General features: G+C 67.0%; 59 protein-coding genes, 1 tRNA gene and 2 pseudogenes (1 of these 62 cut by a window edge). 31 read left to right on the forward strand and 31 right to left on the reverse strand.

Going from position 1 to position 55,387, the window contains the following annotated elements; all coding sequences use genetic code 11:
• Nucleotides 1-63: 63 nt before the first annotated feature.
• A pseudogene (locus NO876_RS09805) lies at nt 64-1,014 on the forward strand (ABC transporter ATP-binding protein); the annotation flags it as partial.
• A 32-nt stretch (nt 1,015-1,046) separates the two neighbouring features.
• The gene (locus NO876_RS09810; protein ID WP_256421507.1) at nt 1,047-2,339 is read left to right on the forward strand and encodes an ABC transporter ATP-binding protein; all 1,293 of its coding nucleotides are present in this window, start codon (nt 1,047-1,049) and stop codon (nt 2,337-2,339) included.
• A gap of 12 nt (nt 2,340-2,351) precedes the next feature.
• On the opposite strand, the gene NO876_RS09815 is transcribed toward NO876_RS09810, so the two are convergent.
• Nucleotides 2,352-2,654: a transcriptional regulator gene (locus NO876_RS09815; protein WP_256421508.1), complete on the reverse strand. Its 303-nt coding sequence runs from the start codon at nt 2,652-2,654 to the stop codon at nt 2,352-2,354.
• 189 nt (nt 2,655-2,843) lie between these two features.
• On the opposite strand from NO876_RS09815, the gene NO876_RS09820 reads away from it, so the two are divergent.
• A complete protein-coding gene (locus tag NO876_RS09820) occupies nt 2,844-3,803 on the forward strand; it encodes a nucleotidyltransferase family protein (protein ID WP_256421509.1) in 960 nt (319 codons plus the stop codon).
• Between the two features lie 144 nt (nt 3,804-3,947).
• On the opposite strand, the gene NO876_RS09825 is transcribed toward NO876_RS09820, so the two are convergent.
• From NO876_RS09825 to NO876_RS09850, 6 genes are all read right to left on the reverse strand, one after another.
• The gene (locus tag NO876_RS09825) at nt 3,948-4,340 is read right to left on the reverse strand and encodes a cupin domain-containing protein (protein ID WP_256421510.1); all 393 of its coding nucleotides are present in this window, start codon (nt 4,338-4,340) and stop codon (nt 3,948-3,950) included.
• 100 nt (nt 4,341-4,440) lie between these two features.
• Nucleotides 4,441-5,166, reverse strand: a complete 726-nt coding sequence (locus tag NO876_RS09830; RefSeq protein ID WP_256421511.1) for a diphthine--ammonia ligase — start codon at nt 5,164-5,166, stop codon at nt 4,441-4,443.
• Nucleotides 5,167-5,205: 39 nt separating this feature from the next.
• Complete coding sequence (locus NO876_RS09835; protein WP_256421512.1) at nt 5,206-5,565, reverse strand: DUF8066 domain-containing protein; 360 nt, start codon at nt 5,563-5,565, stop codon at nt 5,206-5,208.
• Between the two features lie 151 nt (nt 5,566-5,716).
• Complete coding sequence (locus NO876_RS09840; RefSeq protein WP_256421513.1) at nt 5,717-6,418, reverse strand: HD domain-containing protein; 702 nt, start codon at nt 6,416-6,418, stop codon at nt 5,717-5,719.
• A 226-nt stretch (nt 6,419-6,644) separates the two neighbouring features.
• Nucleotides 6,645-9,110 carry a BGTF surface domain-containing protein gene (locus NO876_RS09845; protein ID WP_256421514.1) on the reverse strand — a complete coding sequence of 822 codons (2,466 nt, stop codon included), beginning with the start codon at nt 9,108-9,110 and terminating at the stop codon, nt 6,645-6,647.
• Nucleotides 9,111-10,294: 1,184 nt separating this feature from the next.
• Nucleotides 10,295-11,035, reverse strand: a complete 741-nt coding sequence (locus NO876_RS09850; protein ID WP_256421515.1) for an SDR family oxidoreductase — start codon at nt 11,033-11,035, stop codon at nt 10,295-10,297.
• Nucleotides 11,036-11,549: 514 nt separating this feature from the next.
• Here NO876_RS09850 and NO876_RS09855 point away from each other — a divergent pair.
• Nucleotides 11,550-13,451 (forward strand): hypothetical protein, encoded by a 1,902-nt coding sequence (locus NO876_RS09855; protein WP_256421516.1) that lies wholly within the window; start codon nt 11,550-11,552, stop codon nt 13,449-13,451.
• A 178-nt stretch (nt 13,452-13,629) separates the two neighbouring features.
• Here NO876_RS09855 and NO876_RS09860 read toward each other — a convergent pair.
• The 3 genes from NO876_RS09860 to NO876_RS09870 all read right to left on the reverse strand — a co-directional run bounded on the left by NO876_RS09860 (nt 13,630) and on the right by NO876_RS09870 (nt 15,122).
• Nucleotides 13,630-13,702: transfer RNA gene (locus tag NO876_RS09860), tRNA-Gln, on the reverse strand.
• A 441-nt stretch (nt 13,703-14,143) separates the two neighbouring features.
• The gene (locus tag NO876_RS09865; RefSeq protein ID WP_256421517.1) at nt 14,144-14,596 is read right to left on the reverse strand and encodes a metal-dependent transcriptional regulator; all 453 of its coding nucleotides are present in this window, start codon (nt 14,594-14,596) and stop codon (nt 14,144-14,146) included.
• A 31-nt stretch (nt 14,597-14,627) separates the two neighbouring features.
• Nucleotides 14,628-15,122 (reverse strand): ferritin-like domain-containing protein, encoded by a 495-nt coding sequence (locus NO876_RS09870; RefSeq protein WP_256421518.1) that lies wholly within the window; start codon nt 15,120-15,122, stop codon nt 14,628-14,630.
• 184 nt (nt 15,123-15,306) lie between these two features.
• Here NO876_RS09870 and NO876_RS09875 point away from each other — a divergent pair, with 184 nt between their 5' ends.
• The 4 genes from NO876_RS09875 to NO876_RS09890 all read left to right on the forward strand — a co-directional run bounded on the left by NO876_RS09875 (nt 15,307) and on the right by NO876_RS09890 (nt 19,074).
• Nucleotides 15,307-15,738, forward strand: coding sequence for a DUF5791 family protein (locus NO876_RS09875; protein WP_256421519.1), 432 nt, complete (start codon nt 15,307-15,309; stop codon nt 15,736-15,738).
• Complete coding sequence (locus tag NO876_RS09880; protein WP_256421520.1) at nt 15,738-16,649, forward strand: NAD-dependent epimerase/dehydratase family protein; 912 nt, start codon at nt 15,738-15,740, stop codon at nt 16,647-16,649. Before NO876_RS09875 ends, NO876_RS09880 begins: the two co-directional genes overlap by 1 nt.
• A gap of 72 nt (nt 16,650-16,721) precedes the next feature.
• Entirely contained in the window at nt 16,722-17,915 is a 1,194-nt protein-coding gene (locus tag NO876_RS09885) for a DHH family phosphoesterase (RefSeq protein WP_390276556.1), read from the forward strand.
• Nucleotides 17,916-17,979: 64 nt separating this feature from the next.
• Nucleotides 17,980-19,074: an aldo/keto reductase gene (locus tag NO876_RS09890; RefSeq protein ID WP_256421521.1), complete on the forward strand. Its 1,095-nt coding sequence runs from the start codon at nt 17,980-17,982 to the stop codon at nt 19,072-19,074.
• A 30-nt stretch (nt 19,075-19,104) separates the two neighbouring features.
• On the opposite strand, the gene NO876_RS09895 is transcribed toward NO876_RS09890, so the two are convergent.
• Nucleotides 19,105-19,275 (reverse strand): HVO_0758 family zinc finger protein, encoded by a 171-nt coding sequence (locus tag NO876_RS09895; RefSeq protein WP_256421522.1) that lies wholly within the window; start codon nt 19,273-19,275, stop codon nt 19,105-19,107.
• A 129-nt stretch (nt 19,276-19,404) separates the two neighbouring features.
• On the opposite strand from NO876_RS09895, the gene NO876_RS09900 reads away from it, so the two are divergent.
• The 4 genes from NO876_RS09900 (at nt 19,405) to NO876_RS09915 (ending at nt 23,200) form a co-directional block, all read left to right on the forward strand.
• On the forward strand, nt 19,405-20,547 hold the full coding sequence (locus tag NO876_RS09900) for an MFS transporter (protein WP_256421729.1): 1,143 nt from the start codon (nt 19,405-19,407) through the stop codon (nt 20,545-20,547).
• Nucleotides 20,548-20,826: 279 nt separating this feature from the next.
• Complete coding sequence (locus NO876_RS09905; protein ID WP_256421523.1) at nt 20,827-21,972, forward strand: glycosyltransferase family protein; 1,146 nt, start codon at nt 20,827-20,829, stop codon at nt 21,970-21,972.
• The gene (locus NO876_RS09910) at nt 21,969-22,445 is read left to right on the forward strand and encodes a DUF7109 family protein (protein ID WP_256421524.1); all 477 of its coding nucleotides are present in this window, start codon (nt 21,969-21,971) and stop codon (nt 22,443-22,445) included. Before NO876_RS09905 ends, NO876_RS09910 begins: the two co-directional genes overlap by 4 nt.
• A gap of 155 nt (nt 22,446-22,600) precedes the next feature.
• Nucleotides 22,601-23,200, forward strand: a complete 600-nt coding sequence (locus NO876_RS09915; RefSeq protein WP_256421525.1) for an NUDIX hydrolase — start codon at nt 22,601-22,603, stop codon at nt 23,198-23,200.
• An 81-nt stretch (nt 23,201-23,281) separates the two neighbouring features.
• On the opposite strand, the pseudogene NO876_RS09920 reads toward NO876_RS09915, so the two are convergent.
• The 6 genes and pseudogenes from NO876_RS09920 to trpC form a co-directional block, all read right to left on the reverse strand.
• Nucleotides 23,282-23,704 (reverse strand): annotated as a pseudogene (locus NO876_RS09920) (Hsp20/alpha crystallin family protein); the annotation flags it as partial.
• Nucleotides 23,701-23,859, reverse strand: a complete 159-nt coding sequence (locus tag NO876_RS09925; protein WP_256421526.1) for a DUF7559 family protein — start codon at nt 23,857-23,859, stop codon at nt 23,701-23,703. The pseudogene NO876_RS09920 and the gene NO876_RS09925, both read right to left, overlap by 4 nt.
• 63 nt (nt 23,860-23,922) lie before the next feature.
• Complete coding sequence (locus NO876_RS09930; protein WP_256421527.1) at nt 23,923-24,717, reverse strand: 2-amino-3,7-dideoxy-D-threo-hept-6-ulosonate synthase; 795 nt, start codon at nt 24,715-24,717, stop codon at nt 23,923-23,925.
• Between the two features lie 27 nt (nt 24,718-24,744).
• Entirely contained in the window at nt 24,745-25,614 is an 870-nt protein-coding gene (gene trpA / locus NO876_RS09935; protein ID WP_256421730.1) for a tryptophan synthase subunit alpha, read from the reverse strand.
• 22 nt (nt 25,615-25,636) lie between these two features.
• On the reverse strand, nt 25,637-26,884 hold the full coding sequence (gene trpB, locus NO876_RS09940; protein WP_256421528.1) for a tryptophan synthase subunit beta: 1,248 nt from the start codon (nt 26,882-26,884) through the stop codon (nt 25,637-25,639).
• Nucleotides 26,881-27,831 (reverse strand): indole-3-glycerol phosphate synthase, encoded by a 951-nt coding sequence (gene trpC, locus NO876_RS09945; protein ID WP_345780745.1) that lies wholly within the window; start codon nt 27,829-27,831, stop codon nt 26,881-26,883. Before trpC ends, trpB begins: the two co-directional genes overlap by 4 nt.
• Before the next feature lie 144 nt (nt 27,832-27,975).
• Between trpC and NO876_RS09950 the strand changes: the two genes are divergently transcribed.
• The gene (locus tag NO876_RS09950; RefSeq protein ID WP_256421529.1) at nt 27,976-28,440 is read left to right on the forward strand and encodes an MGMT family protein; all 465 of its coding nucleotides are present in this window, start codon (nt 27,976-27,978) and stop codon (nt 28,438-28,440) included.
• Between the two features lie 51 nt (nt 28,441-28,491).
• On the opposite strand, the gene NO876_RS09955 is transcribed toward NO876_RS09950, so the two are convergent.
• From NO876_RS09955 to lonB, 3 genes are all read right to left on the reverse strand, one after another.
• Nucleotides 28,492-28,821 (reverse strand): hypothetical protein, encoded by a 330-nt coding sequence (locus tag NO876_RS09955; protein ID WP_256421530.1) that lies wholly within the window; start codon nt 28,819-28,821, stop codon nt 28,492-28,494.
• A 101-nt stretch (nt 28,822-28,922) separates the two neighbouring features.
• A complete protein-coding gene (locus tag NO876_RS09960) occupies nt 28,923-30,017 on the reverse strand; it encodes a CPBP family intramembrane glutamic endopeptidase (RefSeq protein ID WP_256421531.1) in 1,095 nt (364 codons plus the stop codon).
• 9 nt (nt 30,018-30,026) lie between these two features.
• The gene (gene lonB, locus NO876_RS09965; RefSeq protein WP_256421532.1) at nt 30,027-32,192 is read right to left on the reverse strand and encodes an ATP-dependent protease LonB; all 2,166 of its coding nucleotides are present in this window, start codon (nt 32,190-32,192) and stop codon (nt 30,027-30,029) included.
• Between the two features lie 166 nt (nt 32,193-32,358).
• Between lonB and NO876_RS09970 the strand changes: the two genes are divergently transcribed.
• Both NO876_RS09970 and NO876_RS09975 read left to right on the forward strand, forming a co-directional pair.
• Complete coding sequence (locus NO876_RS09970) at nt 32,359-32,892, forward strand: nicotinamide-nucleotide adenylyltransferase (RefSeq protein ID WP_256421533.1); 534 nt, start codon at nt 32,359-32,361, stop codon at nt 32,890-32,892.
• Between the two features lie 14 nt (nt 32,893-32,906).
• Nucleotides 32,907-33,716 (forward strand): SAM hydrolase/SAM-dependent halogenase family protein, encoded by an 810-nt coding sequence (locus NO876_RS09975; protein WP_256421534.1) that lies wholly within the window; start codon nt 32,907-32,909, stop codon nt 33,714-33,716.
• A gap of 42 nt (nt 33,717-33,758) precedes the next feature.
• Here NO876_RS09975 and thsA read toward each other — a convergent pair whose 3' ends face one another.
• On the reverse strand, nt 33,759-35,327 hold the full coding sequence (thsA, locus tag NO876_RS09980; RefSeq protein WP_256421535.1) for a thermosome subunit alpha: 1,569 nt from the start codon (nt 35,325-35,327) through the stop codon (nt 33,759-33,761).
• A gap of 263 nt (nt 35,328-35,590) precedes the next feature.
• Between thsA and NO876_RS09985 the strand changes: the two genes are divergently transcribed.
• Complete coding sequence (locus NO876_RS09985; protein ID WP_256421536.1) at nt 35,591-36,421, forward strand: amidohydrolase family protein; 831 nt, start codon at nt 35,591-35,593, stop codon at nt 36,419-36,421.
• Between the two features lie 102 nt (nt 36,422-36,523).
• Here the strand turns inward: NO876_RS09985 and NO876_RS09990 are convergent, their stop codons facing one another.
• Together NO876_RS09990 and NO876_RS09995 are read right to left on the reverse strand one after the other, a co-directional pair.
• A complete protein-coding gene (locus NO876_RS09990) occupies nt 36,524-37,426 on the reverse strand; it encodes a glycosyltransferase family 2 protein (protein ID WP_256421537.1) in 903 nt (300 codons plus the stop codon).
• 99 nt (nt 37,427-37,525) lie between these two features.
• Nucleotides 37,526-38,245: a class I SAM-dependent methyltransferase gene (locus NO876_RS09995; RefSeq protein ID WP_256421538.1), complete on the reverse strand. Its 720-nt coding sequence runs from the start codon at nt 38,243-38,245 to the stop codon at nt 37,526-37,528.
• Nucleotides 38,246-38,439: 194 nt separating this feature from the next.
• Here NO876_RS09995 and NO876_RS10000 point away from each other — a divergent pair, with 194 nt between their 5' ends.
• The 5 genes from NO876_RS10000 to NO876_RS10020 all read left to right on the forward strand — a co-directional run bounded on the left by NO876_RS10000 (nt 38,440) and on the right by NO876_RS10020 (nt 41,512).
• The gene (locus NO876_RS10000; protein WP_256421539.1) at nt 38,440-38,712 is read left to right on the forward strand and encodes a MarR family transcriptional regulator; all 273 of its coding nucleotides are present in this window, start codon (nt 38,440-38,442) and stop codon (nt 38,710-38,712) included.
• Between the two features lie 123 nt (nt 38,713-38,835).
• Nucleotides 38,836-39,639 carry an MBL fold metallo-hydrolase gene (locus NO876_RS10005; RefSeq protein WP_425601465.1) on the forward strand — a complete coding sequence of 268 codons (804 nt, stop codon included), beginning with the start codon at nt 38,836-38,838 and terminating at the stop codon, nt 39,637-39,639.
• 64 nt (nt 39,640-39,703) lie between these two features.
• Entirely contained in the window at nt 39,704-40,525 is an 822-nt protein-coding gene (locus NO876_RS10010; RefSeq protein ID WP_256421540.1) for a YkgJ family cysteine cluster protein, read from the forward strand.
• Nucleotides 40,526-40,599: 74 nt separating this feature from the next.
• The gene (locus NO876_RS10015) at nt 40,600-40,989 is read left to right on the forward strand and encodes a hypothetical protein (protein ID WP_256421541.1); all 390 of its coding nucleotides are present in this window, start codon (nt 40,600-40,602) and stop codon (nt 40,987-40,989) included.
• Nucleotides 40,990-41,059: 70 nt separating this feature from the next.
• On the forward strand, nt 41,060-41,512 hold the full coding sequence (locus NO876_RS10020) for a TIGR00725 family protein (RefSeq protein WP_256421542.1): 453 nt from the start codon (nt 41,060-41,062) through the stop codon (nt 41,510-41,512).
• A 22-nt stretch (nt 41,513-41,534) separates the two neighbouring features.
• Here NO876_RS10020 and dph2 read toward each other — a convergent pair whose 3' ends face one another.
• From dph2 to NO876_RS10040, 4 genes are all read right to left on the reverse strand, one after another.
• Nucleotides 41,535-42,569, reverse strand: coding sequence for a diphthamide biosynthesis enzyme Dph2 (gene dph2 / locus NO876_RS10025; protein ID WP_256421543.1), 1,035 nt, complete (start codon nt 42,567-42,569; stop codon nt 41,535-41,537).
• Nucleotides 42,570-42,998: 429 nt separating this feature from the next.
• Entirely contained in the window at nt 42,999-43,229 is a 231-nt protein-coding gene (locus tag NO876_RS10030; RefSeq protein ID WP_256421544.1) for a hypothetical protein, read from the reverse strand.
• Nucleotides 43,230-43,349: 120 nt separating this feature from the next.
• On the reverse strand, nt 43,350-44,594 hold the full coding sequence (locus tag NO876_RS10035) for a DCC1-like thiol-disulfide oxidoreductase family protein (protein WP_256421545.1): 1,245 nt from the start codon (nt 44,592-44,594) through the stop codon (nt 43,350-43,352).
• Nucleotides 44,594-45,385, reverse strand: a complete 792-nt coding sequence (locus NO876_RS10040) for a hypothetical protein (protein ID WP_256421546.1) — start codon at nt 45,383-45,385, stop codon at nt 44,594-44,596. Before NO876_RS10040 ends, NO876_RS10035 begins: the two co-directional genes overlap by 1 nt.
• Nucleotides 45,386-45,627: 242 nt before the next feature.
• Here NO876_RS10040 and NO876_RS10045 point away from each other — a divergent pair, with 242 nt between their 5' ends.
• The 3 genes from NO876_RS10045 to NO876_RS10055 all read left to right on the forward strand — a co-directional run bounded on the left by NO876_RS10045 (nt 45,628) and on the right by NO876_RS10055 (nt 47,506).
• Nucleotides 45,628-46,002: a YlbF/YmcA family competence regulator gene (locus NO876_RS10045; RefSeq protein WP_256421547.1), complete on the forward strand. Its 375-nt coding sequence runs from the start codon at nt 45,628-45,630 to the stop codon at nt 46,000-46,002.
• A gap of 102 nt (nt 46,003-46,104) precedes the next feature.
• On the forward strand, nt 46,105-46,854 hold the full coding sequence (locus NO876_RS10050) for a MinD/ParA family ATP-binding protein (RefSeq protein WP_256421548.1): 750 nt from the start codon (nt 46,105-46,107) through the stop codon (nt 46,852-46,854).
• Between the two features lie 25 nt (nt 46,855-46,879).
• Nucleotides 46,880-47,506: a DUF7125 family protein gene (locus tag NO876_RS10055; RefSeq protein ID WP_256421549.1), complete on the forward strand. Its 627-nt coding sequence runs from the start codon at nt 46,880-46,882 to the stop codon at nt 47,504-47,506.
• 33 nt (nt 47,507-47,539) lie between these two features.
• Here NO876_RS10055 and NO876_RS18190 read toward each other — a convergent pair whose 3' ends face one another.
• The 3 genes from NO876_RS18190 to NO876_RS10070 are packed head-to-tail and all read right to left on the reverse strand — an operon-like array spanning nt 47,540 to nt 48,976.
• Nucleotides 47,540-47,821, reverse strand: coding sequence for a DUF8049 family protein (locus NO876_RS18190; RefSeq protein WP_486606390.1), 282 nt, complete (start codon nt 47,819-47,821; stop codon nt 47,540-47,542).
• Nucleotides 47,727-47,972 (reverse strand): hypothetical protein, encoded by a 246-nt coding sequence (locus tag NO876_RS10065; protein ID WP_256421551.1) that lies wholly within the window; start codon nt 47,970-47,972, stop codon nt 47,727-47,729. Before NO876_RS10065 ends, NO876_RS18190 begins: the two co-directional genes overlap by 95 nt.
• A 32-nt stretch (nt 47,973-48,004) precedes the next feature.
• Nucleotides 48,005-48,976, reverse strand: a complete 972-nt coding sequence (locus NO876_RS10070) for an FKBP-type peptidyl-prolyl cis-trans isomerase (RefSeq protein WP_256421552.1) — start codon at nt 48,974-48,976, stop codon at nt 48,005-48,007.
• A gap of 146 nt (nt 48,977-49,122) precedes the next feature.
• On the opposite strand from NO876_RS10070, the gene cyaB reads away from it, so the two are divergent.
• From cyaB to NO876_RS10105, 7 genes are all read left to right on the forward strand, one after another.
• Nucleotides 49,123-49,725, forward strand: a complete 603-nt coding sequence (cyaB, locus tag NO876_RS10075; RefSeq protein ID WP_256421553.1) for a class IV adenylate cyclase — start codon at nt 49,123-49,125, stop codon at nt 49,723-49,725.
• A 92-nt stretch (nt 49,726-49,817) separates the two neighbouring features.
• The gene (locus NO876_RS10080; protein WP_256421554.1) at nt 49,818-51,023 is read left to right on the forward strand and encodes a methionine adenosyltransferase; all 1,206 of its coding nucleotides are present in this window, start codon (nt 49,818-49,820) and stop codon (nt 51,021-51,023) included.
• Nucleotides 51,024-51,144: 121 nt separating this feature from the next.
• Nucleotides 51,145-52,314 (forward strand): tRNA sulfurtransferase, encoded by a 1,170-nt coding sequence (locus tag NO876_RS10085; protein WP_256421732.1) that lies wholly within the window; start codon nt 51,145-51,147, stop codon nt 52,312-52,314.
• A gap of 281 nt (nt 52,315-52,595) precedes the next feature.
• A complete protein-coding gene (locus NO876_RS10090) occupies nt 52,596-52,805 on the forward strand; it encodes a hypothetical protein (protein ID WP_256421555.1) in 210 nt (69 codons plus the stop codon).
• Nucleotides 52,806-52,997: 192 nt separating this feature from the next.
• Nucleotides 52,998-53,456, forward strand: a complete 459-nt coding sequence (locus tag NO876_RS10095) for a DUF5804 family protein (RefSeq protein WP_256421557.1) — start codon at nt 52,998-53,000, stop codon at nt 53,454-53,456.
• A 178-nt stretch (nt 53,457-53,634) separates the two neighbouring features.
• Complete coding sequence (locus NO876_RS10100; protein ID WP_256421558.1) at nt 53,635-53,952, forward strand: PRC-barrel domain-containing protein; 318 nt, start codon at nt 53,635-53,637, stop codon at nt 53,950-53,952.
• A 92-nt stretch (nt 53,953-54,044) separates the two neighbouring features.
• A complete protein-coding gene (locus tag NO876_RS10105; protein WP_256421559.1) occupies nt 54,045-54,500 on the forward strand; it encodes a hypothetical protein in 456 nt (151 codons plus the stop codon).
• An 81-nt stretch (nt 54,501-54,581) separates the two neighbouring features.
• Here the strand turns inward: NO876_RS10105 and NO876_RS10110 are convergent, their stop codons facing one another.
• A protein-coding gene (locus NO876_RS10110) for a glycosyltransferase (RefSeq protein WP_256421560.1) crosses the window boundary here: on the reverse strand, nt 54,582-55,387 show its 3' portion. 313 nt of this gene lie beyond the right edge of the window; 806 of the gene's 1,119 nt are visible here — the last part of the coding sequence; the start codon falls outside the window, past its right edge; its stop codon occupies nt 54,582-54,584.

Here is a 55,387-nt window from a genome sequence, read left to right on the forward strand (position 1 = left end):
GCGTTCAACTTCCTCGGCGACGCGCTCAGAGACGCGCTCGACCCGCGACAGGAGGTGTGACCGATGAGAGACACCGACGAACCGGACTGGACGAACACCGACGAACCGGACTGGACGAACACCGACGAACCGGACTGGACGAACACCGACGCACCGGACTGGACGGACACCAACTCGCCGGAGCCGACGAACGCGGACGAACTAGCGGAGCCCACTGACGCCCGCGAACCACTGCTCCGAGTGGAGAACCTCCGGACAGTGTTCCACACCGACGACGGAACGGTCCGCGCCGTCGACGGCGTCTCCTTCGGGGTCGCCCGCGGCGAGACGGTTTGCCTCGTCGGCGAGTCCGGGAGCGGCAAGACCGTCGCGAGCGAGTCGATCACGCGGTTGGTCCGGGAGCCGCCCGGCGAGATCGCCGGCGGCTCCGTTCGGTTCGACGGCGCCGACCTCCTGTCGCTGTCGGCGTCGGAACTGCGGGCGGTCCGCGGCGACCGGATCGCTCACGTGTTTCAGAGCTCACAGACCTCACTCAACCCCGTCTACACCGTCGGGTGGCAACTGATCGAGGCGGTCCGATTGCACGCGGACGTCACGAAAGCGGACGCGAGGGCCCGCGCCGTCGACCTGTTGGACCGGGTCGGAATGCCGAACCCCGCCGGCCGGGTCGACGACTATCCGCACGAACTCTCCGGCGGCCAGACGCAGCGGGTCGCGCTCGCGATGGCGCTCGCGGGCGATCCCGACCTCCTGATCGCCGACGAACCGACGACGGCGCTCGACGTCACGATCCAATCGCAGGTGCTCGGGCTTCTCGAAGAGATTCAGTCGGCGTTCGGCCTGGCGGTCCTCCTCGTGACGCACGACCTCGGGGTCGTCGCCGAGGTGGCAGACCGCGTCGTCGTCCTCCGCGACGGCGGGGTGGTGGAACGCGGCGACGTCGTTCAGATCTTCGAGCGACCCTCGCACCCGTACACGCGACGGCTTCTCGACTCGATTCCCGGACGAGACCGGATCGGTACGACCGGTCGGAGAGGTGACGACGGATGAGCGCTGAGACGCCGCTGCTCGACGTTCGTGCCCTCGTGAAGCACTACCCGGTCACCGAGGGCGTCTGGAGCCGCGAGGTCGGCCGCGTGCGGGCAGTCGACGGGATCGACCTCACTGTCGAGCGCGGCGAGACGGTGGGCCTCGTCGGCGAGTCGGGGTGCGGGAAGTCGACCGCGGCCCGCGCGATGCTCCGGATCGAGGAGCCGACCGGCGGGACGGTTCGGTTCGACGGTGAGGACGTCACGGACTACGACAGGGAGGGACTGAAGCGGTTCCGCAGGCGGGCGCAGTTGATCCTCCAGGACCCGGCGTCGAGTTTCGATCCGCGGCGGTCGATCGGCCAGTCGGTCGCCGAACCGCTCGCCGTCCACGGGATGAGCGACCGGCACCGCCGTCGCCGACTCGTCGAGGCGACGCTCGAACGTGTCGGCCTCTCGCCCGACGCTGCCGATCGGTACCCGCACGAACTCTCCGGGGGAGAGAAACAGCGCGCGGCCCTGGCTCGCGCCCTGATCGTCGATCCCGACCTCCTCGTCGCCGACGAACCGGTCTCCGCGCTGGACACGTCCGTCCAGGCCGACGTGCTCGAACTCCTGGACCGTCTCCGATCGGAACTCGGCCTCGGCGTGCTCCTCATCAGCCACGACCTGCGTGTGATCCGGGAAGTCTGCGACCGCGTCGCGGTGATGTACCTCGGCGAGATCGTCGAGTCGGGTCCGATCGACGCGGTGTTCGGCGACCCGCAGCACCCCTACACGCGGGCGCTTTTGGCCTCGGTTCCGATTCCCGACCCGACAGTCTCGCGGCCGTCGGTCGATCTGCTCGGTACGGTCCCCGACGCCGCGGATCCGCCGTCCGGCTGTCGGTTCCACACGCGGTGTCCGGAGGTCATTCGACCGGAGGAATACGACCTCGACGACGACGTCTGGCGGCGGGTTCATCGGCTCCGAACGCGGCTCTCCGGCGGTTCGGAGTCGATCGACGTCGACGCCGTCCGGACACGCGTCGCGGCCGGCACCGGAAGTGACGATGACGGGCCGGCCGAGTCGGTTTCCGCAGCGCTCAAGCGGGAGTTCGAGCTCCCGCAGCGGCTCTCAGACCCCGGCGCGGACGCGGTTCTGGACCGCGCGCTCGAACGGCTCGCGTCGGGCGAGCGCGAGGCGGCCGCGGAGGTGTTGACTTCGGCGTTCGGCACCGTCTGCGAGCGGGACGCGCCGGCGACGCGGTCGCTGTCGGCCGATCACGAGGCCGCCTGTCACCTCCTCGAGGACGAACGAGACGCTGACTGATCCGTCCGGCGCTCACTCGATCAGAAACCGCGGCGGGGCGATCCGCTCGGAACGACACTCCGGGCACCGCGAGGGATCGTTCAGCGGGTCGTCGAACCCGTCGAAACCGCACGCGCGACACTCCGGTGGTGCGACCAGGAACCGCTCGCCGGAGTCGTCGCTCTCGACCGTCTGTGAGACGTGCTCGACGTGTCTGTAGACTGCCGATTTCGGCACGCCGACGGCCGTCGACAGTTCCGCGGCGTCGTGTGGCTCCGTCCGAAGCGCGTCCGCGATCCGCTGTCGCGTCGTCGCCTCCTCGCCCGGTTCGGACATACTCGTAGAAGCGGAGTCGAGGCGTATATATTGTCGGCTCCGATGGAGTGGTCCGGGGGTCGGTTTCGACGACCTCCTCCCGGTGCGGCGATGGTCTCCGGACTTCGATCCCGATTCGCTCCGTCGTTTGTCCGTGTCGGAGTCCCGTTATGGGAAACACACTTGACACTCCGTTCAGTGAGTACTCGTATGAAGGCAGTCGTCCTCGCAGGCGGGTACGCGACGCGTATGTGGCCGATCACCAAAGACCGGCCGAAGATGTTCCTCCCGGTCGGCGACGGCACAGTCATCGACATCATCTTCGAGGACCTCGAGGCCGACGACCGGGTCGACGAGGTGTTCGTGAGCACGAACGAGCGCTTCGCGGAGGCGTTCGAGACGTTCATCTCGGAGTCCCCCTACGAGAAGCCGACCCTCTCGGTCGAGGAGACCGTCGAAGAGAACGAGAAGTTCGGTGTCGTCGGCGCGCTCGCCCAGCTCATCGACCGCGAGGGCGTCGAGGACGATCTCGTGGTCATCGCCGGCGACAACCTGCTCTCCTTCGACGTCTCGGAGTTCGTCGACTTCTTCGAATCGAGCGGGACTCCGTGTCTCGCCGCCTACGACGTGGGCTCGAAGGAGCGCGCGAGATCCTACGGACTCGTCCAACTGGAGGGCGACCGCGTGGTCGACTTCCAGGAGAAGCCCGACGACCCACAGAGCACGCTCGTTTCGATCGCCTGCTACGCGTTCCCCGCGGAGACGCTCCCGGACTTCGAGACGTACCTCGAAGACGGCAACAACCCCGACGAACCCGGCTGGTTTATGAAGTGGCTCCAAGACCGCGGCACGGTGAAGGCGTTCACGTTCGACGGCGCGTGGTTCGACATCGGGACGCCCGAGAGCTACCTCGAGGCGGTATCGTGGCACCTCGACGGCGGGACGTTCGTCCACGACGACGCCACGGTCGAGAACTCCGAACTCGGCTCGAACGTCCACGTGATGGCGGGCGCGTCAGTGACGGATTCCCGCCTCGAACGGTCGGTGATCTTTTCGGACGCCACCATCCGCGACGCCGACCTCCGCAACACCATCGTCGACGAGGACACCCACATCGAGAACCTCGACCTCTCGAACGCGCTGATCGGCGCGCACTCGCACCTGGAGTGACGGGACGATGTCGCTTGGAGTGACGGGACGATGTCGCTTGGAGTGACGGGACGATGTCGCTTGGAGTGACGGGACGATGTCGCTTGGAATGACGGGACGATGTCGCCTCGTGTCGGAACCACCCTCCCGTTTCGATTGGCCCCGCTACTCCCGCTCGTCGTCGCGCACCGTGTACTCGCCGAAATCGTCGACCGTCCCCAGCGGCGGCGCACCGATCATAACCCACGTCTGCGCGGCGTCGCTCTCGTTGCGAACGCTCCGCATCGGCTCCGGGCCGATGCGGACGATCCCGCCCGGCGCGACGTCGTAGATCTCCCCGTCGATCTCGACGGTTCCCCCGTCGAGCGCCACGTACACCTCCTCCTGCCGTTCGTGAGCGTGCGGAGTCGTCGCCTCCCCCGGTTCGAGCGTCACCGCGTTCACGCGCATCTCCGTGCATCCCAGCGCTTCGGTGAACTTTCGGTGGAGGTTCCCGGATTCGGGGAACCGTTCCGCTTCGACGGTCTCGGGATCGACGACGTTGAAATCGGTTGTCATACCGCCACTTCGGCAGAGATCGGTATAGTCGACTGGGTTGGGTTCGCAACGTCTTCTTTTCCCGGCTACCGAGGCCGGGCGTCACTCGCCGAGCCGGGCGTCACTTCCCGAGCCGGGCGTCCGTCACCTGGATGTGTCCGCGCGTCCCCTCCCACACCGTCTCGTACGCCAGTCCGATCGGGCGATCCATGTGCGGTCCGTCGGTGACGAGCGTCTCGAACTCGCCGCCTTCCCCCAGAACGTGCACGCCGTACTCCTCGTTGAGCGCGAGCAACTCGCCGAGCGCGTCGGCGTCGAGCGTCCGTCCCAGCCACGATTCGTCGAGGCCGCGGGCGGCCACCTGGACGATCCGGATCTCGAAACCGGCGTCGAGCATCTCCTCGGCTAACTCCTGTGGGTCGCGCTGCCACAGCGGCGCGAAGAGATCGATTCCCAGTCGGTCGCACATCCCGCGGATCCGCGAGGTCTGGAACTCGCTTTCGACGGCCCCCGCCGTGACACCGGCGATGCCGCCGTCGAGTTGCGAGTCGAGTTCGACGAGCGCGGCTTCGAGCGGCTCCAACTCCCTGTCGCCCTGTGCGCCCGCGTCGTCGACATCGGCCGCGTTGAGGTTACCCGGCTCCACCTCGATGAGATCGATCCCGATACTCTCTGCGGCGAGGCCGGCCAGCCGCGTCTCGGGGACGTGGTACATGTACGAGTCTTCGCCGGGGTGGACTGTGAGGAGGTGCGAGACGTTCAGCCCTTCTTCGAGCGCTCGGTAGAGCGCCCACGAGGAGTCCTTGCCGCCGGAGAAGAGGCTCACCCAGGAACCGGAGTCAGTCATTGCCAGCGCTTGGGTTCCGGCGTACAAACGGCCACCGGTTCACGCGTCATCCCCGAACGCGTCGCGGCCGGCCTCCGCGCCGACTACGTCGTCTTCGGCGGTTCTTTCGGGGTTCGAGCTTTCGGCATTCGTCTTCTGAGCGTCCGTCTCGTGCGTCCGATCTGCACCGCTGACTTCCGCTTCTCTCGCCGCGGCGATCCGCTCGATGGCGTCGACCAACCGGAACAGCGCGAGGACGAGCAACCAGGCGATATAGACTCCAGCGGCGATACCGACGAGGACGAACCACAGGAGGATCTGCCCGGCGATCACCAAACTGTACGCGAGCGTCACGAGCAGCACGACGGCAACGGCGATCTTCACGCGATTCGACGGCGATGGAGGGAGTTCGGCGGGCACGATTTCCGGTTTCGCCCACGGCGTACGTAAGTGCTTTCGTGCCTACGGCTGTCGACGGCGACGCCGTTCGCCCGGTCGCAGAGCCTTTTTCGCCGTACGTCGCCTCACGGTCTCGGCAGGAGCGATCGCCTCGCCCATATCCGCCTGCCCGTTATTCGTCCGCTTCCTCGTCTTCGATCTCGTGGTTCATCTCCGGCACTTCGGCTTCGAGCCACTCGCGGAACCACTTCACGCGCGTGAGCCGCTTGTGGGCGATGCTCTCTGCGGCGTCGGAGTTGACCCGCTCGGTGGCGTCGCGGCCGCGTTCGAGGACGCGTTCGACCATCTCGGCGGCGTCCATGTGCGTCCGGGCCTCATAGCCCATCCGGAGCAGCATCAGCGCCGTGCCGTTCGCGCCGACCTTGTCGAGGATGTCGGCCTCGATGAGGCTCTGCGTTTCCAGTGAGACGTCCGAGAGCGGGCCCTGATAGGAGTGGTCGGCGACGACCTGACACACCTGTTCGACGAACGACTGCGGGAAGTCGCCGTGGGCTTCGAGGTACTCGCGCGCGACGCGTGCTCCCTCCTCGGCGTGGACCTCCTGGTCGGCCTCCAGCTTCGAGATGTCGTGAAAGAGCGCGGCGACGCGGACGACGTCGATGTCGGCGCCCTCGCGCTCGGCGATCCGGGTCGCGATGTCGACGACGTTCAGGATGTGGTTGAAGCGGTACTCGGCGCTGTGCCAGGGGTACCACCGCATCCGGCCGCCGTGGTCTTCGCTCTCGACGCTCGCTGCGAGGTAGTCGCGGACGAACCGCTTCATCTCCTCGAACTCCTCGTCGTCGACCGTCGATTCCTTGATTTCAACGCCCACGGAACCACCTCCGTTTCGGAGCAGTGGGGGGTCCCACGACGTCCGCGTTCGCGTTCGGGTTCATTACCCGATAGAATGGCTCTTCGGTTCTTAGGCGTTACGACGAGGCGAGCGCGCCGCCGTCCCCGAATCGGGACCTGAAGGCCCGTTCGGATGCGCTGACCGCTTCACGCTGCCGGCTCCGAGAGTCGCCGTCCCGGAACGGCAGGCTTGATCGCTGCTGCTCTCACTCCCGCCGAGAGACGAACAGCGCGACCGTCGTCAACGCGCCAAGTGAGACGAGAACGTCGAAGCCGAGCAGGCGGCTTCGGAGCGTTTCGTCGCCCGAACTGTCGACGAACGTTCCGAGCACGCCGCCGAGGAACCGCCGTGTCGAGTCGACGACTGACTCCGTCGAGTCCGGGCTTTCTGTCGGCGTTGTGGTCTCGCCCGTCGCCGTCGAAGTGGGATCGCCGCCCGACGCCGCTGGGCCGCCGCCACCCCCGCCACCACCCTGTCCGCCGCCCGCGAGACGGTCCACCGATGTAGACTCGGAAACCTTCGGAATGACTGTCCCGATCACGCCGTCAACCCGGAGTTCCCTTACCGACGCGACCACGTCGACGGCGGAGGTCACCGAGAACTGATCGCCCACACGCTGCGTGTCGAAGTCGACGCTCAGGGTCCACCGTCCGTCAGGCCCCACGACGGCCTCCTTCGTCGTCAGGAACGACGGATCGGTACCGTTGACCGATTGAATCTGGAACTCGATCTCGGTCCCGGGCGCGACGGTCGTCGTACCTCCGATGGACTGGTTCGTTTCGTTCTCGACGACGAGCGGGTCCTCGGAGGGTGAAACGGTCGCCTTCAGGAGTTCGTACTCTTCGATGAGTGTTCGATTCTCGGTGCTCAGTCCGCTGTAGGGGCCGCTATCGGCCACCACGAACGAGACGGCGCGTGAGTCACCGGCGCTGAGACCGATCCCCCCAGCACTCTCGTAGGCGATCACGTAGGTATCGTTGGCCGGATCAGCGACGACGCTGGCGTTATCCTCGCCCGGTACGTACAGGTCCCCGCCGTCGCTGGACGGCACTGTCTGCCCGGTGAAGTTGGCGTCGTTCGCCCCAACGCGAGTGATGTTCAACCCGTATCTCGCGTCGGCGTCGGTACCGGAAAGCGCGAAGAACGCCTCGGTCGGCGTTCCCGACTGGCGGGCGAACTCGCCGGCGAGACCGGGGACGACCAATCGGTGGACGACGACGTCGCCAGCCGCGATTTCGGCGGTCCTGGTGAGTCGATCCGCTTCGATCGCCGCCGAAACGTCGTCGCGGGTCGAAAACGCGGACCCGGCGGGCGCGACCCAATTCGTGAGATTCCTCGGGGCGGCCGATCCGACGACCAGCGTCCCCGTGTCGGTTGCGGTCGCGTTCGACACCATATCGGGTCGAACCGCGAGAGTGTAGTTACCTGGTTCGATCGCCTCTGTGAGGTCCTGATTCGCTGTAATTCCGGCATCGACGACCGCGTCTACGGCCCCGTCGCCGGATTCGTCCTTCCCGACCACTCCGAAGACCGCGCCACCGTCGGACGGAAGCGTCGTCGCACCGATCACAGCCGCGGTGTTGAACCATACGCGAACCGTGCCGTCCCCGTCACGGTCGACGACCGTCGCGCTCGCACGGAATCCGTCCTCGTCGCTTCCGACGGTTACGGTCGCGGCGTCCGTTTGGTGCAGTTCGATCCCGAACGGGGCCACGTCGCCGGCGTGCTCCTTGACGACCGTGGATCGGAACGAGGCTTCTCCCTCCTCGTCTGGCTCCTCGACGACGTCGGACTGCGACGAGGAGTCCGTTACGTCGGCAGCGACCACGCGGATGAGAGCGGATTGGTTTCTCGCGCCTGTCCCGGCGTCGGTCACCTCGACGGTGTAGTTTCCTGGCCCGGCCTCCCCGACGGTCGCGGCCGCGAAATTGAACCTCGCGTCGCCGGTGTCGTCCAGCGTGACGTCCCTTCGCTCGACGACCGCAGACCCGTCGGCGTCCGAACGGAGGGTGACCTCGACGATCCGATCGGTGGCGTTCGCGCTGATCTCCCCCTCGATGGGATCTGAAGTGGTGACGTCTCGATCGTCGATATCGACAGCTAACTCCAATCCGCGGAGTGCGACGTCGAGACTCCGGTCGATGGACCCGTTTTCGAGATACGTCTCGATCCCGTAGTCTCCGCTCCAGTTGCGCGCCGCCGTGTCGAAGGTGAACACCTGACTCCCGGCTCCGGTGTGTCCGGAGAAGACGAGCGTTCCGACGCCGTCTTCCACCTCGAACGTCTGATTGGTATCGGCGGACCCGTCGGTGGCGACGAACGCCAACGTCGACCCCTCGTAGGCGTCCGCGTCTCCGTCGTCCTCGCTGACAGTCGCGCTCGCCACGGTCACGTCCATCGATCCGGGCTCGATAGTCTCGGTGTCGATCGAATCGTTCACCGCGTCGATTCCGACCGTCACTCCCGATCGCGGATCGATCGGCGTTTCCGAACTCAACACGACTTGCCCGTCGGTCGATCCGTCCGCGTCGAGCGTGTAGCGGTCGGTCACGTCGATTCCGCCAACGCTCACGGTGATGTTATCCGCGAGCGTCAGCGCCCCCGCTTCCCCGCCGGCCTTCGAGACGTCCTCGCTGAATGGAATCTCGACGACGCTCTCGGTGTGAGTCAAACTCGTTCCTGCGAGGTCACTGGTGGCGAACTCCGTTATTGGTCCGAGTGTGAGTGGTGCTGGGTCTTCGTCGATAATTGCAGATGTGATTAATTCGGTATTGATACTGGTGTCAAAGTATTTTGATGTGATTGAATCACCATCATTTATTTGTAGAGTCCCGGTACTATCTGTAGTATTTATTTTAATACTTCCTGAAAACTCTGAATCTGTTGTCTGTGATAAGAGTATAGTCTCTCCCACTGTATAATCAATAGCATCACTAGATGATGGCGGATTTTTAAAATGAATTGTCACAGTTCCATTCTCATTCCTGCTGGTTTCTTCTATTCTATTGTTCCCTCCATCAGAGTCTTGATATTCAATGTCTTCCTTTGTTATTTTATTATCTGAATTTTGATCAGCGACACCTGCTTCAGTAGTATATTTTGTTGAAGTACCGGGTCTTTGACCTCGTCCTAGGAATTGTGATTCAGTATCTGATTCGATGTTGACGACGTAATTTTCAGTCGTCGATAGGTCGGCATCGTCGACGGTGACTGTCACGGTGTCACCATCCGTGTAGCTCGCCGCGTCGAAGCTAATGCTGCCCTGCTCGGCGTCGACCGGTGCGGAAAACGCGCCCGCTCCACCGAGAATACTGAGAATCAGAATCGTTACGAGAGAGACTGCACGAACACCGTTCGTATCTCCTGTCATACATTGATCGGCAAAAAATCCACAGTAGACGAGTTCGCTCTACGTATTCAAGCGGTGATTGGCTCGGATATCGTGAGTCGTCGTCGGCCCAACGTCTCCGCTGACGCAACCGTCTTTGGCAGTGTGTGATAATCACCTGGCAACTCGGACGCCCGCGTACAGCGGACCGACCTCGCCTTCGTCTGTCGATTTTCAACCCAACTCAATCGAGTGAAATTTCGTATAAGTAACCTCGTTTCTAATCCTCAGCTCTGATATTTGTAGTCTCACCTATCTTCTGCGATCGATCCGGCGCTGCCGCTACGCATCGGAGACCTGAATGGAATAGAGTAGTCCCGGGCGGCGTTCGACGTTCGATGTTCGAATCTCGACGGCGACTACGGCGGCATCGACGCTCTCCTCGGACACGCGATAGCCGCCTCCCGAATCGACCGACGCTCAGTGAGATTTACGCTGGTCCCTCCGACGACCGAGAGCCGGTTCGCTCACCAGCCTTCGAACTTGTCGCGTCGGTACAGATCGATCTCGTGGACCGTCGATCGATCCTGGGACGCGGCGAAGACGATGGCGTCCGCGATCTCTTCGGGTTCGGTCACCTCTTCGGGTTCGAACCGTTCTTCGAACGAATCGTCCTCCTCGCTGCCGAACTCCGTTCGGACCTCGGTAGGGTTGACGACGCTGACGCCGATGCCGTCCGGTCCGATCTGGCCCTCGACGCTGTGTGCGAAGCCGCGGACCCACCACTTCGTCGCCGCGTACATCGGGTTCGTGGGCCGGGGGTACTGCCCCGCGAAGCTCCCGACGAACACGAGGTTCCCACTCGTCTCTCGCAAGTGCGGTACCGCCGCCTGCGTCGCGAAGAAGACGCCGTCGACGTTCGTCTCCATCATCAGGCGGTACTCCTCGCTCGTCGTCTCTTCGACGTCGCCGCCGACGCCGAGTCCCGCGTTGTTCACGAGGATGTCGAGTCGGCCGAACGTCTCGACCGTCGTCTCGACCATCGCCTCGACCGCCGTCTCGTCGCGGACGTCCGTCGGGACGACGAGCGTCTCGGCGTCGAACGTCGATTCGAGCTCGTCGGCGATCTCTTCGAGTCGTTCTCGGCGTCGCGCTGCGAGGGCGATATCCGCTCCCTCGCTCGCGAGAGCGCGCGCCGTCGCTTTACCGATCCCCGCGCTAGCCCCCGTGACGAGGGCGACGTTGTCCTCTATGGTCACGTCTGCCATCTCTTCGTCGAGTGACTTGAGTCCTCGCTTGATCGGCTAGTACAGCGCGGATGAGACTGAAGCTAGGCTGACGAGAGTGGTAGAACTGGATCCGTTTTTGTTCTCATCACTACTGGCTCGCTCGTACGACCCGCTGGCGGAATTGGATCCGATCCAGTTGGGAATACGCCTTGCACAGAGTAATGTACTACTCTTGACGGAGATCTGTCGTTCGATGCAAGCTGAACGTCGCAAGTACCGACGTAATTGTCGCTCCGGGTACCTGTATGCGCTTTTCAATATCGACCACACGAAACAGACGACGCCGAGCAGTTCGACGTTTCACCGCTTCGGTCTCGGCCGTGAACGTCGAACTCACTCGCCGAACTCGATAGAGTTGGGCCGGCACGGTCCGGCAGTAAGTGTCAAATACTTCGGCCGGTGGTACGTGACTTCCGACGATAATCGGGATAATGTTAACTTATTACGCGCTTGGTGGCTATTTACTATCATATCCTAGCCCGCTAGCCGCTCTATGGGAAGGGTTGTCGCACTGGGTTTAGTGAGCTTCCTCTTTGTCGCGCTGATGTTCACGGGCGGGGTATCTGGCACCTCTCTCTCGAATCCAGACGTTGCGGACGACGGGCAATTCGAGTCCACGGAAAGCCATCCGGGCAACGTGGCTGTCTTTGATTTCTCCCTGCACCAGTTCCAGCAAATTGACGAAGAGGAAGAGGACGAGGAAGAGGAAGAGGAAGAGGAAGAGGAAGAGGACGAGGAAGAGGAAGAGGAAGAGGAAGAGGAAGAGGACGAGGAAGAGGAAGAGGAAGAGGACGAGGACGAGGAAGAGGAAGAGGACGAGGAAGAGGAAGAGGACGAGGAAGAGGAAGAGGACGAGGAAGAGGAAGAGGACGAGGAAGAGGAAGAGGAAGAGGAAGAGGAAGAGGAAGAGGAAGAGGAAGAGGAAGAGGAAGAGGAAGAGGAAGAGGAAGAGGAAGAGGACGAGGAAGAGGAAGAGGAAGAGGACGAGGAAGAGGAAGAGGACGAGGAAGAGGAAGAGGAAGAGGACGAGGAAGAGGACGAGGAAGAGGACGAGGAAGAGGACGAGGAAGAGGACGAGGAAGAGGAAGAGGAAGAGGACGAGGAAGAGGAAGAGGACGAGGAAGAGGAAGAGGACGAGGAAGAGGACGAGGAAGAGGACGAGGAAGAGGACGAGGAAGAGGAAGAGGAAGAGGACGAGGAAGAGGAAGAGGACGAGGAAGAGGACGAGGACGAGGAAGAGGACGAGGAAGAGGACGAGGAAGAGGACGAGGAAGAGGAGAAAACAACTGCTACCTCGACACCAACGCCAACTGCAACCTCAACTCCGGCACCAACGCCAACACCGACCGCCACTGCAACGCCAATCGCAGCTCGGTCACCAACCCCGACCGCGACCCCAACGTCGACTGCTACCCCGACCGCCGCCCCGATCGCGATGCTAACGTCGACTGCCACCCCGACTGCCGCTCCGACCGCGACGCCAACGCCGACTGCCGCCCCGGCCGCGACGTCACCACCAACGTCAACCGCTCCCCCGACAGCAACGCCGACATCACCGACCGCCACCACAACGCCGACATCACCAACCGCCACCGCGACGCCGACGGCCATAGCGACCAGCTCTCCCTCGAGGAACCCAGCACCGGCGGCTGCCTCCGAGGAAACGAGATTCAATACGGTAGTTGCGACACTCAACAACACGCTGATTACCGCAGGAGAGAGCGTACAGATAGCGTTGCAGGTCGAGAACGCCGGCGAGGAGGACGGCACGTTCCGAGCGGGTCTGGCTGTGAACTCCGAGACGGTCGACTCGAAGTCAGTCATCGTCGAGGCGGGCGAGACCGAGACAATAGTGTTCGAATATCGATTCGATGAACCGGGCGAGTACGATATCGCCATCGCGGATACCTCAGTCGGCACGCTGACCGTGACCGCCGCAAGCGACGACGGGACGGTTGCACCCCGGCCCGGCGATGATACCGACGGAACCGGACCTATCGAGGTCACCGAGGCCACAGCACTGGCCGATTGGATCAAGAAAGGCTACGATACCACCGTGAGAGCGACGGTCGTGAACACGGCAAACCGGACGGCGAACCGGACTCTCACAGTGACCGTCGATGGCCGGCCGGTCGCAACGGAGACCGTGGCGCTACGCCCCCAAGAGCGCGGCGTGGTGGCTATCGAATTCGAAGCCGTCGACGGGACAGTCGCGGTCGAGGGCGTTGACGCGGGCCGGATCAGTGTCAGTGAGCGCCCCGGAGACGTCGCAACGGAAACGGACGACGCCGCGGGAGGCGCTGGGCTGGGAATGCCCGTCGGCGTCGTCGTCGTCGCGGTCGTCACGACTCTCGCCAGTGTAGCTGTTTTTGTCGAGCGGGGAAACGGCTCGTAGTGGTCGTGCAATGGACGTCCCGGATAAAGGACAGAGCGTCGCCAACCCGTGAGAAATGGGATGAGCCGCTCTCGCTCGAGAGCGCGTGACCGCTCGTCGAGGATCGCCTCCCCATCCCTATTCGTGTCGCCGTGCTCGCCGCCATACGCAGTTGGACGGATTCGGACGTCCGAAGTAGTAGTCCCGGGCGGATTCGAACCGCCGTCATGGGCTCCAAAGGCCCATATGATTGGCCACTACACCACGGGACTGCACGCTCTACTCACAGCGCAGTCTTTGAAAACCCATCGGGTTCCGACGGCGACGCGTCACTGACGCCGATCGGCTATTCAGCGGCCGAATCGTCGAAAGATACCGTGCCGTGGTCCCCCTGGCGCTCCGTCGAGCTCCGAGATTCGACGGAGAATCCGCCGCAGTTCGGGCAGACGTGATACTGAACGTCGTATGCGGCCTCACAGCCCAGACACACGTACGGACTCGGTCGTTCCGTGGCCTCCGTCGATTCGCGAGGTCCCAATCCCGCGAACGCGAGGAGACGATCGATCGCCGCTGTCCCATCCATACGCGCCACTACGAGAGGAAGGACTTGAAGATGTGGGCTTTGGTTCCGTGAGAGAGTCGTCGACAGAACTTCTCCAGAGCAGCCCCGCCTCCGAGTGTCCAGTCGCGTTACGAACCTCCGTCCGGTCGTATCAGTCCGCGTGCTGCTCTTCGGTTTCGACGCTCTCGGCGGGGACGTCGAGGTGACAGCACGCGTCGGTCTCCGGGTCGAAACAGTCCGGACACTCCGGACTCCGGTCGATGATCGTATCGAGTCGCTCGGCGACCAGGTCGTCGATGACCGGTTCGAGTTCGCGCGCCTCCGCGCGGAACTCCGCGACCGACAGCACGTTCGAGAGGAAGCGCTCGATGATACAGTACGTCTGGAGGGCGTCGCGGGCGCGGACGATACCCTCGTCGGTGAGAGTAACGCCCTTGTACTTCTCGTGTTCTGCGAGGCCCCGCGATTCGAGTTTCCCGATCATCTCGTTCGCGCTCGCTGGACTCACGCCTAATCGATCCGCGAGCGCCCCGGTCGAGGCGGGCCCGTTCTCCATCTGCTGGAGGAGGTAGATCGCTTTCACGTACTGGTCGGCGGTGTTCATTTCCGTCCTCCGTGGTGCGTCGTGTGTCGTTTCATTGGCGGTCGTTCATAATTTTCGTGACTTCCTCGACGCCCTCGGCTTCCTCCTCGCGGATCTCGACGAGGGTGTCGATGAGACGTTCGCGATCGATGCCGAACGTGGTTTCCGAGGCGCGGAGCGCACCGATGAGGTCGTCGTAGAACTTGTACGCCGTCTCCTCGTTGCACAGTTGGTCGTAGAGGATATCGTCGAAGTCCTCCGGTTCGGTGCCGCCGTACTGCGCTTGGACGAGCGCCTCGATCTCGTCGAACGGGATGCTCTCGGCGTCGAGTTCGTCGACGAGCGCTTCGAGTCGCTCCCGGTGTTCCGCCGATTCGGCCGCGGCGTGCTCTAAGAGCGACTCGATCTCGGGATCGAGTTTCGGCGCGTCGTCGAGCGACTGGTAGTGGTGGTACGACCGGGCCTCGACCACCTCTTCGAGGACGATCCCGATCTGTAGGAGGCGCGCGAGCTGGTGATCGGAGGTGACCTGATGACCGACGCTCACGGTCGCCCCTCCCGGTTCACGAGCGATACGCGGTTCATACAGTAGCGGTGGATAGTGACGGACTTAAGCGGTTCCCTCGTGGGGCGATACGAGCACAGGGTTGGCGCTGTTTCGAGGGTCTGAAGACCGGTGCAGGCCCGACACGTTCGGAAACGGTTTTGCCGCGCCGGCAGTGATTTGTGGTATGCTGTACGACGCGGCCGACGACCCCGCACGCCTGACGCCGGTGGAACTCCGCGAGGCGTACGAAGCACAACTTAGAGCCGTCGTGAGCGCCCACGGCGTCGAACCGGTGGCAGACGACGCCGACGTCGACGCCGACCTCCTCGAAGCGCTCGTCGAGGGAGCGGTGCCACAGTTACGCGTCGAGGACGCGGCGTCAATTCTCGCGCTCGACGAGGAGCGACCGGACGCCGAGGCGATTCTGCTCGAACTCCGCGATCACCTTCTGATGGCGATGACCACGGGCGTCGTCGACGTCGACACGATCGCCTCGAACGTCGACCTAGACCTCTCCGGTCAGGAGGTCCAGCAGGCGCTCGAAGGCCGGACGGCGATGACGCTCGCACAGCTCGCGGCGATCCAGCAGTACCTCGCCGAGCGGAACGACCGCTGATGTCCAGGGTCGTTATCGTCGGCTGCGGTTACGTCGGCCTCGAACTCGGCAGACGGCTCCGCAACGCCGACCACGACGTGACGGGCGTCCGCCGCTCCGACGGGGGACTCGAGGCCGTCGCGGCGGCCGGTCTCGACGCCCGGCGCGCCGACGCCACCGATCTCGAGACTCTCGCTGCCCTCCCGGACGCCGACTGGATAGTCTTCGCGGCCAGTTCCGGTGGACGCGGTCCCGACGCTGCTCGGCGGGTCTACGTCGAGGGCCTCCGGAACGTCATCGAGGAGTACGGCGGGCGTTCGTCGCCACCGGACCGTCTCGTCTATACCTCGTCGACGGGCGTTTACGGCGACCACGACGGCGACTTCGTCGACGAGGAGACGCCGATCGATCCCACGACGGAGAAGACTCGCGTGCTCGCCGAGGCCGAGCGGGTCGCCCGTGAGGAGACGGCCAACGCCGGCATCGACGGGACAGTCGCGCGCTTTGCGGGACTGTACGGCCCCAGCCGCTACCGCCTCGACCGCTACCTGGACGGACCGGTCACCGAGGGCTATCTGAATATGGTCCACCGAGACGACGCCGCCGGTGCGGTCGCCTTCCTCCTCGAATCGGACCTTGCGCGCGACGACGTCGTCCTCGTCGTCGACGACGAACCGGTCGACAAGTGGGCGTTCGCCGACTGGCTGGCTTCCGAGTGTGACGTACCGTCTCCCCCGAAGCGAACGATCGACCAGCGCCTGTCGAACTCGGATCTCTCCGCAGCGGCGCGCCGCCGGATCGCGACGAGCAAGCGCTGTTCGAACGACCGCCTTCGCTCGCTCGGCTACGAGTTCGCGTATCCGACCTATCGCGAAGGCTACCGGGCGGCGATCGAGGCGTACCGCTCGGGGACGGACGCGGCGTCGATCTGACGGAGCGTTTTACTGTCATTTGATGGAGATTACGAGGGAATCTTCTTGGGTGTGCATCCTGAGGCGGAACGTATGGGCAGCGCACGCTCCGGAGTAGCACAGGCCCTCCCCCCGGAGCTACTCGACCGGATCCGATCGCTCGTGATGGCGTATCCGGCGGTCGCAGCCACCGTCGTCGTCGCGCTCCTCGCGACTGCGGTCGGGCTGTACGTCCTCCATCGGTTCGAGCGACCGATGGGCACCCGGTTTCTCGAGAACCTGAAGGAACTCGACGAGGTCGCGGTACTGCTTCATCCGAACCCCGACCCGGACGCGATGGCCACCGGTATCGGCGTCGCGAGTCTCGCAAAACAGGTCGGAACGGACGCGACGGTCCAGTACGCCGGCCAGGTCCGCCACCAGGAGAACCGCGCCTTCCAGACGGTGCTGGACCTCGATATCGAGCAGATCGACCACGTCAGCGACGTCGCGGCCGAGCACGTCGTCCTCGTCGATCACAACCGTCCGCGGGGGTTCGCCGGCTCCGACAGCGTGCTCCCCTTCGCGGTCGTCGACCACCATCCGGGCGACGGAACGGGCGAGGCGTTCACGGACGTCCGGACGGACTACGGCGCGGCCTCCAGCATCGTCGCCGAGTACTTCGAGAACGTGGGCGCGAAGCCCGTCCCATCCGCAAAGCACGCCAGCGAGGTCGACGCGCCCTACACCGTCCCGTCGACTGTCGCGACGGGGCTCCTGTACGGCATCCTGACCGACACGAAGCGCTTGACTTCGGGCTGTTCGGCGGCCGACTTCGAGGCCGCCGGATTCCTGTACCCCGGCGTCGACGAGGACCAACTGGATCGAGTCGCGAACCCCGCGGTGTCCAGGGAGGTCCTCGAACTGAAGGCCCGGGCGATCGCCGGCCGCGACGTCCGCGGCCCCTTCGCCGTCAGCGACGTCGGCCGCGTCTCGAACGTCGACGCCATCCCCCAGGCGGCGGACGAACTCGTCCAACTCGAGGGCGTCACCGCAGTCGTCGTCCTCGGAGAGCGAAACGGGGTCGTCCACCTCTCGGGCCGCTCCCGCGACGATCGGGTGCATATGGGTCGGACCCTCGACTCTGCCATCGCAGACGTTCAGGACGGATCCGCTGGCGGGCACGCGAGGATGGGTGGCGGTCAACTCTCGCTGCACGACGGGGCGATTCGGACGGAATTCGGGGAGTCGATCTCTCGCGAGGACCTCTCCGATCGCCTCTTCGAGTCGATGTCCGGCGAGGTGTGACCCGCCCCTGATTCGCTCGGGGACGAGCCGACGCCCGTTTATCCGCGCGGAGCGTACTCCAGATATGGCGACGAGTCAGGGGACCTGGGGCTATCGGGACCGGTTCGGCGACGCCTTCGCGCGCACCTATTTTCGCCGGTTCGGCCCGGGTGTCGCATCGAGCATCGGTCTCGGGACGTACCTGGGTGAGCCGACCGACGCGGTCGACGAGCGCTACCGCGAATCGATCACGGAAGCGCTTTCGGCGGGGATCAACGTCGTCGACACGGCGATCAACTACCGCCACCAACGGAGCGAGCGCGTCGTCGGCGACGCGCTCGACGCCGCGGAGATCGACCGCGAGGAAGTCGTCGTGGCCACGAAGGGCGGATTCGTCCCCTTCGACGGCTCGCGCCCGGACGATCCGGCCGCGTACGTCCGTTCGGAGTTCCTTGACACTGGGCTCGTGGATCCGGACGACCTCGCCCGCGGGAGCCACGCGATCTCACCGGACTTCCTCGATGCGATGCTCGACCAGTCGCTATCGAATCTCGGCCTCGAGACGGTCGACTGCTACTACGTCCACAACCCCGAGACGCAACTGCAGGTCCGCGACCGCGAATCCGTCTACGACGCGCTCGAAGCGGCCTTCGAGCGGCTCGAACGCCGGCGCGCGGCCGGAGATATCGGCGGCTATGGCGTCGCGACCTGGGAGGCGTTCCGCGTTCCCCGATCTCACGACGCGTACCTCTCGCTCCCCGAGGTCGTCGCTCGCGCCGAATCCGCCGCCGAGGCGGTCGGCGTCGGCGACGTCGGACTCGCTGCCGTCCAGTTGCCGTTCAACGTCGCGATGGCGGACGCGTTCACCGTCGCGGCGCACGGACACCCCGAGGAGGACCGCGACGTCAGCGCCCTCGAATACGCTCAGGCGGTCGACCTCGACGTCGTCGCGAGCGCGACCCTCGCGCAGGGCGACCTCGCGGCGTCGATTCCCGCGGGGGTCGACGCGGAGTTGGCGGGTGAGACCCCCGCACAGCGGGCGATCAACTTCGCGCGGAGCGCACCGGGCGTCACGACCGCGCTCGTCGGGACGAGCTCGCCCGCACACGTCCCGGAGAACGTCGCCGCCGGGACGTTCGAGCCGCTGGGTGCGCGGGCCTTCGACGCCGTGTTCCAGTGACGAGCGGCCGCCTACGGGAATCGCTCCCGACTACCGGAGTTCCTTCCACTCGCGCTCGCAGTCGACGCACCGTCGAACCGTGTACACCTCGTCCGGATCGTTCTCCGTGTTCAGCGTCTCACCGCACTCGGCGCAGTTCAGTCGTCCGTACGTGTCCTTCTCCAACTCCCCGTCCCGTAGCCCCTTCCGCGTCGACTTCATAATCACGTCGCCCTTGGGCCTGCAGGGTATAAGGACTGTTGTAGGTCCGCCCCGGACCGCAACAGTTGAACGCGCCGACGGTCAAATCCGCCCGTGTCTCGGGGACGGCTCTTCGGTACGCTCTGTTCGATGATCTTCCTGGTGAACCTCGGGAGAGTGGTCTTCGCGCCGCTGCTCCAGGAGTTCATCGCGGTGTTTCAGATCGGGGAGGGAACGGCGGGCCTCATCGCGACCCTCGCGTGGCTGGGCAGTGCGCTGCTCCGCGTCCCGACCGGATGGCTTCTCACGCGAGTCCCGCGCCATCGGGTGATACTGGGGACCGGCGTGATCCTCACGGGCGCGGCGGCGTTCATCGCGAGCGCGACGTCTGTCTCGATGGTCGCCGTCGGCGCGCTGTGTATGGGGCTCGCCTCCGGGAGTTACTTCGTCGCCGCCAACCCGCTCGTCAGCGAACTCTACCCCGAGCGCGTCGGCTGGGCGCTGGGCGTCCACGGGATGACGAGCCAACTCGCGGCCGTCGCGGCCGCGCCGCTCGTCACGCTCGTCCTCACTCTGTTCGTCGACTGGCGGATCGTGTTCGTCTGCATCGCCGCCGTGGCCGCGCTCGTCACGATCACGCTGTTCTTCACCGCCCGGTCGACGGAGCTCCCCGAGGCCGGCTCCGAGGACCGAGACCTGATCGGGGCGATCCGTGCCGAGTGGCGGGTCGTGTTACTCAGCGTCGTCGTCGTGGGCGCGACCGGGTTCGTCTGGCAGGGCCTGTTCAACTTCTACGAACTGTATATGGGGACTAAAGGGCTCTCGGCCACGGCCTCGAAGAACCTCCTCACCGTGATCTTCGCCGCCGGAGTGCCGGCGTTCTTCGTGTCGGGACGGCTGGCCGATACGCTCCCTCGCGTGCCCTACATCCTGACCATCATCGGATCGTTCACGGTCTGCGTCCTCGCGCTGACGGTCACGTCCGGTCTCGTCCCCCTGATCGTTCTGACGGCCCTGATCGGGTACGTGCTCCACAGCCTGTTCCCGGCGATCGACACGTACCTGCTCGATACGCTCCCCGATGGAACGCGAGCGAGCGCGTACGCGTGGTACTCCGGCGGGATGATGGTCCTCCAAGCCAGCGGCTCCTCGGCCGTCGGCGCGCTGCGGGAGGCCGGACTCGCCTACGACCTCATCTTCACGCAGTTGGCACTCGGACTGGCGGTCGTCGTCGCCGCCCTCCTCGTCCTCCAGCGGAGCGGTCGCCTGCCGCAGTCGGCGACCCGCGAGTGACGGCGATTCGACTGTCGGCCGTCACGTGTGGCGAACAGTCGGCACACCGCCGGCGACGACGTCCTCGCAGCGCCGTCGCCCTCGCCCCGCGTCGGCGTGCCGAGCGACCGCGGCCCGACGCGGGGTGATTCTCACGTCACACTCCCGCTGGCCGCTCCGTCTGATATAAACTCACGTACGGGGCCGATCGATATCCACGCCTCGAACGGCGCGAGTGACGAGCGGTCCCGACCGCCGGAACCCCCGCGCTTTTGCTCGTCCCGTCCCGAGGGCAGTTCGATGGAGTACGTGCAAACGCGGGTAACGACGCTCCACGACCTCGCCGATCCCCTCCCGGCCGCTCCGACGGATCGCGCGGCGGTCGTCGTTCCGATGACGGAGCGCGAGTACGAGACCGACGCCGCGAACCGGATGTTGCGCGTCATCGAAGGACTCGACCCCGCGCGCGTCGTCGTTCCCCTGCGCGCCGCGGCGGATCGAGTCGGCCCGGTTCGCGAGTGGCTCTCGGAGTTCGATCTCTCCTTGGACCTCCTGTGGTGTGACGGTCCCCGGGTCGCCTCCCTGCTCTCGGAGGCGGGCCTCGACGGCGGTCGCGGCAAGGGACGAGACGTCTGGCTCGGACTCGGTCGCGCGACCGCCGAGGAGTTCGTCGTCGTCCACGACGCCGACACGGCCACGTACGACGAGTCGTTCGTCCGACGGCTGTTGTTCCCGCTGACGCACGGCCACGACTTCTCGAAGGGGTACTACGCCCGCGTCGAGGACGAGCACCTCTACGGCCGGCTCTTTCGGCTCTTCTACGCCCCGCTCGTCCGTACCCTCGTCGACGAACACCCCGAGCCGTACCTCAAGTACCTCGACTCGTTCCGGTACGCGCTCGCCGGCGAGTTCGCCGCGACAGCCGAGATGGCGCGGAAGATACGGACCCCGCGGAAGTGGGGGCTCGAAGTCGGGACGCTCGGGGACGCGTTCGACGCGGCCGGATTCGATGGGACGGCGCAGGTCGACCTCGGAACGTACGAACACGACCACCGAACCGTCGAGGGGTCCGCGGGACTCTCCGATATGAGCCGCTCGGTCGGCGAGACGCTCCTGCGGAGCGTCGTCGAACGCGGGATCGACCCGGACTTCTCGACCCTGTCGAGTCGGTACCGGGAGGCGGCGACCGCGCTCGTCGACCAGTACGCGCTCGACGCGTCGTTCAACGACTTCCGGTTCGATCGCGCCCACGAACGGGAGCAGGTGTCACAGTACGCCGCCGCCGTCGAGGAGCCCACGGGAGCCGACGATCGCCTCCCGGCCTGGGAGAACGCGCCGCTCTCCGCGGAGGCGGTGGGTGCAGCGGCCGAAGCGGACGTCGAGGTCGCGGTCGACGGGGGAAGTACCGGCGTCGCCGCCGCCGACGCGACGGGGTTCGGAGAGTGACGTCCGAACTCCAGTCCGACGAACTGGCCGGCGTCGTCGACCTCTTCGGCGCGCTCACGCCCGTCGAACTCGAACGCGCGCTGAGCGAACTGGCGTTCAAGCAAGGGTCCGACGTCGACGACGCCGCGCTCTCCGACGCCGTCGAGGACGCGGTGGCGTCGTACGCGTTGGTTCGGTACGAGAAGGACGGTGAGACGCTCTTGATCCCGGGACCGGCGGCGTTCCCGACGCTCCCGGAGAACGCGGAGGATCTGCCGCACATCCTCGACGTGTCCGCTCGCGATATCGACCGAGAGGCCGCCGCACAGGCGGTCGCGGAACGGCTTCGGACCGAGGCGGCACGCGCCGTCACCGACGGGGACGAGGAGTCGATGCGGCGACTGTTGGACGTGACGTACGACGTCGCCGTCTGGTCTGCAGCGGTCGACGTCGACGACATTCAGGCGCGACTCGACGACGAACTGGACACATGACCGACGACGAACTGGCCGCGTGATCCACGACGAACTGGCCGCGTGATCCACGACGAACTGGCCGCGTGGCCCGCGGAGCGGTCGGACGACCCCGAATCCTTCACGAATCTACAGCAGACAGTATAAGCCCCCCGGGATCCTACGTGGGTCCGAGTATGGATCTCTCGCGGGTGTCGGGCCACGCGCCGGGCGCGGTCGAAGGGGCGGGACAGCAGGCGGCGGTCCTCGCGCCGATCCTCTTCCGGGACGGGCAAGAGCACGTCCTGTTCACGAGACGCGCGGATCACCTCGGCGAACACCCCGGCCAGATGAGCTTCCCCGGTGGATCGCGCGAGCCGGAGGATTCCGATCTGCGCGCGACCGCCCTCCGCGAGGCCGACGAGGAGATCGGCCTGCGGGCCGACGAGACGAGCGTCGTCGGCCGCCTCGACGATATCCGGACCGTCACCGACTACTCCGTGCGACCGTTCGTCGCCGAGGTCCCCGACCGCACGTACGACCCCGACGAGCGCGAGGTCGCCGAGGTCGTCGCGCTCGCCGTCTCCGATCTGATCGATCTCGACAACTACGAGTCCGAGCGGCGGGAGCACCCCACCTACGGCGCGCGTCGCATCCACTTCTTCCACGTCGGCGACTACACCGTCTGGGGGGCGACCGGCGTGATGCTGCTGCAGTTACTCGAACTGACGACCGACTGGACCGTTCCGGAAGAACCGGACCGGGTCGTCGGTCCCGACGCGGAACTGCCGGTGTAAGCTCCGAAACGAGTTTTCACCGCGACGGGCGGCGCAGATTCCGGAGGTTCGTTCTGGGAGGCGTCGTCTCGACTACGCCCCGACGTCGCCGGCGCGCTTCGGGACTCGGACCCGCAGGGTCCCCGACTCGGTGACCGTCGCGGAGGCGTTCTCCGGTTCGACGGCGACGCCTTCCGGGAGCCGCGCTGTACCGTCCAACGAGAGCCCCCGGCCGGGGAAGCGCATCTCGAACCCCTCGTGGAAGGTGCGGAACCGGTCGACCGTGACGCGCACCTCGCGGTCGACGAAGCGCACCTGTACGTCCTTGCGGCGAACGCCGGGCGCGTCGAAGACGACGAGATACGCGTCGTCGCCCTCCAGGAGATCGTACGCGAGCGGCGTCCGTTCCTGCACGCGGGCGATACTGCGTCCGACGCGCTCCAGCGCGTTCTCGGCGATCGACTCGCCGAGTTCCTTCAGGCGCTCGGGGGCGTCGCGTCCGCCGAGCCGTTCGAAGCCGCTCATAGTTCGATCGCCTCCAGGGAATCGCTCTCGCGGCAGTACGGGCAGACGAAGTCGTCGACGCCGACGCTGTCGGGCATATCGTACGTGTAGTGAAGTTCGAACATATCGAGTTCGCACTCGTCGTTGGTGCATCGAACTTCGAGCGTCGCGGGCATATCCCCGGATTGGCCCGCCACGGTGATAAGCGCGCGGGCTCGAAAGCGCCCTGCCACCGCGACCTACGCTTCGAGTCCCAGACCCGCGGTCTCGACGGCGTCGTCGACGTCGGCGTCGTCGTGGATGATCGCGCTCACGGCGCGGGTGATCGCCTCGGGTTCGTCGTGCTGGAAGATCGACCGCCCCATCGACACGCCGGCCGCGCCGGCGTCCATCGCCCCGCGGACCATCTGCGCGGTCTCTAGATCCGTTCCGCGGCTGCCGCCCGCGATGACGACCGGCAGGCTGGTCGCCGCACAGACGCGCTCGAAGGAGTCGGCGTCGCCGGAGTAGGCGGTCTTGACGACGTCCGCGCCCAGTTCCTCAGCGATTCGGACGGCGTGTGAGAGGCTCTCGGCGTCGTGTTCGTCGACGCCGGGGCCGCGGGCGTAACTCATCGCGAGTACCGGGACACCGAGCCGGTGGGCCTTCTCGGTCAGATCCCCGAGTTCGGTCAGTTGATCCGGTTCGTGGTCGCTGCCGACGTTGATGTGGAACGAGACCGCGTCCGCGCCGGCGCGGAGCGCCTCCTCGACGGAGCCGGTCCGTCGCTTGTCCTCCTCGTCGGGGCCGATCACGCTCGATCCGTTGAGGTGGACGATGTATCCCTTGCCGTTCTTGTTCGGGTGGACGCGCGGGGCGACGCCCTTCTGGGTGAGGACGGCGTCCGCGCCGCCGCGCGTGATCGAGTCGACCGTCGATTCGAGGTCGACGAGGCCCTTCACGGCCCCCAGTGTGATTCCGTGGTCCATCGGGACGACGAGGTATCGCCCCCCTGTCGAGACGCGGTCGAGCCGCGCCGAGAGTCCTGCGTTCATCGTATGTGATTCTGTGGCAACCGTCCGTTATGTGCGTTCCGCTTGGGGCACACGTTGTTCGTACCCGCGCAGGGCACCCTGCTTCAATTCGCGGGCCTTCTCCTCGAGTCGTCCGGCGACTGTCTCCGCAGGCTCCCCCGCTTTTGCGCCCTCCGCGACGATGTCGACGAGCGCGCTCCCGACGATGATCCCGTCCGCCCCCCCGGCGACGATCCGCTCGGCGTGCTCGCCGGTCTTGATCCCGAACCCGACCGCCTTCGGGACGTCGTAGTCGGCGAGGCGGTCGAGGCTCTCCTCTGTCTGCCCGGAGACGTCCTCCTGCGCGCCGGTGACGCCCAGGCGTGCCTGCACGTAGACGTATCCGGACACCTGCGACATGATCCGCTCCAGTCTGTCGCCGCGGGTCGTCGGCGCGACGATGAACACGAGGTCGAGGCCGAACTCGTCGCAGGCCTCTCGGAGCGGGTCGGCCTCCTCGGCGGGGAGGTCGGGGACGACGAAGCCCGAGAGCCCGACTTCGGCGGCGCGCTCGACGAACGGCCGGGGGCCCTGCTCGGAGCCGTACTGGTAGATCAGGTTGTAGTACGTCATACACACCAGCGGCACGTCGACGTCCAGGTCCTCGACGAACTCGAAGAAGCGCTCGGGCGTCATCCCGCCCTCCAGGGACCGCACGACGGCGCTCTGGATCGTCGGCCCCTCCGCGATCGGTTCCGAGAAGGGCAGGCCGAGTTCGATGACGTCCGCGCCGCCGCGTTCGAGGGCCTCCACGTATTCGAGCGAGGACTCGTAGTCGGGGTCGCCCGCTGCGAGGTAGGGGACGAACGCCGGGCCGTCGGCGAAGGCCGCTTCGAGGTCCGGGTTGCGGACGGGGTCGGACCCGGATTCGCCGCTCATCTCAGATCCTTCGTCGCCCATCTCAGATCCCCCCCGAGAACGCCGCCATCGACGGGGCGGCCTCGATGTCGCGCTTCTCGGTCTCCTCGATGACGGTCTCTAAGTCCTTGTCGCCGCGGCCGGAGACGTTCACGAGGACGGTCTCGCCGAGGTCCTCGTAGTGCTCTTCGAGGTAGCCGAACGCGTGCGCCGTCTCCAGCGCGGGGATGATCCCCTCCAGCTGGGAGAGTCGGTGGAACGCCTCCAACGCGCCGTCGTCGTCGACGTTGACGGCGTTCACGCGATCGTCGTCGACGAGGCGGGCGAGTTCGGGGCCGACGCCCGCGTAGTCGAGGCCGGCGGAGACGCTGTGACTCTCCATAATCTGGCCGTCGGAGTCCTGCAACAGCTTCGTCCGCGCGCCGTGGAGGACGCCCTCGTCCCCGGTCGACAGCGACGCCGAGTTTGGTGCGACGCCGGCCTCCTCGTCGACTTCGAGGGTCGAGCCGCCGGCCTCGACGGCGTACAGCCCCACCGACTCGTCGTCGACGAAGTTCGCGAACGCGCCCATCGTGTTCGAGCCGCCGCCGGCGCAGGCGAGTACCGAATCGGGGAGCCCGCCGGTCTTCTCGCGGAGTTGCTCTCGGGCCTCCTCCGAAATCACGGCCTGGAAGTCCCGAACCATCGAGGGGAAGGGATGCGGGCCGACGACCGAGCCGATGACGTAGTGGGTGTCCTCGACGTTCGTCGCCCAGTCGCGCATCGTCTCGGAGATGGCCTCCTTCAGCGTGCCCCGGCCGGTGGTGACGGGATTGACCGCCGAACCGTTGAGCCGCATCCGGAAGACGTTCGGCCGCTGGCGGTTGATGTCGCGCTCGCCCATGTAGATCTCACACGGCATATCTAGGTGGGCGGCGGCCATCGCGGTCGCGGTACCGTGCTGGCCCGCGCCGGTCTCGGCGACGATGCGCTCTTTACCCATGTACTTCGCCAGGAGGACCTGCCCGAGCGCGTTGTTGAGCTTGTGCGCGCCGCCGTGCAGCAGGTCCTCGCGCTTCAGATAGACCTCGCGGCCGTACCGCTCGGAGAGCCGCTCGGCGTGCTGTGTCGGCGTCGGTCGCCCGCCGAAGTCCCGCAGCCGGCTCCGGAACTCGTCCATGAAGCCGTCCTCGTTCTCCAGGACGTACCGCTCGTAGGCGTCCGTCAGCTCCTCGATCGCCGGCATCAGCGCCTCCGGCACGTACTGTCCGCCGTACTCGCCGAACTTCCCGTCCGCGTACTGTTGTGTCATTGGTTGGTGTCCGTGTTCCTCGGTGTCGTATCTGTCGACTTCGCGAGCCCTCGATTCGCGTCCGTCGACTCCGCACTCGTCGGCTTCGCGTCCCTCTCCGCTTTGACCGCCTCCTCACCGCCCGCTCCGCTCGTCCGCTCGGCGTCGGCCGATTTTCTTCTGCTCGCCCGCTCGGCGTCGACGGTCGTCAGCCGCTCGGTATTGGCCTCGACGTCGCCGTCCATTATGGCCGTCCCGATCAGGAGCGCGTCCGCGCCCGCCGCGCGCATCCGACGGACGTCCCCGACGCTCGTGACGCCGCTCTCGGCCAAGAGCGTCACGTCCTCGGGGACGTGCGGGGCGAGCCGTTCGAAGGTGTCGAGGTCGACCTCCAACTTCCCTAGATCGCGGTTGTTCACCCCGACGATCTCCGCGCCGAGGTCGAGCGCGCGCGCCAGTTCCTCGCGGGTGTGTACCTCGACGAGCGGCTGGAAACCCCGCTCGCTGGCCGCCTCGTACAGCGCCGCGAGCGAGTCCGTTCCGTCCTCGTCGAGGAACCGCGCGATGAGCAGGATCAGATCCGACTCGACGGCGTCGAGTTGGGCCTCGCGGACGACGAAGTCCTTCCGGAGCACCGGCACGTCGACGGCCTCGCGGATGCGCCGAAGATTCTCCGCCGACCCGCCGAAGTGCTCGGGCTCGGTCAGTACCGAAAGCGCCGTCGCACCGCCCGAAACCATCTCTCTGGCGAGCGCCACGGGGTCGTCGGTCCGTTCGCCCTCGGTCGTCGGGCTGGTCGGCTTGACCTCGGCGACGACGGGGACGCGCCCCGCCGACTCAGTCGCCGCGACAGCCTCGGGGAACGATCTCGCGTCGACATCGAGCCGGTCCGCCCCGCCGGAGCGCTCCCGCGCCGTCGCGAGGATCGACCGCACCGCAGGGGCAAGTTTGTCCTCACTAGCGTTCATCTATGTCCATTAACGGACTCTTTTGCACATAAGGCTTGCGCGTCGCGCCCGTCGGCGTGAATTCCCCGTATTCGACTCGGCCGCGACGGGCGTCGCCTCGTCCCGGTCGCGAACGTTCAAGGCTGCGGACGAGAAACTCTCGGTATGGACGTCGGCACGGATGACGGGATCTTCGCCCGCGAGTCGGAGCGACTGGATCGGGCCGTCGAGATCGGCGTCGCGAGCGGCCGCGTCGTCGGCGTCTCGTTTCCGGAGACCCTCCCGGACGACGCCGACCCCGAGCACCCGGTGCTCGACCGGATCTTCGCCTACCTCGACGGCGAGTCCGACCACCTCGCCGACGTCGAGATCGGACTCACGGTGCCGACCGAGCACCGACGCGTGCTGGAGGCCGCGCGGAACGTCCCCCACGGCGAGACGGTGTCGCTCGACCGCGTGGTCCGAATGGCCGGTCTCGATCCCGACGACTCGGCGGACGTCGAGACCGCCCGGGCCGCGTTCGCGGAGAATCCGGTGCCGCTCCTGGTTCCCGATCACCGCGTCCGCGACGCCCCCGGCGGTGCGCCGGCTGCCGTCGCTGCGCGGCTCCGGGAGATCGAATCGAACTGAGCGCGCAGACGGGGCGAAAGCGCCGAAGAGTGCCGGAACGGCGACCCGAGGTCACCGCCACCGCAGGAGGAAGTACCCCACGAACCCGATGATAAAGAACCCGGTCGACGCGAGCGCGGCGACGCCGAACCCGGGAACGAGGGCGAGCAACTGGGCGACACCGGCGAGGACGAGCGCCGCGGCGGTGACGTAGACGATCCGCTCGTCCTCCGACGGCGAGCGGTTCGCGTACACCGTATAGCCAAAGAACCCGGCCACGGCGGCGAACCCGAGGTCCGCGGCCGTCGTCAGCACCGGATTATCGAAGGCGATCGACGCGAACAGCAGCACTAGATACCCGATGAGCACCGACTGTAGGATCGTCTGCGTGCGGCGTTCCATACCGAAACGGCGCGCCCGAGGAACAAAAACGGTCGGGGCGTTCGCCGGATGGCACGTCGGACCGCTCGCTGGCCGGCACGTCGCCGACTCGCGTCGACGACTCACGCCGCGTCGCGTGGCCACTCGATCCCCAGTCCCTCGTGGACGACGAACTCCAGCGCGTTCACGAGGTAGTGGGCGACCACGACGACGAGGAGGCTTCCGGTGACGACGAACGCCGCGGCGAGGACGAAGCCGAGCGCGCCGGTCACGAGGACGCCGATCCGACCCTGGGCGCCGTGGCCGAAGCCGAAGGCGACCGAGGAGACGAGGGCGAGCAGCCACGGCGAGACGTCGTAGCCGGCCGCGAGCACGCCGACGAGCGCGCCGCGAAAGAGCAGTTCCTCGAACCCGGCGATGACGGGCAGGACGACGAACAGCAGCGCGGCCCATCCGACAGCCGAGTCGGGTGCGAGCGCGCTCCGGAGTCGTTCACCCTCTCCGAGGCCGAACCGCGCGCCCAGCGTCGCGCCGGCCTCGTTGGCGGCGTAGAGGGCGAGGCCGAGACCGGTTCCGAGCGCGAGCGAACCGACGGTGGCCGTCTCGGCCGCGACGCCGAACGCCCGCGCGGGAATCTCCGCGTACCACGCGCCCGCGAGCAACAGCACCCCGAACAGACCCTGGGAGACGGCGACGTTCGCCAGGAGCGACGCCGTCGAGAGGTTCGACGCCGCCGGGTCGCCGTCGGCCGAGCGGTCCCGCTCGCCTCGGCCGCGGCGGTCTGTCACCTGAACTTCGACGCCCGACTTCGGCAGGACGACGGTCTCCTCGCTTCGACCGTCGCGTCCGCTCGCGTCGTCGGTCTCTTCGGCGGCGTGGTCCGCTCCGCCGGTGCCGTCGTCGGCGCGGTCATCGCTCCCGTGGTCGGCGGCGGCGCGGTCATCGCTCCCGTGGTCGTCGGCGACGCGGTCCTCACCCTCGGCTCCGTCGGGAACGCGGTCTCGGACGTCTGTGTCGCCGACGGCGCGGTCGTTTCCCGCGTCCCCGTCGTCGAAGACGACGGTTCGGCTCGTACCGCCGGCTTCGTGATCCGCACTTCCCACTCCGCTGTCCGTCTCGGGATCACCGTCGAGAACGCCGCGGGACGCGTGCGAAAGTAATAGCAGCCCGGCGGTGACGACGATCGCGAACCCGGCGAACGTCGCCCACTGGGGCATCGGAACGCGTTACTGCGGGCTCGGACTGGACGGCCCCGAGACGCTCTCGCCTTGACCCTGCGAGAGCGCCGAGCCGGTGATGCTCTTGAGGCGGTCGACGAGCGAGTCCTTCTCGGGTTCGCCCTCGAGGGCGATGTCGAGGACCTCGCTGATGTGGCTGACCGGAATGATCTCGACCATCTCCTCGTACTCCTCTTCGATCATCACGTCCTGGAGGTTCGCCGCGGGGATGATGACCCGGGTACAGCCGGATTTCGCGGCGGCCTCGATCTTGTGGGTGACCCCGCCGACCGGGAGCACGTCGCCCCGGACCGAGAGGCTGCCCGTCATCGCGAGCGACTGATCCACGCCCATATTTTCGAGGGCGGAGATGACCGCGGTCGCGACCGTGATCGACGCGGAGTCGCCGTCGACGCCCTGCTGGCCCGCCTGGACGAACTGGATGTGGATGTCCATCTCCGAGATGTTCTCGTCGGAGAACTTCTTGATGATCGCCGAGACGTTCGAGACCGACTCCTGGGCCATCTCCTTCAACTGTCCGGTGGCGATGACCTCACCGGGCCCCTGCGAGGGGGTGACCTCGGCCATCACGGGGAGCATGATCCCCGAGTCCTCGCCCATCACGGCGAGACCGTTGACGCGGCCGACCTCGTACCCCTCCGAGACCTGGAGTTCGTAGTCCTTCCGGCGCTCGATGTAGTCGTCGGCGAGCTGCTGCTCGATCGAGCGGCTGCGGCCCTTCGCCTGCAGGACGTGCTCCCGCGTGACGAAGTCGGCGTCGGCGGAGCGGGCGATGTCGCCCGCGACGCGGACCAGTCCGCCCAGGTTCCGCAGTTTGAGCGTGAGGTGGCCCTTGCGGCCGGCGCGACGCCGCGCCTCGAGGATGACCTCCTCGATGGCCTCCGCGGAGTACTCCGGCAGTCGCCCGTCCTTCGCGACCTCCTGGGCCACGAACCGGGCGTACTTCCGGCGCATCTCGGGGGTGTCCTCGATGGTGTCGTCCATGTACACCTCGTACCCGTAGCCCTTGATCCGCGAGCGCAGGGCCGGGTGCATGTTCTCCATCGCGTCGAGGTTCCCCGCGGCGATCATGATGAAGTCCGTCGGGACGGGCTCGGTCTGGACCATCGCGCCCGAGGAGCGCTCGGACTGGCCCGTGATGTGGAACTCGCCCTCCTGGATCGCCGTCATCAGGTGCTGCTGTGAGCGGATGTCGAGCGTGTTGATCTCGTCGATGAACAGCACGCCCTTGTTCGCCTTGTGGATCGCGCCGGGTTCGACGCGGTCGTGACTCGGCGTCTCCATCCCCCCGGACTGGAACGGGTCGTGACGGACGTCGCCGAGCAGCGCGCCGGCGTGTGCGCCGGTGGCGTCCTCGAACGGGGCCGTCGTCGTCTCGGAGTTGTTGACGATGAGGTTCGGCACCATCGCGTCGCCGCCGCGAGAGCCGTAGCGGAAGGCGAGGTAGATGACACCGGCCGCGAGGATGCCGAGCAGGATCTGCCCGGCGATGATGAACGAGTAGCCGATGACGATGGCGATGATGATCCACATGAGGAACGAGCGCATCTGGTTGCGCTTTCGCGCCTCCTCCTTGTGGGCCTCGACGATCTGCTCGCCTTTCCCCGCCGGGACGGTCCGAACCTTGGGGTTGTTCCCGTCGTCGGGGTTGTGATAGACGAGGACGTCTTGGAGTTCTTCCGGGGGCAGGAGTTCGGACATCGCCTTCGCGAGCATCGATTTGCCCGTCCCGGGCGAGCCGATCATCATCACGTGGCGTCGCTGCTTGGCAGCTTTCATCACCACGTCGCGGGCGTGTTCCTGGCCGATGACCTGATCGACGAGGCGGTCCGGGACGTCGATCTCGCTGGTGGAGTCGATCTTGAGTCCGCCGAGGAGGTCGTCCTCGTCGACGTCCTCTGCGACCTCGGCGTCGACTTCCACGTCGCTGCCGAGGTCGTCGATGGTCCCCTCGCCGGCCCCCTCCGAGTGACCGTTCTGGCTCCCGGGCACGTCGCCGCGCTCGTCGGGTCCGACGGGCCCGTCGGACGGTTCGTCGGCGACGCCGTCGCTGAACCCGTCGCCGTCGTCTGACGGCGGCGACTCGGGCACCTCGTCGGTGACGCCGCCCCCCTCTTCGGGGGCGTTCTCGTCGGTTTCCGTGTCGTTACTCATAGAGTACTTCGCTACTTCAACGGTGGGTCGGACGACTGATATACTTTCTCCTCGCGTGTGCCGGTAGCGCATCTGTGATACCGGCTGTTTCAGCCCGTATAACGCGGGAACGCGGCGGTTATCGGATCTCGGGGTATTTATAAACGACGCGACCGATTGAGGCGGTATGCGGGGGTTCTACATCGGCCGGTTTCAGCCCTACCACGACGGGCACCACCGGATGGTCGAAGAGATCGCGACCGAGGTCGACGAACTCGTCCTCGGGATCGGGTCGGCGGGCGACTCCCACAGCCCGCGGAATCCGTTCACGGCCGGCGAGCGCGTGATGATGGTGACCAAATCCGTCGCCGATCTCGACGTCACCACGTACGCCGTTCCCATCGAGGACCTCGACCGGAACTCGGTGTGGGTGAGCCACGTCCAGAGTATGTCGCCGGCGTTCGACGTCGCCTACTCGAACAACCCGCTCGTCATCCAACTGTTTTCGGAGGCGGGCGTCGAGGTCCGACAGTCGCCGATGTTCAACCGCGACGTCCTCGAGGGCGCGGAACTGCGCGCGCGGATGATCCGCGACGAGGAGTGGCGGCACTTGGTCCCCGACCCCGTCGTCGACGTCGTCGAAGAGACCGACGGGATCGAGCGCATCCAGCGCGTCAGCGACACCGACGCCAACGGGGACGACACCGACGATCCCGAGTGAGGTGACGAAGGGAGATGATCACGCTCGCCTCCGACTTCGGCTCCCCGTACCCGGCCGCGATGAAGGGCGTCGTCCTCCAGCGATCGGACGCCAGACTCGTCGACGTCGCTCACGACCTCCCCCGCCAGGACGTCCGAGCGGCCGCGTTCTGGTGCCGCGAGACACTCCCGTACTTCCCGCCCGCCGTCCACCTGGTCGTCGTCGACCCCGGCGTCGGGACCGACCGGGACGCGCTCGTCGTCCGCGTCGGCGAGCACGCGCTGGTCGCCCCCGACAACGGGGTGTCGCTGCCGGTGGCCCGCGAGATCGCCTCGGAAGTGTCCGAGGCGGCCCCCGACGTCGAGTGCTTCAGATACGACTACGACGACCCCGCGTCCTCGACGTTCCACGGCCGCGACGTCTTCGCGCCCGCCGCCGCCGCGGTCCACGAGGCCGGCGTCGACTCGCTCGAAACGCTCGACGCCGTCTCGCTGGTCGAGTCAGTCGTTCCGGACGGTTCGCCCGAATCGGTCGTCGACTGCCGCTTTCCCGAGCCGACGGTCGATTCCGGCGCCGGGGAGGCCCGCGGCGAAGTCCTCGTCGTCGACGACTTCGGGAACGCGATCACGAACGTCCCGGGGTCGTTCCTGGACGGCCGCGCGGGCGAGATCGTCGAGGTGAACGGCGTCTCCGCGCCCGTCACGACCGCCTTCGCGGACGTCGACGCGGGCGAACGGCTCGTGACCGTCGGCAGCCACGGCTTCGTCGAGTGCGACGTCAACCGCGGACGCGGCGACGAGGCGTTCGGGCTCGCCCCCGGCGACGAGGTCGTCCTCGCCGGGTGAAAAAGTACCAGACCGGCCGCAGCCGATGGTTCTCCCTCCCCGTCAGTTCGCCGCGATGACGTCGTCGATGCGGACGATCATCGTCGCCGCTTCTGTCGCGGCTGTGATCGCTTCGCGCTTCACGGCCGCGGGGTCGAGCACGCCCGCCTCGACCGGGTCACCGATCACGCCGGTGCGGCCCTCCGAGATGATGCCCGCGACGCCCTCGCGGTCGAACGTCGACCGGAGTTCGACGACGGCGTCGATGGGGTCCATCCCGGTGTTCGTCGCGAGCGTTCGCGGGATCGCCTCGATGGCGTCGGCGAACGCCTCGACGGCGAGCTGCTTGCGGCCGCGCACGCCGCCCGCGTTCGAGCGGACGTACTCGGCGATGGCGACCTCGGTCGCGCCCGCGCCGGGGACGACGCCGCCGGCGTCGATGGCGGCGACGGTCACGTCCACGGCGTCGTTGATCGCGCGTTCGAGTTCGTCGACGACGTGTTCGGTCCCGCCGCGGAGCAGGAGGGTGACGGTCTTCGCCGCGTCGCCGCCCTCGACGAAGGTGAGGTCGTCCTCGCCGAAGCGCCGGATCGAGATCCGCTCGGCGCGGCCGAAGTCCGCGTCGTCGAGGTCTTTCACGTCGCCGAGTTGCTTCGAGCCCGTCGCCCGGGCGATGGCGCGGGCGTCGGAAGAACTCACGCTGTCGAACGCGAGGATGCCGTGTCTCGCGAGGCGGTCCGCGACGCGGTCGGCGATCGATTTCGTGCAGAACAGGACGTCGACCCCCGCGTCGGCGAGGGCGTCGGCGTAGCCACTGAGTTCGGCGTCCTCGGCCTCGATGGCCGCTTCGAGCTGGTCTACCGAGGAGATGGTGTACTCGGCGTCGGACTCCCCCTCGCGGATGTCGAGTTCCGTCGTGAGGACGGCGACGGTCGCGTCGTCGACGGACCGGGGCATTCCCTCGCGGACGCGCTCCTCGTCGACGACGACGCCCTCCACTAACTCCGTCGCCGAAGAGGACGCGCCGGTTCGGGTGAGCACGCGGACGTCGTCGGGATCGAAGCGGTCGCTCCCGTCGTGTACCGCCCGCACGGCATCGACGACGTGCCGTGCGAGCGCGTCGGCGGTGACGTCGCCGGTCCCCTTTCCGGTCATCGAGGACTCCGCGACCGACGCCAGGAGGTCGTCGTCCAGCGTGACATCGAGCACCTGCTCGTCGATCGCTTCCTGGGCCAGCCGAGCGGCCTCGTTGTAGCCCTCGACGATCACCGTCGGGTGGAGGTCGTCGTCGAGCAGGTCCTCCGCGTGCGTGAGCAGTTCGCCCGTCAGCACCGACGCCGTCGTGGTCCCGTCGCCGACGCTCTCCTCTTGGGTCTGGGCGACCTCGACGATCATCTGGGCGGCGGGGTGCTCGATGTCCATCTCCGCTAAGATGGTCGCGCCGTCGTTGGTCACGACGACGGTGCCCTGGGAGTCGACCAGCATCTTGTCCATCCCGCGCGGCCCGAGCGTCGTTCGGACGGCGCTCGCGACGGCCTTGCCCGCTCGGATGTTCGAACTCTGGGCGTCGCCGCCGCGGGTCCGCTCGCTGTCACTCGAAAGAACGTACAGGGGCTGCATACGTGTCGACATATCTATGAATCCTCAGCGGGAAAATACGATTGCAGTTCTATATATAGATATTGGTTTATGTGGTGTTAGAGCGACGGAAAAACGATTTAAATCGGTTCGATCTATCTGTGATCGAACCGCACGTATTCCTGTGCTCCATTCGTGACTGATTTCGTATCGTTCTCTGAGGCGTCGAGGTCCGAGACTCGCTCGGAGAGCGCTCCGTCTTCGACTCCCGCCGCCATCGCCAAGGTATATTTACGTCGCCGCGACAGTCTTCGACGATGCTCGAGTTGAACCACGGGTTCAGGGTCGTCGACCTCCACGCGCGACTCGATCCGAGCGACGAGGCGGAGGTCGCCAGCCGGGGCCGTGAGACGACGCCCGAGGCCCTCGAACGTGAACTCCACCAGGCAGGGGTGGTGCGGGCGGTCGTCTCCCCGGGGGAGCGACCCGGGGGCGAGGGGTACCTCCGCGCCAACAACGCGGTCGCCCGGCTGAGCGTCGACCGGCCCTTCCTCGCGTTCGCGCGGATCGACGGGCCGCGCGACCCCGGTTCCCGGGCGTCGTCGCGGCTTCGAAACCTCACCGCGTCCCGGAAGGACCACCACGTCAGCCCCGAGGACGTCGAGCAGTACGCCTACGACGACCGGTTCCACGGGTTCACGCTCGCGCCCGACAGGGACGGCCTCCCGGACGAGGAGACGCTGGACGAACTGGGTGACGTCGAACTGCCGCTCGTCGTCCGTGCCGGCCGCGCGTTTCCCCCTTCGGCGGTCGAAGAGACGCTCCTCGATCGCGGCTTTCCCGTGGTGCTCGCCGGGTTCGGCGGTTACCCGCTCGATCGGGAACTGATGTCGACCGCCATCGACCTCCTCGGCGACCACGATCACCTGTATCTCGACACCCGTTACGTCCGCTTTCGAAGCGTTTTGGAACGGGCGCTCCTGGAGCATCCCGACCGAGTCCTGTTCGGGAGCGGTGCCCCGGAGACCCACCCCAACGTCGGCGTGATGGAGATTCTGACCCTCGACGTCTCCGAGGACGCGATGCGGCGGGCGTTCTCCTCGAACGCCTCGCGGATCGTTCCCGGTCTCTCGCCCGGCGAGACGTAGCCGGGACTCGGCGTCGTTTCGTCTCCCCTCCGCTCACCGCGGCGTCGTTCGGCTACTCACCGACGTGTCATCCGCACGCTCACCGACGTGTCATCCGCACGCTCACCGACGGTCGTACTTCGCGACCGCCCGGTCGGCCCGCTTCGAGCAGCCGTGGGGGTTGCGCGCGGGCGTCCGATCGCGCGCTCGGGCGACCAGACCGTCCGACCACCCCGTCGCGATCCCGACGACGACGTCCCGTCCGTTCCCGAACCACCCCGTCGGTGACGTGTCGCCGGCGACGACGTCCCGGGCGGCGGAGACGGCGTCCGATCCCGCGTGCGAGGCGATACGGCGGAAGACCGTCGGACGGACCCCGTAGTTCTTCACGAGCCGGTAGGCGAGCGCGCGGTACTTCCACTCGTGGTCCCGTTCGTCGACCCCACCGTCGGCCTCGTACTCCGTGCGGACGCACAGTTCCGACTCCCAGGCGACGTCGTGTCCGAGCCCCGCCAGGCGGTGTGCGGCGTCGCGAGCGCCGCCGGTTTCGAGGTACTCGTCGAACCCGTCGAGGTCGTCCAGGGCCTCGGCGCGTAACGCGACGTTGCCGCCGTTGAAGTACGTGACCTCGCGGTTTCGGATCGTGCGCGTCTCCGGCGCCGTCGTCGTCATTCCCGCCGGCAGCGTCTCGTGGACCGGCCCCGTCACGACCGGCGCGCGTTCGATGCCCGCCTCGATGGCGTCCGTCCAGGTCTCCTCGATCGCGAGGTCGTGGCGCAGAAAGGCGACCACGTCGCCCGAGGCGGCGTGGATTCCCGCGTTTCGGGAGACGTTCAGCGTCCGGTCTGACACCTCCACGAGCACGTCGACGTCGTCTCGGTCGCGGACCATTCCGGTCGTCCCGTCCGCCGAGGGGCCGTTGACGACGACGACCTCGGCGTCGGGCGCGTTCGCGGCCAGCACGTCCAGGGTGGCCGCGAGGTGATCCCGTCTGTTCAGTGTCGGGATCACTACCGAGAGCTCCATACCTATGGGTTGCGATACGCGAACTTAAATGTCGCACCTCGGGGCGGGTCCCTCCCGAGGCGGCGTCCCGCCACTCCCCGCGACGCCGGCGGCGCGTCGCTACAGCCCGCCGTCTTCGACGGCCGCGGTCCAGTAGGAGACCGACGCGAGCGCGTCTCCGAGCGCGGTCTCTCCGAGGGCGGTGTCGATATCGCGGAACTCCTGGGCGATCCCGTTGGGGATCTTCCGGTAGAAGCCGTAGGGAAGCAGGAAGTCGTGTTCGCCGTTCAGCAGCCGCAGACCGGCCCCGTCGAGGAGCCGCTTCACCTGCGAGGCGGAGTACAGGTGCGACCCCATCGGGAGGAGCCAGTTGTAGACGACGCGGGCGCTGCGTTCGTTGAACGTGTCGAAGAAGACGAGGTTCTTCGAGACGCGGGCCATCTCCGCCATAAACTTCGCGGGGGTGTCCGCGAGGTGGAAGAACCGCATCGCGAAGACGGCGTCGAAGTGGTCGTCGGGGAAGGGAAGGCGCGCGGCGTCGCCGCGGAGGAACTCGATGTGATCCGCGACGCCCGCCCGTCGGGCCTTCTCACGCCCCTGGGCCAACATCGCGTCGGAGATGTCGAGACCGACGATGTTCGCGCCTCGTTCGGCCAGCATCGCCGTGAACCGCCCCGTCCCGCAGGCGATTTCGAGGACGTCTTTCCCCTCGACGGGCCCGATGGCCTCGACGACGGCCCGCTTCTCGCGGTCGTCGATGAGTCTCCCGCCCCGCGAGAACCGCTTCGAGTCGTACTCCTCGGCGACGTCGTCGGCCTGGTACCACTCCTTTCCTTTCACGCTATCATCCAGTGCTCGCTCGTGGACTAAAACCGTACTGGAAGCGCGCCGGTACGACGGACCGATACACCGGTCGGACGTCGGCCTCGTCGTCCTGAGAGTCCGCAGCCATCCTTGTATGTGTATAAGGTCTACGGATTGTATTGTCACACTTGTAGGCAACCTTTACCAAGAGTGCAACATTTGCTCTCCGTATGAGCACCAGTACCGCAGAACTCGACGGCGACGACCTCCTCTCGGAGTCGGAGTACCGGGACCGCCTCCGCGAACTCCCGCCGAGCGCGAAACTCGTCGCGAAAGTACTCGAGGGCGACGCGCCGCTCTCACAGGGCCAGCTCGCCGAGGAATCGCTGCTGCCGGATCGGACCGTTCGCTACGCCCTCAACCGCCTCGAAGACGCCGAACTCGTGGGGTCCCGATACAGCTTCAAGGACGCCCGCAAGCAGGTCTACTACCTCAACACCTAGGCGTCTCCGACACCCGTCGCCGCATCCAGCCAGCGGAGCGGCTCCGACTCTGACGTGTTTTCACGGCTGTCAACGCGTTCGCCCTGACGCCAGCGTTTTCTGCTCTCGAACGACGATACGACTGTGACCGCTACGCCGCCGAACGCGCCGCCGATCCGACGCGTCCCGATATCGGTCGACGCCCCCGTCCCGACGGGCTCGACGAACGCCTACGTCGTTGGCGACGATCCCGCACTGCTCGTCGATCCGCAGCGGCGGACCGAGGCGCTCGACGACGCCGTCGCCGCCGTATCCATCGAACACATCACCGTCACCCACGCTCACCCGGACCACGTGGGTGCCGTCGAGACGTACGCAGAGGAGACGGGCGCGACCGTCTGGTGCCGCCGCGGTCGCGAGGCCCGCTTCGCCGACGCGACCGGCGTCGCTCCCGACCGGACGTTCGTCGAGGGCACCGACCTCCCCGTCGGCGACGGCGTCGGCGTCATCGACACTCCCGGTCACGCGCCGGACCACGTCGCCTTCGAGACGGACGCCGGGACCCTCTGCGGCGACGTCGCGATCGCCGAGGGCAGCGTCGCCGTCGCCGCCCCCGAGGGCGACGTTCGAGCCTATCTCGTCGCGCTCCGACGCCTCTACGCCCGGAACCCGCCGCGCCTCTTTCCGGGGCACGGACGAGTCATCGAGGACCCGCGAGCCGTCTGCGAACGCCTGCTCCGACGTCGACTCGATCGCGAACGGGACGCGCTCGCGGCCGTCGCGGCCGGCGCTCGCGACGTCGACGCCGTCCTCGAGGCCGTCTACGATCGGGACCTCTCCGGCGTCCGCGGGTTCGCGCGGGCGACGATCGTCGCCCACCTGGAGAAACTCGACGCCGAGCGTCGCGTGCGCTTCGACCGCGAGGCGGAGACGGTCGAACCATTTTGAGTGGAAACCGTCCGACGACTCCCCGACCGAGAGGCCTTTGTCCGCGCCGACCCGACGACGACCCGTGAACGACGCTCCGTCGCTCGAAACCGAACTCGAACGCGCCCGCGACCTCTCGGTGTCGGAACTGGCCGACGCCATCGAGTCGATCGGCTTCGAGTGCACGCGCTGCGGCGCGTGCTGCAAGGGCCACGAGCGCGAGGACGGAGAGGGAACGGAACCGCACACGGCGACGGTCTTCCCGGACGAGGTGCGGCGGTTGCAGTCAGTCGCTGCCGACGCGGACGGCCGGCGGCGGGAGAGCGAACCTGACGGTTCCGGCGCCGAAAACGGGAGCAAGTCCGCCGAGCGCTACGACTGGCGGGACGTGGCCCGCCCGATGCCGTACGGGGTCGTCGACGGAGCGGACGGCCCCGAGGGCGAGACGTTCGAGTGGGCGCTCCAGACCGACGCCTGCGGCGACTGCGTCTTCTACGAGGAGGTCGGCGAGCGGGGGGACGGCACCGCCAAAGGGGCCTGTCAGGTCCACGAGGACCGGCCGCTGATCTGTGAGACGTACCCCTTCAGCGTCGCGCTCGGCGGGACCAGCCAGCCGATGGGCGAGGCCGTCGACGAGGCGGGAATGGTTCGCGCGCACGAGTGCGAGGGGCTCGGCCGCGACATCTCCCGCGCGGACGCCGAGGAACTGGCGGCCGCGCTCAAGGAACGCGCTATCCGGGAGTTGGAGGAGGCGATCGGCGTCCGCGACAACTACGAACCGGTCGATGTCGACGGCGTGGTCGTCTACGACTCCGAGGGGCCGAAGCGGCCGGACGGGACGGCGATTCTGGACGGGACATCGATTCGGGACGGGAGCGCGGACGACGACGGTCGGCGGGACGCGTGACCTCGCCGTCGACACGCTCGACCACCGACGTCGGGTGCGAGCCTTCTTGATGGTCCTCTCCCAAGCGAGCGATAATGACGGCTGATCTCATCGAACGGATCGAGAGCGCGACCGAGGGCGACGTGGTGCGGGTCACGCTGGCGGCGGGCTCGGCCACCGTCGGCGGCGTCGAACTCGAATCGCCGATCGTCACCCGGGTGTCGGCGGTGAGCGAGGAGACGGTGGACGCGCGCGAGAAGGACGTCGACATCGACGGGATCGTCGACCGGCGGATCGTCCACCTGGCCCCGCTCCGCGACGACGACCGGCACGACGCCTACGTCCTCGAAACGCGGAGCCCGGTGGTCGGCGAGGAGACCCTGTTACCGCTCCGGGCGCGTCCCAGATCGGGGTGCGGTCCGGCCGAGGACCTGGAGGCGCTCCCCGAGATCGGCGAGGTCGAAGCGGTCGAGATCCGTTCGTAGAGGTGAACAGACCGCTGTTCGGTCTGTTGAAAGCCGAAACCACTACCGTCTCTCCGGGCGAGCGTCCGCTATGCGAGTCAGCGTGATCGGCGGCAGCACAATACGTCGGGCGGAAGCCGAAACGGCCGAGGAACTGGGACGGGTCCTGGCTCGGCGAGACCACACGGTCGTCTGCGGCGGCCTCGGAGGGGTGATGGAGGCCGTCTGCCGCGGCGCGTCCGAGGCGGGCGGACACACGATCGGGATCCTCCCCACGGACCGCCGCGCGGACGCGAACGAGTACGTCGAGGAGGCGATCGCGACCGGACTGGGCCACGCGCGCAACGCGCTCGTGGTGATGAACGGCGACGCGGTCGTCGCGGTCGACGGCGGCGGCGGGACGCTGTCGGAACTCGGCTACGCGTCGGTCTACGACCGGCCGACCGCGGGACTCGGAACGCACGACGCGGCGCACGTGGAGGCCGTCCAGACGGTCGAGAAGGCGGTCGAATACGTCGAGTCGGCTGTCTCGGGAGAACGCTAGCGAGACGGTCGATCGCGGCTCCCTACCAGGTGCCGTGGAACGTGTCGAACGACAGCGAGTCGAGCGGCTCGTCGCCGACGGCGATCCGGTACTCGCCGGGCGTGAGCATCGGCTTGTGGAACTGCGGCCCGTCGTCGGTCGTGATCCGGGGACAGCCGGTGTTGACGAACGCGTCCATGGCGAAGTTTCGGAGCCGATCCGGCGTCACCTCGTCCATCGTGATCAGGTACGCGTCGTCGTTGTCCTCGATGATCTCCTCGGCGATCTCCATCCGGCCCTGGCCGATCTTCGTACAGAAGATGACGCCCCACTTCTCGGCGTCCATCGCGCGGTGGACCGCGCCGTAGCGCTGCTTCATGAACTTCTCCGTGTCCGCGACGGTCACGACGTTGTTGACGGGGTCGGCGATGAGCACCTTCTTTTCGGGATGTTCCATCGCGAGGCCGAGCGGGTGGAACTTCCCGCCGCCGACGTACAGCACCTGGTCGGCGTCGATGTCGGCGGAGGCGTAGTTGCAGCCGAGGACCTGCCCCTCGTAGGTCAGGCGGTCGTCGCCCCGGCGGGTGTGGACGTCGAAGCCGCGCTCCTCCAGCCACTCGACCATCTCGCCGAAGCGGTTCATGTGCTGGGCGGTCGTGACGAGGCCGACCTCCTCCTCGGGGAGTTCGTCGACGGCCTCCTCTAAGATCGGGAACGGATCGACGTTCGAGAAGAGGGGGACGTAGATGATCTTCTCCGATTCCTTCATCGGCGAGTGCCCGAAGTGGACGAACACGTCAGTCCGCCGCATCAGATAGGTGTCGAGGTCGCACGCGCCGTAGCAGGGCTGCCCCGAGAGCATGAACGTCACGTCGTCGCCGCACAGCTCCCGGAGGTCGTCGGCGACGGCCGGGCCGCGGCGCTTCAGCCCCTCGGGGAACTGGAGGCCGACGCGGTTCGCGTCGCGCTCTTCGATCTCCTCGACGATCCGGTCCAGTTCGTAGTCCCACTCGCGGTCGTGCCGTAGCGACATTCCGGTGTTGCGGAGGTCTCCCTCGGTGGCGGCGTCCTGGCTCATTGCACCGACCTTGCGGGGCGGGAGGCATAACGTCGGCGGTTGCAAGACACTCTCGATACCGGTCTCAGGGGCCGTGCGTACCAGTCGCAGACGCCGTGATGATATATGCCACAGCTGGGCGTAGGTACTCGGTATGCCGTCCGACGCACAGGACCACAAAGGCGAGGGGGAACCGACCGAGTGCCCCGAGTGCGGGGCGGTGAGAGAGGAATCGGAGAGCCTCGGATCGGAGTGGGTGTCGGGACTCCGCGCCGGCCCACGGTCGGTGTACCTGTACCGCACGTTGAAGGACGACCTCTGGCTGTACAAGAACTGTCGCGCGACGCTCGGCGTGAGGTTGCGAGCGCCATCCGACGCACACGGGCCCGCAGGCGTCGTCGTTCCGTTCGCCGTCGTTCGTTTCTCTCCGTCGTCACGCTCTGGTTCGCTTCAGCCGCCGTCCCGCTCTCGTCCGTCGGCCCCGGTCGTCGCCGATTCGTCACCGAGCGTCGGCGTCGCGGTGACGGCGCGGTTTCGGGTCGCGAGCGCCTCGACGTCCGGCACGCCCGACGCCGAGACGTCGGGGGAAGCCGTCCGCTCGGCGCGGCCACAGCGGCCAACAGCCGACGCCGGACTGTCTGGCGAGGGCCGGTCCGTTCCGGGAGCTGTTCGTCCAGTCACCGGTCGATCGCGCGCACCGCGAAGAGTCACGCAGAAGCCCCGTCGAGTGCGAGTCCGTTCTCCGCGCGCCGATACCGGGCAGGCGAGCCGAGGGCCGTCAGCGGACGCCGAGAGAGGCGGTCACTCCAACTCCGCGGGACGACAGGCGAAGTGCCGGCTGCGGTTGTCCGCGACATAGCGGTAGACCCGGCGTCCGACCGACCGAGCCGGGGGGAGCCCCATCACCCACACGAGCGGGGAGAACAGCCGGTTCTGACGGAGCAGTTCGCGGAACGCCTCGTAGCCCTCGTAGCCGCTCTGCCCGTCGAAGACGTACATCGCCCGTCCGAGGTCGACTTCGGAGCGCTCGGTGCACGCGTCGGGCGCGTCGTACTGCGAGTAGAACGTCACGGTGCCGTCGATATCGAGGAGCTTGAACGGGTAGAGCGACCGAGCGCAGAACAGGCAGTGTTCGTCGAAGACGAGGTCTATCTCCCGGTCGAGGGCGAGGCGTCGATAGGCGCCGTCGAAGGCGGCGAACACCGCCAAGAAAAATAGATTGTCGACGAAGAATATCCCCAGCAACACCACGTTCGACAGCGTGAAGAGCACCAGCCCGACGACGAACGGCGTTATCGAGACGCCGACGAGCACCGCGACGAGGAACCCGAACTCGAGGACGAGCGTCCCGATACCGCCGAGGACGCCGAGGAAGGGGTGTTCGACGAGGAGTAACGGGATGTCGTTCCAGGGGTAGACGTACGTGCGCAGAAAGACGAGCCGTGACAGGTTGTCGGGCGCGACGAACCCGGGCCCCCCGCCGTCGACGACCTTGCTGGCTCCGGTGCTGAAGAACAGAATCGCGAGGGTGAGAAGCGAGTATTTCATCGCCGACATTCGGTACGAGCGGTCCTCGTCCGACTTCAGTCGAGCGACGAGCGAATCGAGAGACTGCGACCGCGCCTTCCGAAGACCGTCGACGGAGAGCACGTCGTCCTCGGGATACAGCGCGATGAACACCAGAAACGCCGACCCGATGAACAGGCTGTTGACCTCGCCGGAACTGACCACGGTCCCTCGGATGACCCCCAGATGGGCGGCCAGAGCCGCGCTCACTAGAGCGGTAACGCGAATCCGATAGCCCACGATCACCAACAGGACGAATCCGATCAGGAGCCACTTCTCGACGGTCAGAATCCACGGTATGGAGAGCGGAATCAGCGGGTCGAACTCGTCGTGCGCCATCGCCCGGGAGACCCCCGAGAGCAGGAGAGGCCAGTCGTAGAACACCGTCTTCCACGCCAGCCAGACGCCGAGCACCCACCGCGCGACCGCGAGATTGATCGGCGACGACCTGCGGTCGTCGTCGAAGTAGTTGGCGAACATCAGTAAGCCGCCTCCGGTGACGGAGACGGTATCCCGAGCGAGAGACTGATAGGCTCGCGTTCACCCGTCCGATTCATCTGCGTCGTCGGCATCGAACCGTTACGCGAAGGTATCGCTTCCTCGTCGGCCAGCGGGAACGCCTCGAAGACGACGTCCTCCTCGTAGCGGACGACTTCGGTTCCGTCTTCCGACGTGACGAACGTCATCTCGTACACCCTGACGCCGACGAACCGCTCGTGTCCGTCGAGCAGTTCCGGCGTCCACACGCTCGTCAGTCCGTGGCTCGGGAACCTCGCGAGGCCCTCGGCGTCACCCCGTTCGACCGCCTCACGGTACTCGGTGGCCCGATCGAGCAGAAGCCGCGCGGTGGTCTCGTTCTCCGTGGTGTTCTGTCCGCGGCGCATGTGCTTGATCAGTCGCGTCGTGGCCACCGAGTCGAACGCGAGCGTCATCTTGTCATCCATCTTCAATTCGTGGCCCGACTCGTCGACGAGACGTATCTCCTGATACGTCTCCACCTCGGCGGTCGGCTGAGAGAAGTGTCCCCACGAGACGAAGGGCGGCGGCGCCATCGGGAGGACGGAATTGGACAGTATCAGTCCGACGAAGAAGCACGCGACGAACAGCCGGCGAGCGTACCACCGGTCCGAGAGAACCGCGGCGACGGCGGCCCCGACGAAGAACACGACGAGGAATCCCGGCAGGATGAGCGTCGCGTACGGGCGGAGAGCTGTCACCAACTGTTCCGAGAAGCTCAGGAGGACAATCGGTGCAACTGCGGAAACGCTCATCTCATCACCACGCCGATACTCGGCTGAGAATCGCTTCTACAGGAATTCATATATTTATGCGTGAATGTCGAGTGTGATATATTGTATATTTGCTATTTAACGTGCATATAGTGGGCGTTTAATCGCGTCTCACGCGACAAATGGGCCGCAGGATCACGCGACAAATGGGCCGCAGGAGAGGGACGCGGCGGGCGATGGGGCCTCCGGCAGGTTCAAACGAATCGACTCCCAAACGCGAGACGATGAGCGTCCAGAAAGATCGGCTCGAAGCACTCGGTCGCGAACTCGGCGAGGCGATCGCCGAGACGCCGGAGTACGAGGCGTTCGAGGAGACGAAGGCGGCCGTCGAGGCCGACGACGACGTCCAAGAACAGATCTCGACGTTCCAGGAGCGTCGCGATCACTACATGCACGCCCGACAGATGGGGAACGCCACGGAGGAGAACCTCCGAAAGGTCCAGGAGGCCCAGGAGGAACTGCACTCGATGCCGAAGATGGCCTCCTACCTCGACGCGCAGGAGGAACTCCAAGAGCGACTCGAAGCCGTCAACGAGGCGATCTCGGAACCGCTGGCGGTCGACTTCGGCGACGAGGCCGGCGGCTGCTGTCACGACTAGCGGCGCGCGGACAGACCCGATTTTGATTTTCGTCGACTCCGCTCGACCGCGACTGCCGAGAGCGTCCGAGCGTTCAAATACGAGGACGGGACCACGAGGGCTATGCTCGCGATCGCCGGCGGCAAGGGAGGCAGCGGAAAGACGACCACGACGCTCGGGCTGGCACGGGCGGTCGACGGCCCGACGCTCGCTGTCGACGCCGACTGCGACCTCCCGAACCTCCACGCGCTGGCGGGCGTTCCGCGGGCTGCCGCACCGGGTGGCCGCGGTCATCCGGACCCGGCGTCGAGCAGCGGCGACACGCGAATCGTCCCCGCCCCCCGCGACGCTCCCGACGGGATCGGCGGACGCCTGCGTCGGATCCGCGAGCGCGAAGCGGCCCGGTCTCCGGTAGCTGTCGGCGACGACGCGTTCGACGGCCGAGGTGGCAGTAGCGTCGGCGACGAGCGCGCCGGCAGACGCGGTAGCGGCGGCCGATCCGCGGACCACGAAGACGCAGCCGACCCGGTGCCCGTTTTCGTCGACTGCCCCGCCGGTGCGGGACCGGACGCGACAGTCCCGCTGCGCGTCGCAGACGACGTCCTGATCGTCGCGACCCCGTGCGTCGCCGCGCTCCGTGACGCGGCGAAGACGGCCGCGATGGCGCGCGCGGTCGGCACGCCGGTGGTCGGTGCCGTGCTCACGCGGGCCAGACTCGCCCCGCCGGGCGTCGAGGACCTCCTCGAGTGTCGGGTTCTCGGGACCGTCCCTCCGGCGTCGGCCTCCAGGGTCGGCGAACCGCTCCGCGATCCGACCGTCAGCCGCGCGTACGACGAACTCGCCGAGAGACTGACCGATCGACCGAACACCTAAGCCGATCGACTCCGTACCCCTCGCCGTGGCAGACAGGCTCTCGACCGGGGTCAGCGTCCTCGATCGCCAACTCGACGGCGGGATTCCGCCGGGGAGCATCGTGCTCCTCGCGGCCGACCCCGCCAGCCAGTCGGAGCTGTTTCTCTACGAATTGACCGCGGTCCGCGCGTCGCTGTACCTCACGACGATCCGCTCGGACCAGGCAGTAAAGGACGCCATCGACCGCGCGCCCGGTCACGTCGGTGATCCCACCGTCAGGGACGTCGGTGGCAACGCGCCACTGGACACCGCCCATCGGTTCGTCCGGGACCTCCCGGAGGGCGCGAACCTGATCGTCGACGTCGTCGACGTCTTAGAGGAGACCGAGCCCGCCCGCTATCGGCAGTTCCTCAACGAACTGCAGACGCATATGGTCAACACCGGCGGGCTGGCCGTCCTCCACGGGATGAAGGGCGACGCCGAACCCCGCAACCGCGGGTACACGAAACACATGGCGGACGTCGTGTTCGACCTCCACACGAAGATCAAGGGCTCGGAGATCGAGAACCGCCTGGCGGTGCCGAAGTTCCGCGGCGTCCAGCCGCCAGAGGAGACGATCAAGCTCCGGCTGGGCGAGCGCGTCACGGTCGACACGAGCCGCGACATCGCGTAGCCCTCGGATCCGGGCAGAACCCCGTTCGCCAACTCAGGCGACGAACCCGAGGTAACCGAACGTCGCCGGCGTGATCGCGACAGTCAGGAGCGACCAGTTCCCTGGTGTGTCGAGACCACCGAGTTCGAGCCGTTTCGTGACGAGCGAGAGGAAGTTCGGCACCAGCGGTAGCAGCCGCCAGAGGGGACCTCCCGACCGAGCCCGTACTGAAGAAGCACCGTCAGCCCACGGTGCAGGCGGCAGCGACGATCGCCACTCGCAGGTCGTCGGTCGGGAGACCGGTCTCCGGGGCCCGCAGGTCGTCGGTCGGGAGATCGGTCTCCGCGGCCCCTGTTTCGTCTCCCGCATCCGTGCCGGTGGGATCCTCGGTCGTTGCGTCGTCCCGGGCGAACGAAACGCGTTCCGAGGTGCGCCGTGACGTCGGTCTCGGCGGCGCACCTCTCGAACCGATCGTCGGAATCGACACTCGCTTCGGGCGCGGTGCCCGCCTCGGAAGCGTTACTCTTCGAGGTCGGCGTCGAGCTCCTCGGCGAGCTCGTCGGCGTCGACGTCGACGTCTTCGATCGCCTCCTCGATGTCCTCAGCGCCCATTCCGCCGGCACCGCCCATCATTCCGCCCATACCGCCCATCATTCCGCCCATCCCCTCGATGGTCTCCTGGACGATGACGCGGTCGAGGTCGAGGCGGTCCATCACGTCTTGGGCGATCTGCTGCTTCGAGAACATCCACTGCTGGTTCATCGTCATCTGCGGGGTGGCCTCGATGTACAGCGTCTCCTTCTCGACTTCGACGGTCTCGGTTTCGGGTTCGGCGTCCTCCTCCTCGTCGTCCTCGTCGGACTCGACGACCTGCTCTTCCTCGACCGTGTCCGTCTGGATCCAGACCTCGGGGGCCTGCTGGAGGTACATCTCCAGCATGCTGGCGGCCTGCTCCTCGCGGTCGTCGACGAGTTCGAGCACCTCGTACTCGTACTCGAGGTCCTCGCCTGCGAGCGGGTGGTTGAAGTCGACGCGTGCGCGCCCGCTGACGATCGTCACGATCCGGCCCTGGTCGCCGTCGATCTGGACCTGCGCGCCCGGGTAGCGCTCTTCCTCGTCGATCTTGTTGGCGCTGACCGTCCTGACCTGCTCGTCGTCGTACTCGCCGAAGGCCTCTTCGGCGTCGATTTCGACTGTGCCGGAGTCGCCGACCTCCGCGCCGATGAGCGCCTCGTCGACGCTCTCGAAGACGTGGCCGGCGCCGACGACGATGACGCGCGGTTCGAAGTCGTACTCGTCGGTGTCGATCTCGGCCTCTTCGGCCGTCTCCTCGTCGGTGGTGTCGACGACGGTGCCGTCGTCGGTGGTCCGGAGCGTGTAGGCCAGACGGACGAAGTCGTCGTCCTGGATGCCGGAGACGTCTTCTTCGACGTCTTCCGCGTCGGCGTCTGCCTGCGATTCGGCGGCGTCCGCCTGCTGTTCGTCACTCATACGCTGATCATCTCCCGTGCGACCCTTAAGAATCACGTTTCGCCCCGGCGGCGGGTTCGGCGTGTTTTCGCGGCGGTTCCGCGGTCAGTTCGGGATGCACCCTCCGAATCGGACGCTTTTTTTGAGGGGTGACCCGACAGGCCGGTATGATCGAGGTCGAGGTCAAACTCCGTGCGGCCCACGAGGCGGTCCGGGCGGCGCTCGAGGCCGCGGATGCCGAGTCAAAGAAACGACTCACGCAGGTCGATACCTACTACGACGCGCCGCACCGGGACTTCGCCGAAACCGACGAAGCGCTCCGGGTCCGTCGAGAACGGAACCCCCCGTCGTCCGACTCGGGAGCAGAGCCCGCCGGATCCGACGCCCCAGGTGGGCACCGATTCGAGGAGACGGTCAAAGTCACGTACAAGGGGCCGCTGATCGACGCGGAATCGAAGACGCGGGCGGAACACGAGACGGCCGTCGCCGACGGCGACGCCGCGGCGGCCATCTTCGACGGCCTCGGGTTCGAGCAGGCGGCCGTCGTCGAGAAGGAACGGGAGTACTTCGTTCTCGACGGCTACACCGTCACACTCGACCGCGTCGACGGCCTGGGCGAGTTCGTCGAGGTCGAGGCCGAAGCGAGCGAGAGCGCCGACGTGGAGTCCGTCCGCGACGGCGCGTTCGAGGTTCTCCGTCGATTGGGCCTCGATCCGGACGAGCAGATTCGGACCTCGTATCTGGGCCTGCTCCTCGAGGACGCGGAGTGAGCGGGGCGCTCCGATCTGATACTCGGCGGTAATAATAACAGTGGCGAACTTTTCCGCAAGTTATAGAACGGCCGGGCCAGTAGCGTCGGGCAATGACCGAACGGAACATCTCTATCGAGGCAGCAGACCGGACCGCCGTCGAGGACCAGGGGGTCGAAATCGTCGAGCGAAAGGGACTCGGCCACCCCGATTCGATCTGCGACGGAATCGCCGAGGCCGTCTCGCGGTCGCTCTCACAGCTCTATCTCGACCGCGTCGGACGCGTGCTTCACTACAACACCGACGAGACGCAGCTGGTCGCCGGCGAGTCCGCGCCGACGTACGGCGGCGGCGAGGTCGTCGAACCGGTCTACGTGCTCATCGTCGGCCGCGCGACCAAGGAGTACGACGGCGAGCGGCTTCCCGTCGACGCGACCGCGCTCTCTGCCGCCCGCGACTACCTCAACGAGCACATCCCGGAGCTCGACGTCGGCACCGACATCGTCGTCGACACCCGGATCGGCGAGGGTTCGGGCGACCTCCAGGACGTCTTCGGGGAGGACGGCGCGGAGGTCCCGATGTCGAACGACACCTCCTACGGCGTCGGACACGCGCCGCTTACCGAGACCGAGGAGATCGTCCTGACCGTCGAAGAGGAACTCAACGGCCCCTACGCGGCCGACCACCCGGAACTCGGCCCGGACATCAAGGTGATGGGCAAACGCGAGGGCGACCTGATCGACATCACCGTCGCCGCCGCGATGGTCGACGCCTACGTCGAGGACCTAGAGGACTACGACGACGCGGTCGAGCGCGTCCGCGCCCACGTGGGCGACGTCGCCCGCGGGCTGACCGATCGGGAGGTCCGCGTCGAAGTCAACACGGCCGACGACTACGAGTCGGGGTCGATCTACCTGACGGTCACCGGCACCAGCGCGGAGATGGGCGACGACGGCTCCGTCGGCCGGGGCAACCGTGCCAACGGGCTCATCACGCCGAACCGCCCGATGAGTATGGAGGCGACCTCCGGAAAGAACCCCGTCAACCACATCGGAAAGATCTACAACCTCCTCTCGACGGACATCGCCGAGTCCGTCGTCGCCGACGTCGACGGCATCCGCGACCTCCAGATCCGTCTCCTCTCGCAGATCGGCCGCCCGATCGACCAACCGCACGTCGCCGACGCGAAGGTCGTCACCGAAGCGGGCGTCGACCTCGCCGACATCGAACCCGAGATCCGCTCGCAGATCGACGATCGGCTGGCGAACGTCACCGACATCACCCGCCGCGTCATCGACGGCGAGCTTTCGACGTTCTGAAGCCGCTCGCCGCGAAACTGCACGTGTGAGCGGAACGAACGACGCGGACCGCGAGGACGCAGACGTCGCCCCCCCGCCCTCCGAGAGCGCGGACGCCGACGACACCGGAGAGCGGGCCGCTCTGACGGACCCGACGAACGCGGTCCTGATCGGTCACGGCGACTTCGGCACCAAGAGCAGCGGCGTCCGCGCGCGGATGGCCGAGCGGGTCGCCCGCGACGTCGAGGCCGCGCTCGACGCCGACGGGATCGAGGCCACCGTCGAGCGCCCGTGGTCGCGCGTCGTGGTCCGGACCGGCCGTCCGAAGGCGGCCGCCCGCGTCGCCGCGGCGCTCCCCGGGATCGCGTTCGCTCGCCCCGCCGTCGCGGTCGATCCCGAGATGGCAGCGATCCGCCGGGCGGTTCGCCGACTCGCCGAAGCCGGTCCGCACGACCCCTCGGAGACGTACGCGGTCGACAGCGACCGGATCGGGCCCGCGGAGGTCCACGGCTTTTCGAGCCGAGACATCGACGTCGAGGCCGGACGGGTCGTCGGCGAGGTCACCGGCGCGTCGGTCGACCTCGACGACCCCGACCGAACCTACCGGATCGAGGTCCGAGAGCGGGAGGCGTTCGTCTCCGCGATTCGACTCGAGGGGCCCGGCGGGCTCCCCGTCGGGACGCAGGGACGGGTCGCCGTCCTCGTCAGCGGCGGCCTCGACTCCCCCGTGGCGATGTGGCGACTCCTCCGACGCGGGTGCGTCGCGATCCCCGTCTACGTCGACCTCGGCGAGTACGGCGGGGCGGACCACCGGGCTCGCGCGCTCGAAGTCACCCGGACGGTCGCCGAGCGCGCCCCCCGGGCGGACCTGCGTCCCCGGATGGTCGACGGCGGCGGGTTCGTCGACCGCGTGGTCGAGACCGCCGAGCACACGCGGATGCTGTCGCTCCGGCGCGCGATGCTCGCGGCGGCCGAGGGCGTCGCCGAGACCGTCGACGCTCACAGCGTCGCGACCGGGGAGGCACTGGGACAGAAGTCGAGTCAGACCGGATGGAACGTGGCGGTCACGGACGCCGCCGTCTCCGTGCCGGTCCATCGGCCCCTCCTCACCGAGGACAAACCCGACATCGTGGCGGCGGCGCGGGAACTCGGCACCTACACCGACGCGACGCTGCCCGTCGGTTGCGACCGAATCGCGCCAGCCCATCCCGAGACGAACGCGACGCTCGACGGCGTGCTGGCCGCCGAGCCCGACGGACTCCTCGACACGGCCCGGGAGGCGGGGCGAAGCGCCGAACTCGGATCGTTCTGAGACCGTGTTCTCGCGCCGCGGTCACCTCGCTACCGGCGCGGCGACTCGCAGCGAGGTCGCCGACTCGCGAGGAGACCGCCGGTGCGCCCCGTGGGAACGCGACCCACAAATTTCTATGTGTATGTCTACCTTACGCCGAATAGACGTTAATCATTGTTGCTTATTGCGTGATAGATTGGGCAAAAATGGGTTTACATACCTTCGGACCGTACGAACCGTTAATGTCGAAGACGTGCCGCCCCGCCCCGTCCAAATCGGACGCCGAATGGACCGTGAGACAAGTGGTCCCGCGCAGCAACTGGGACGCCGCGAGCGAGACGTGTCCGGCGTGCGGCGAGCGCGTCGACCTCCGGGGCCCGCACCACCAGGTGGAACTCGACCGGGAACGGACACCCGGGGCCGGGTCGAAGCTGACCCGAGAGCGTCGGCTCCTCGCCTTCTGCGACGAGGCGTGCGCCACCGCCTGGCTCGACGAGACCGACAACCGCTGAGCCCGGGGAACCGCCGACGCCGGCAATCGCTCGCGTCGAGGCGTCCGACCGCAACCGATTTATCCCTCCTTCTCGACCGTTCTGACGCCTCTCGACGCTCTCGACGCCGCCAGCTATGATTCACGCCTCTCTGCACTCAGTGCGCGCACCGTTCCGTAAGCGAGCCTCTCGTCCCCGAACGGTTTCCAATTCGTGACGCGCGTCTGCTTCGTCGGTTCGGAAGACGTCGACGTGCAGTTCGAACTCCTCTCGCGGGAGACCGCACGCGAGGCGCTCTCGACGTACCAGCGGTACGCCCCGTTCGAGAACTCGCTGGCGGTCGACACGGTGAGCCTCGGCGCGGCCGTCTCGCTGTGCAACGACCTGAACTGGTATCTCGTTCGGTTCGTCGACCTCGCGCTCGTTCGCGAGCCGAGCATCCACGCGGACGAGTGGCTGAGTCGCTCGCTCGCCGCCGCCGTTCGCGACGGCGACGTTCGACCCGGGGAGACCGGCGAACGACTCGCGATTTACGGAGTGGAGGGTGGTCGGCTGGTCGAACCGATGTACGTCACCCGGCGGCCGGACGGGACAGTCCCCGGATACGACCTCCGACCGGTGGAGGAGACGGTGACCGTCCGCGTGACGGGCGAGGAGTTCGACGCTGCCTGATCCCGAGGGCGACCCTCGCCAGATCGGGCGTCCTGGACCGATCGGGCGTCTGAGACCGCCCGGACGTCCGGGAGCGCGGTGATCTCCGGCTCGTCGCACACCACCTCTCGGGGCCGCTTTGCGGCGGTCCGGACGCGCCCTACCAACAATTAAGACGGACCCTCCCGATCATCGGAGTATGGACGAGACCCCCCAGAAGATCACGACGCTCGTCGGCCGCGAGGTGTACTCGAACGAAGGCGTGTTCGTCGGCGAAGTCGCCGACGTCCGGCTCGACCTCACCGACCGGCAGGCCGTGACCGGACTCGCGCTCGCGCAACTCAATGACGAACTCTTTTCGGACCTCGTCGGTAGCAAGAAGGGCGTCATCCTGCCGTACCGCTGGGTCCGCGCCGTCGGCGACGTCATCCTCGTCAACGACGTCACCCTCCACGACGTCATCGAACAGATGTCACAGCCCAACGGCGAGGACAAAGAGGACTCCGCGGTCGCGTAGCGTCGAAGCCGACGAAGCTCCCGCCCGCTTTCGCTCTCCGACTTCGTCTCCCGACCGTCAGTCATTTGCGGGGCGAGTCTGTACTCGGAGGTATGTCGGACGAATCAGACGATCCCGCCGCCGAGAACGACGCCGAAGAGACGCTCCCCCCGGAGGACGACGCCGAAGAGGCGTCCGACGACGCCGAGGAGAAATCGTTCCGCGAGCGCGTCGAGGAGATCCGCGAGCGGCGCGCCGAGGAGCGAGAGGAAGGCGACCGCCCCGACCCCGAGGAGATGATGGGTGGCGGCGGCGGTCCGGGCGGTGCCGGCGGCAACCCCTTCGCACAGATGATGAGCGGTATGATGGGCGGCGGCGGCCCCGGCGGGATGGGCGGCGGTCCGCCCGGAATGGGTGGCGGTCCCGGCGGCCGCGGCGGTCCCGAGGAGAGCGAGTCCGCGGGCAACGAGGAACTCGTCCGCGAGGTTCGACAGCTCCGCGACGAGGTCCGCGACGCGACGCGGCAGCTCCAGCGCATCGCACAGGCCGTCGAAGACATCGACGACTGAGACGCCTAACGGTCCCCTCGACGGCGAACAGGTCCAGACCACCTCCGGTCGCGATCCGGGCGCGTTCGACCCGAACCGCGACTACTCTTTTTCGTCGATGACGCGGTCGTAGAGGTCGGAGAGCTGATCGACCACGCGTTCGACGCTCAACTCCTCGCGGTGTGACAGACACGACGCCGAGAGCGACTCGCGTTCGTCGAGCACCCGGCCAATGGCGTCGCGACAGTCCGCCACGTCGCCGTGCTCGTAGTGATAGCCCGTGACGCCGTCTTCGATCGTATTCGAGAGCGCGCCGGCGTCGACCGCGACGACGGGCGTCCCGCAGGCGTTGGCTTCGAGGGCGACGAGACCCTGCGTCTCGACGGGACTCGGGAAGACGAACGCGTCGAGCGCGGCGTAGAAGGCCGGAAGCTCCTCGCGGGGGAGAAAGCCGAGGAACCGCGCGTCGACGTCGAGGCTATCGGCCAGCGATTCCAGTTCCTCGCGCGCGGGACCGTCGCCGCCGATGACGACCGTCGCGTCGATGCCGTCGGCCGCGCGGACGAACTCCGAGAGGTTCTTTTCGTACCCGTGGCGGCCGGTGTATCCGATCAGCGTGCCTTCGGGAAGGCTATACCGTTCTCGGAACGGACCGGGGTCCGTCGGCGAAAAGAAGTCGACGTCGACGCCGTTCGAGAGCACGACCGCCGGTGTGTCGTCGTCGACGGTCTCGCGGACACGGTCTCTGGCGTCCGCACTCGGGCAGACGATCGCGTCCGAGCGAGAGAGGAACCAGCACTCGTACCGCTCGGCCAGTCGTTCGATGCTGTGTTCGACGCGCGGCCGAGACGTGAGGTAGTCCGCGTACTCCGCGGTCGGCGTGTGATAGGATGTCACGAGCGGTAGGT

The sequence above is a fragment of the Halobellus rarus genome (genome assembly GCF_024494595.1).
Taxonomy (GTDB): Archaea; Halobacteriota; Halobacteria; order Halobacteriales; family Haloferacaceae; genus Haloquadratum; species Haloquadratum rarum.

Coding starts and splice junctions, on each gene's coding strand:
- NO876_RS09810 (WP_256421507.1), top strand. CDS start 1,047: ATGAGCGCTGAGACGCCGCTGCTCGACGTTCGTGCCCTCGTGAAGCAC.
- NO876_RS09815 (WP_256421508.1), bottom strand. CDS start 2,654: ATGTCCGAACCGGGCGAGGAGGCGACGACGCGACAGCGGATCGCGGAC.
- NO876_RS09820 (WP_256421509.1), top strand. CDS start 2,844: ATGAAGGCAGTCGTCCTCGCAGGCGGGTACGCGACGCGTATGTGGCCG.
- NO876_RS09825 (WP_256421510.1), bottom strand. CDS start 4,340: ATGACAACCGATTTCAACGTCGTCGATCCCGAGACCGTCGAAGCGGAA.
- NO876_RS09830 (WP_256421511.1), bottom strand. CDS start 5,166: ATGACTGACTCCGGTTCCTGGGTGAGCCTCTTCTCCGGCGGCAAGGAC.
- NO876_RS09850 (WP_256421515.1), bottom strand. CDS start 11,035: ATGGCAGACGTGACCATAGAGGACAACGTCGCCCTCGTCACGGGGGCT.
- NO876_RS09855 (WP_256421516.1), top strand. CDS start 11,550: ATGGGAAGGGTTGTCGCACTGGGTTTAGTGAGCTTCCTCTTTGTCGCG.
- NO876_RS09865 (WP_256421517.1), bottom strand. CDS start 14,596: ATGAACACCGCCGACCAGTACGTGAAAGCGATCTACCTCCTCCAGCAG.
- NO876_RS09875 (WP_256421519.1), top strand. CDS start 15,307: ATGCTGTACGACGCGGCCGACGACCCCGCACGCCTGACGCCGGTGGAA.
- NO876_RS09880 (WP_256421520.1), top strand. CDS start 15,738: ATGTCCAGGGTCGTTATCGTCGGCTGCGGTTACGTCGGCCTCGAACTC.
- NO876_RS09885 (WP_390276556.1), top strand. CDS start 16,722: ATGGGCAGCGCACGCTCCGGAGTAGCACAGGCCCTCCCCCCGGAGCTA.
- NO876_RS09890 (WP_256421521.1), top strand. CDS start 17,980: ATGGCGACGAGTCAGGGGACCTGGGGCTATCGGGACCGGTTCGGCGAC.
- NO876_RS09895 (WP_256421522.1), bottom strand. CDS start 19,275: ATGAAGTCGACGCGGAAGGGGCTACGGGACGGGGAGTTGGAGAAGGAC.
- NO876_RS09900 (WP_256421729.1), top strand. CDS start 19,405: ATGATCTTCCTGGTGAACCTCGGGAGAGTGGTCTTCGCGCCGCTGCTC.
- NO876_RS09905 (WP_256421523.1), top strand. CDS start 20,827: ATGGAGTACGTGCAAACGCGGGTAACGACGCTCCACGACCTCGCCGAT.
- NO876_RS09915 (WP_256421525.1), top strand. CDS start 22,601: ATGGATCTCTCGCGGGTGTCGGGCCACGCGCCGGGCGCGGTCGAAGGG.
- NO876_RS09925 (WP_256421526.1), bottom strand. CDS start 23,859: ATGCCCGCGACGCTCGAAGTTCGATGCACCAACGACGAGTGCGAACTC.
- NO876_RS09930 (WP_256421527.1), bottom strand. CDS start 24,717: ATGAACGCAGGACTCTCGGCGCGGCTCGACCGCGTCTCGACAGGGGGG.
- trpA (WP_256421730.1), bottom strand. CDS start 25,614: ATGAGCGGCGAATCCGGGTCCGACCCCGTCCGCAACCCGGACCTCGAA.
- trpB (WP_256421528.1), bottom strand. CDS start 26,884: ATGACACAACAGTACGCGGACGGGAAGTTCGGCGAGTACGGCGGACAG.
- trpC (WP_345780745.1), bottom strand. CDS start 27,831: ATGAACGCTAGTGAGGACAAACTTGCCCCTGCGGTGCGGTCGATCCTC.
- NO876_RS09950 (WP_256421529.1), top strand. CDS start 27,976: ATGGACGTCGGCACGGATGACGGGATCTTCGCCCGCGAGTCGGAGCGA.
- NO876_RS09955 (WP_256421530.1), bottom strand. CDS start 28,821: ATGGAACGCCGCACGCAGACGATCCTACAGTCGGTGCTCATCGGGTAT.
- NO876_RS09960 (WP_256421531.1), bottom strand. CDS start 30,017: ATGCCCCAGTGGGCGACGTTCGCCGGGTTCGCGATCGTCGTCACCGCC.
- lonB (WP_256421532.1), bottom strand. CDS start 32,192: ATGAGTAACGACACGGAAACCGACGAGAACGCCCCCGAAGAGGGGGGC.
- NO876_RS09970 (WP_256421533.1), top strand. CDS start 32,359: ATGCGGGGGTTCTACATCGGCCGGTTTCAGCCCTACCACGACGGGCAC.
- NO876_RS09975 (WP_256421534.1), top strand. CDS start 32,907: ATGATCACGCTCGCCTCCGACTTCGGCTCCCCGTACCCGGCCGCGATG.
- thsA (WP_256421535.1), bottom strand. CDS start 35,327: ATGTCGACACGTATGCAGCCCCTGTACGTTCTTTCGAGTGACAGCGAG.
- NO876_RS09985 (WP_256421536.1), top strand. CDS start 35,591: ATGCTCGAGTTGAACCACGGGTTCAGGGTCGTCGACCTCCACGCGCGA.
- NO876_RS09990 (WP_256421537.1), bottom strand. CDS start 37,426: ATGGAGCTCTCGGTAGTGATCCCGACACTGAACAGACGGGATCACCTC.
- NO876_RS10000 (WP_256421539.1), top strand. CDS start 38,440: ATGAGCACCAGTACCGCAGAACTCGACGGCGACGACCTCCTCTCGGAG.
- NO876_RS10015 (WP_256421541.1), top strand. CDS start 40,600: ATGACGGCTGATCTCATCGAACGGATCGAGAGCGCGACCGAGGGCGAC.
- NO876_RS10020 (WP_256421542.1), top strand. CDS start 41,060: ATGCGAGTCAGCGTGATCGGCGGCAGCACAATACGTCGGGCGGAAGCC.
- dph2 (WP_256421543.1), bottom strand. CDS start 42,569: ATGAGCCAGGACGCCGCCACCGAGGGAGACCTCCGCAACACCGGAATG.
- NO876_RS10035 (WP_256421545.1), bottom strand. CDS start 44,594: ATGTTCGCCAACTACTTCGACGACGACCGCAGGTCGTCGCCGATCAAT.
- NO876_RS10040 (WP_256421546.1), bottom strand. CDS start 45,385: ATGAGCGTTTCCGCAGTTGCACCGATTGTCCTCCTGAGCTTCTCGGAA.
- NO876_RS10045 (WP_256421547.1), top strand. CDS start 45,628: ATGAGCGTCCAGAAAGATCGGCTCGAAGCACTCGGTCGCGAACTCGGC.
- NO876_RS10050 (WP_256421548.1), top strand. CDS start 46,105: ATGCTCGCGATCGCCGGCGGCAAGGGAGGCAGCGGAAAGACGACCACG.
- NO876_RS10070 (WP_256421552.1), bottom strand. CDS start 48,976: ATGAGTGACGAACAGCAGGCGGACGCCGCCGAATCGCAGGCAGACGCC.
- cyaB (WP_256421553.1), top strand. CDS start 49,123: ATGATCGAGGTCGAGGTCAAACTCCGTGCGGCCCACGAGGCGGTCCGG.
- NO876_RS10080 (WP_256421554.1), top strand. CDS start 49,818: ATGACCGAACGGAACATCTCTATCGAGGCAGCAGACCGGACCGCCGTC.
- NO876_RS10100 (WP_256421558.1), top strand. CDS start 53,635: ATGGACGAGACCCCCCAGAAGATCACGACGCTCGTCGGCCGCGAGGTG.
- NO876_RS10105 (WP_256421559.1), top strand. CDS start 54,045: ATGTCGGACGAATCAGACGATCCCGCCGCCGAGAACGACGCCGAAGAG.